Annotated in this window: 58 protein-coding genes, 1 tRNA gene and 1 pseudogene (2 of these 60 running past the window's edge); 30 read left to right on the top strand and 30 right to left on the bottom strand. The window is 67.2% G+C overall.

The genetic code is table 11. The annotated features are described in order from the left end of the window. From PARJ55_RS0103670 to rph, 13 genes are all read right to left on the bottom strand, one after another. Positions 1 to 258 carry the beginning of a substrate-binding domain-containing protein gene (locus PARJ55_RS0103670; RefSeq protein ID WP_028711777.1) on the bottom strand. Its footprint begins 555 nt before the window's first position, so the window shows 258 of its 813 coding nt (coding positions 1-258); its start codon is at positions 256 to 258; its stop codon lies off the left edge, out of view. Continuing rightward, complete coding sequence (locus PARJ55_RS23205) at positions 255 to 674, bottom strand: c-type cytochrome, methanol metabolism-related (protein WP_084637774.1); 420 nt, start codon at positions 672 to 674, stop codon at positions 255 to 257. The genes PARJ55_RS0103670 and PARJ55_RS23205 overlap by 4 nt, the downstream gene beginning before the upstream one ends. 381 nt (positions 675 to 1,055) lie before the next feature. Then, positions 1,056 to 2,858, bottom strand: coding sequence for a methanol/ethanol family PQQ-dependent dehydrogenase (locus PARJ55_RS0103660; protein WP_028711775.1), 1,803 nt, complete (start codon positions 2,856 to 2,858; stop codon positions 1,056 to 1,058). Between the two features lie 174 nt (positions 2,859 to 3,032). Continuing rightward, positions 3,033 to 3,872 (bottom strand): S-formylglutathione hydrolase, encoded by an 840-nt coding sequence (fghA, locus tag PARJ55_RS0103655; protein WP_028711774.1) that lies wholly within the window; start codon positions 3,870 to 3,872, stop codon positions 3,033 to 3,035. After that, positions 3,856 to 4,386: a GNAT family N-acetyltransferase gene (locus PARJ55_RS0103650; RefSeq protein WP_036697302.1), complete on the bottom strand. Its 531-nt coding sequence runs from the start codon at positions 4,384 to 4,386 to the stop codon at positions 3,856 to 3,858. Before PARJ55_RS0103650 ends, fghA begins: the two co-directional genes overlap by 17 nt. A 13-nt stretch (positions 4,387 to 4,399) precedes the next feature. Then, the gene (locus tag PARJ55_RS0103645) at positions 4,400 to 5,032 is read right to left on the bottom strand and encodes an ATP-dependent Clp protease proteolytic subunit (protein WP_028711772.1); all 633 of its coding nucleotides are present in this window, start codon (positions 5,030 to 5,032) and stop codon (positions 4,400 to 4,402) included. A gap of 75 nt (positions 5,033 to 5,107) precedes the next feature. Next, positions 5,108 to 6,235 carry an S-(hydroxymethyl)glutathione dehydrogenase/class III alcohol dehydrogenase gene (locus tag PARJ55_RS0103640; RefSeq protein ID WP_028711771.1) on the bottom strand — a complete coding sequence of 376 codons (1,128 nt, stop codon included), beginning with the start codon at positions 6,233 to 6,235 and terminating at the stop codon, positions 5,108 to 5,110. A gap of 119 nt (positions 6,236 to 6,354) precedes the next feature. Next, positions 6,355 to 6,939 carry an S-(hydroxymethyl)glutathione synthase gene (gene gfa / locus PARJ55_RS0103635; RefSeq protein ID WP_028711770.1) on the bottom strand — a complete coding sequence of 195 codons (585 nt, stop codon included), beginning with the start codon at positions 6,937 to 6,939 and terminating at the stop codon, positions 6,355 to 6,357. Between the two features lie 90 nt (positions 6,940 to 7,029). Continuing rightward, a complete protein-coding gene (locus tag PARJ55_RS0103630) occupies positions 7,030 to 7,383 on the bottom strand; it encodes a YbaN family protein (RefSeq protein WP_028711769.1) in 354 nt (117 codons plus the stop codon). Between the two features lies 1 nt (position 7,384). Then, positions 7,385 to 8,593 carry a radical SAM family heme chaperone HemW gene (gene hemW / locus PARJ55_RS0103625; RefSeq protein ID WP_051416140.1) on the bottom strand — a complete coding sequence of 403 codons (1,209 nt, stop codon included), beginning with the start codon at positions 8,591 to 8,593 and terminating at the stop codon, positions 7,385 to 7,387. Beyond that, positions 8,590 to 8,964: a RidA family protein gene (locus PARJ55_RS0103620; RefSeq protein ID WP_028711767.1), complete on the bottom strand. Its 375-nt coding sequence runs from the start codon at positions 8,962 to 8,964 to the stop codon at positions 8,590 to 8,592. Before PARJ55_RS0103620 ends, hemW begins: the two co-directional genes overlap by 4 nt. Next, positions 8,957 to 9,562 carry an RdgB/HAM1 family non-canonical purine NTP pyrophosphatase gene (gene rdgB / locus PARJ55_RS0103615; protein ID WP_028711766.1) on the bottom strand — a complete coding sequence of 202 codons (606 nt, stop codon included), beginning with the start codon at positions 9,560 to 9,562 and terminating at the stop codon, positions 8,957 to 8,959. The genes PARJ55_RS0103620 and rdgB overlap by 8 nt, the downstream gene beginning before the upstream one ends. Further along, positions 9,550 to 10,272: a ribonuclease PH gene (rph, locus tag PARJ55_RS0103610; RefSeq protein ID WP_028711765.1), complete on the bottom strand. Its 723-nt coding sequence runs from the start codon at positions 10,270 to 10,272 to the stop codon at positions 9,550 to 9,552. The genes rdgB and rph overlap by 13 nt, the downstream gene beginning before the upstream one ends. 85 nt (positions 10,273 to 10,357) lie before the next feature. On the opposite strand from rph, the gene hrcA reads away from it, so the two are divergent. Together hrcA and PARJ55_RS0103600 are read left to right on the top strand one after the other, a co-directional pair. Beyond that, entirely contained in the window at positions 10,358 to 11,413 is a 1,056-nt protein-coding gene (gene hrcA, locus PARJ55_RS0103605; RefSeq protein WP_028711764.1) for a heat-inducible transcriptional repressor HrcA, read from the top strand. A gap of 7 nt (positions 11,414 to 11,420) precedes the next feature. Continuing rightward, a complete protein-coding gene (locus PARJ55_RS0103600; protein ID WP_028711763.1) occupies positions 11,421 to 11,966 on the top strand; it encodes a nucleotide exchange factor GrpE in 546 nt (181 codons plus the stop codon). A gap of 120 nt (positions 11,967 to 12,086) precedes the next feature. Here the strand turns inward: PARJ55_RS0103600 and PARJ55_RS0103595 are convergent, their stop codons facing one another. From PARJ55_RS0103595 to PARJ55_RS0103565, 7 genes are all read right to left on the bottom strand, one after another. Then, entirely contained in the window at positions 12,087 to 12,965 is an 879-nt protein-coding gene (locus PARJ55_RS0103595; protein WP_028711762.1) for a ParB/RepB/Spo0J family partition protein, read from the bottom strand. A gap of 9 nt (positions 12,966 to 12,974) precedes the next feature. After that, the gene (locus tag PARJ55_RS0103590; protein ID WP_028711761.1) at positions 12,975 to 13,751 is read right to left on the bottom strand and encodes a ParA family protein; all 777 of its coding nucleotides are present in this window, start codon (positions 13,749 to 13,751) and stop codon (positions 12,975 to 12,977) included. Beyond that, positions 13,744 to 14,328, bottom strand: a complete 585-nt coding sequence (gene rsmG / locus PARJ55_RS0103585) for a 16S rRNA (guanine(527)-N(7))-methyltransferase RsmG (protein WP_028711760.1) — start codon at positions 14,326 to 14,328, stop codon at positions 13,744 to 13,746. Before rsmG ends, PARJ55_RS0103590 begins: the two co-directional genes overlap by 8 nt. Further along, on the bottom strand, positions 14,325 to 16,184 hold the full coding sequence (mnmG, locus tag PARJ55_RS0103580; RefSeq protein WP_028711759.1) for a tRNA uridine-5-carboxymethylaminomethyl(34) synthesis enzyme MnmG: 1,860 nt from the start codon (positions 16,182 to 16,184) through the stop codon (positions 14,325 to 14,327). The genes rsmG and mnmG overlap by 4 nt, the downstream gene beginning before the upstream one ends. Positions 16,185 to 16,192: 8 nt before the next feature. Then, the gene (gene mnmE, locus PARJ55_RS0103575; RefSeq protein ID WP_028711758.1) at positions 16,193 to 17,452 is read right to left on the bottom strand and encodes a tRNA uridine-5-carboxymethylaminomethyl(34) synthesis GTPase MnmE; all 1,260 of its coding nucleotides are present in this window, start codon (positions 17,450 to 17,452) and stop codon (positions 16,193 to 16,195) included. A gap of 16 nt (positions 17,453 to 17,468) precedes the next feature. Then, positions 17,469 to 18,740: a transcription termination factor Rho gene (gene rho / locus PARJ55_RS0103570; RefSeq protein WP_028711757.1), complete on the bottom strand. Its 1,272-nt coding sequence runs from the start codon at positions 18,738 to 18,740 to the stop codon at positions 17,469 to 17,471. Positions 18,741 to 18,866: 126 nt separating this feature from the next. Beyond that, a complete protein-coding gene (locus PARJ55_RS0103565; protein WP_028711756.1) occupies positions 18,867 to 19,313 on the bottom strand; it encodes a CopD family protein in 447 nt (148 codons plus the stop codon). Positions 19,314 to 19,907: 594 nt separating this feature from the next. On the opposite strand from PARJ55_RS0103565, the gene PARJ55_RS0103555 reads away from it, so the two are divergent. The 10 genes from PARJ55_RS0103555 (at position 19,908) to PARJ55_RS0103510 (ending at position 32,249) form a co-directional block, all read left to right on the top strand. Then, positions 19,908 to 21,146 (top strand): aromatic ring-hydroxylating dioxygenase subunit alpha, encoded by a 1,239-nt coding sequence (locus tag PARJ55_RS0103555; protein ID WP_028711755.1) that lies wholly within the window; start codon positions 19,908 to 19,910, stop codon positions 21,144 to 21,146. Beyond that, entirely contained in the window at positions 21,146 to 22,222 is a 1,077-nt protein-coding gene (locus PARJ55_RS0103550; protein ID WP_051416139.1) for a hybrid-cluster NAD(P)-dependent oxidoreductase, read from the top strand. Before PARJ55_RS0103555 ends, PARJ55_RS0103550 begins: the two co-directional genes overlap by 1 nt. A 157-nt stretch (positions 22,223 to 22,379) precedes the next feature. Beyond that, entirely contained in the window at positions 22,380 to 25,463 is a 3,084-nt protein-coding gene (gene fdnG / locus PARJ55_RS0103540) for a formate dehydrogenase-N subunit alpha (protein WP_084637766.1), read from the top strand. Further along, positions 25,460 to 26,458, top strand: coding sequence for a formate dehydrogenase subunit beta (gene fdxH / locus PARJ55_RS0103535; RefSeq protein ID WP_028711751.1), 999 nt, complete (start codon positions 25,460 to 25,462; stop codon positions 26,456 to 26,458). The genes fdnG and fdxH overlap by 4 nt, the downstream gene beginning before the upstream one ends. Continuing rightward, complete coding sequence (locus PARJ55_RS0103530) at positions 26,458 to 27,144, top strand: formate dehydrogenase subunit gamma (RefSeq protein ID WP_028711750.1); 687 nt, start codon at positions 26,458 to 26,460, stop codon at positions 27,142 to 27,144. The genes fdxH and PARJ55_RS0103530 overlap by 1 nt, the downstream gene beginning before the upstream one ends. Positions 27,145 to 27,168: 24 nt before the next feature. Continuing rightward, positions 27,169 to 28,077, top strand: a complete 909-nt coding sequence (fdhE, locus tag PARJ55_RS0103525; RefSeq protein WP_028711749.1) for a formate dehydrogenase accessory protein FdhE — start codon at positions 27,169 to 27,171, stop codon at positions 28,075 to 28,077. Positions 28,078 to 28,096: 19 nt separating this feature from the next. Next, complete coding sequence (selB, locus tag PARJ55_RS0103520; RefSeq protein WP_028711748.1) at positions 28,097 to 30,028, top strand: selenocysteine-specific translation elongation factor; 1,932 nt, start codon at positions 28,097 to 28,099, stop codon at positions 30,026 to 30,028. Continuing rightward, positions 30,029 to 30,121, top strand: a tRNA-Sec gene (locus PARJ55_RS23835). Between the two features lie 23 nt (positions 30,122 to 30,144). After that, positions 30,145 to 31,200, top strand: a complete 1,056-nt coding sequence (locus tag PARJ55_RS0103515; protein WP_028711747.1) for an aldo/keto reductase — start codon at positions 30,145 to 30,147, stop codon at positions 31,198 to 31,200. Positions 31,201 to 31,274: 74 nt separating this feature from the next. Then, entirely contained in the window at positions 31,275 to 32,249 is a 975-nt protein-coding gene (locus PARJ55_RS0103510; RefSeq protein ID WP_028711746.1) for a nitronate monooxygenase family protein, read from the top strand. A gap of 105 nt (positions 32,250 to 32,354) precedes the next feature. Here PARJ55_RS0103510 and PARJ55_RS0103505 read toward each other — a convergent pair whose 3' ends face one another. Then, positions 32,355 to 33,158, bottom strand: coding sequence for a response regulator (locus tag PARJ55_RS0103505; protein ID WP_028711745.1), 804 nt, complete (start codon positions 33,156 to 33,158; stop codon positions 32,355 to 32,357). Positions 33,159 to 33,251: 93 nt separating this feature from the next. Between PARJ55_RS0103505 and PARJ55_RS0103500 the strand changes: the two genes are divergently transcribed. The 4 genes and pseudogenes from PARJ55_RS0103500 to PARJ55_RS24475 all read left to right on the top strand — a co-directional run bounded on the left by PARJ55_RS0103500 (position 33,252) and on the right by PARJ55_RS24475 (position 36,661). Continuing rightward, positions 33,252 to 33,398 (top strand): NepR family anti-sigma factor, encoded by a 147-nt coding sequence (locus tag PARJ55_RS0103500; RefSeq protein ID WP_019352327.1) that lies wholly within the window; start codon positions 33,252 to 33,254, stop codon positions 33,396 to 33,398. Between the two features lie 5 nt (positions 33,399 to 33,403). Continuing rightward, complete coding sequence (locus PARJ55_RS0103495) at positions 33,404 to 33,997, top strand: RNA polymerase sigma factor (protein ID WP_028711744.1); 594 nt, start codon at positions 33,404 to 33,406, stop codon at positions 33,995 to 33,997. A 9-nt stretch (positions 33,998 to 34,006) separates the two neighbouring features. Next, entirely contained in the window at positions 34,007 to 35,788 is a 1,782-nt protein-coding gene (locus PARJ55_RS0103490; protein ID WP_028711743.1) for a histidine kinase dimerization/phosphoacceptor domain -containing protein, read from the top strand. Positions 35,789 to 36,028: 240 nt separating this feature from the next. Then, positions 36,029 to 36,661 (top strand): annotated as a pseudogene (locus tag PARJ55_RS24475) (LysE family translocator). A 29-nt stretch (positions 36,662 to 36,690) separates the two neighbouring features. On the opposite strand, the gene PARJ55_RS0103480 reads toward PARJ55_RS24475, so the two are convergent. From PARJ55_RS0103480 to PARJ55_RS0103455, 6 genes are all read right to left on the bottom strand, one after another. Next, entirely contained in the window at positions 36,691 to 37,083 is a 393-nt protein-coding gene (locus tag PARJ55_RS0103480) for a GFA family protein (protein WP_028711742.1), read from the bottom strand. A gap of 56 nt (positions 37,084 to 37,139) precedes the next feature. After that, complete coding sequence (locus PARJ55_RS0103475; protein WP_028711741.1) at positions 37,140 to 38,018, bottom strand: YihY/virulence factor BrkB family protein; 879 nt, start codon at positions 38,016 to 38,018, stop codon at positions 37,140 to 37,142. A 71-nt stretch (positions 38,019 to 38,089) separates the two neighbouring features. Beyond that, a complete protein-coding gene (dnaQ, locus tag PARJ55_RS0103470; RefSeq protein ID WP_028711740.1) occupies positions 38,090 to 38,809 on the bottom strand; it encodes a DNA polymerase III subunit epsilon in 720 nt (239 codons plus the stop codon). Continuing rightward, positions 38,802 to 39,398 carry a dephospho-CoA kinase gene (gene coaE / locus PARJ55_RS0103465; RefSeq protein ID WP_028711739.1) on the bottom strand — a complete coding sequence of 199 codons (597 nt, stop codon included), beginning with the start codon at positions 39,396 to 39,398 and terminating at the stop codon, positions 38,802 to 38,804. Before coaE ends, dnaQ begins: the two co-directional genes overlap by 8 nt. Further along, a complete protein-coding gene (locus tag PARJ55_RS0103460; protein ID WP_028711738.1) occupies positions 39,395 to 40,243 on the bottom strand; it encodes a shikimate dehydrogenase in 849 nt (282 codons plus the stop codon). The genes coaE and PARJ55_RS0103460 overlap by 4 nt, the downstream gene beginning before the upstream one ends. Positions 40,244 to 40,395: 152 nt before the next feature. Then, the gene (locus PARJ55_RS0103455; protein WP_028711737.1) at positions 40,396 to 40,842 is read right to left on the bottom strand and encodes an Rrf2 family transcriptional regulator; all 447 of its coding nucleotides are present in this window, start codon (positions 40,840 to 40,842) and stop codon (positions 40,396 to 40,398) included. Between the two features lie 155 nt (positions 40,843 to 40,997). Between PARJ55_RS0103455 and PARJ55_RS0103450 the strand changes: the two genes are divergently transcribed. From PARJ55_RS0103450 to PARJ55_RS0103405, 10 genes are all read left to right on the top strand, one after another. Next, on the top strand, positions 40,998 to 42,215 hold the full coding sequence (locus PARJ55_RS0103450) for an NAD-dependent epimerase/dehydratase family protein (RefSeq protein ID WP_028711736.1): 1,218 nt from the start codon (positions 40,998 to 41,000) through the stop codon (positions 42,213 to 42,215). Then, the gene (locus tag PARJ55_RS0103445; protein WP_028711735.1) at positions 42,212 to 43,066 is read left to right on the top strand and encodes a glycosyltransferase; all 855 of its coding nucleotides are present in this window, start codon (positions 42,212 to 42,214) and stop codon (positions 43,064 to 43,066) included. The genes PARJ55_RS0103450 and PARJ55_RS0103445 overlap by 4 nt, the downstream gene beginning before the upstream one ends. Next, the gene (locus PARJ55_RS0103440) at positions 43,063 to 43,884 is read left to right on the top strand and encodes an NAD(P)-dependent oxidoreductase (protein WP_028711734.1); all 822 of its coding nucleotides are present in this window, start codon (positions 43,063 to 43,065) and stop codon (positions 43,882 to 43,884) included. The genes PARJ55_RS0103445 and PARJ55_RS0103440 overlap by 4 nt, the downstream gene beginning before the upstream one ends. A gap of 105 nt (positions 43,885 to 43,989) precedes the next feature. Then, complete coding sequence (locus PARJ55_RS0103435) at positions 43,990 to 44,367, top strand: hypothetical protein (RefSeq protein WP_028711733.1); 378 nt, start codon at positions 43,990 to 43,992, stop codon at positions 44,365 to 44,367. A gap of 31 nt (positions 44,368 to 44,398) precedes the next feature. Next, positions 44,399 to 44,851: a GAF domain-containing protein gene (locus PARJ55_RS0103430; protein ID WP_028711732.1), complete on the top strand. Its 453-nt coding sequence runs from the start codon at positions 44,399 to 44,401 to the stop codon at positions 44,849 to 44,851. Further along, the gene (locus PARJ55_RS0103425; RefSeq protein ID WP_028711731.1) at positions 44,829 to 45,224 is read left to right on the top strand and encodes a GFA family protein; all 396 of its coding nucleotides are present in this window, start codon (positions 44,829 to 44,831) and stop codon (positions 45,222 to 45,224) included. The genes PARJ55_RS0103430 and PARJ55_RS0103425 overlap by 23 nt, the downstream gene beginning before the upstream one ends. A 49-nt stretch (positions 45,225 to 45,273) precedes the next feature. Next, positions 45,274 to 45,900, top strand: a complete 627-nt coding sequence (locus PARJ55_RS0103420) for a LysE family translocator (protein WP_028711730.1) — start codon at positions 45,274 to 45,276, stop codon at positions 45,898 to 45,900. Continuing rightward, on the top strand, positions 45,897 to 46,544 hold the full coding sequence (locus PARJ55_RS0103415) for a pseudouridine synthase (protein WP_028711729.1): 648 nt from the start codon (positions 45,897 to 45,899) through the stop codon (positions 46,542 to 46,544). The genes PARJ55_RS0103420 and PARJ55_RS0103415 overlap by 4 nt, the downstream gene beginning before the upstream one ends. 74 nt (positions 46,545 to 46,618) lie before the next feature. Continuing rightward, on the top strand, positions 46,619 to 47,572 hold the full coding sequence (locus PARJ55_RS0103410) for an MBL fold metallo-hydrolase (protein ID WP_028711728.1): 954 nt from the start codon (positions 46,619 to 46,621) through the stop codon (positions 47,570 to 47,572). A gap of 86 nt (positions 47,573 to 47,658) precedes the next feature. After that, the gene (locus tag PARJ55_RS0103405) at positions 47,659 to 48,495 is read left to right on the top strand and encodes an oxaloacetate decarboxylase (protein WP_028711727.1); all 837 of its coding nucleotides are present in this window, start codon (positions 47,659 to 47,661) and stop codon (positions 48,493 to 48,495) included. Here the strand turns inward: PARJ55_RS0103405 and truB are convergent. From truB to rbfA, 3 genes are read right to left on the bottom strand one after another with little or no spacing between them, the layout of a single operon-like run. After that, complete coding sequence (gene truB, locus PARJ55_RS0103400; protein WP_028711726.1) at positions 48,492 to 49,388, bottom strand: tRNA pseudouridine(55) synthase TruB; 897 nt, start codon at positions 49,386 to 49,388, stop codon at positions 48,492 to 48,494. The genes PARJ55_RS0103405 and truB overlap by 4 nt on opposite strands. A gap of 1 nt (position 49,389) precedes the next feature. Further along, a complete protein-coding gene (locus PARJ55_RS0103395; RefSeq protein ID WP_028711725.1) occupies positions 49,390 to 50,145 on the bottom strand; it encodes a phosphodiester glycosidase family protein in 756 nt (251 codons plus the stop codon). After that, the gene (gene rbfA, locus PARJ55_RS0103390; RefSeq protein ID WP_028711724.1) at positions 50,135 to 50,551 is read right to left on the bottom strand and encodes a 30S ribosome-binding factor RbfA; all 417 of its coding nucleotides are present in this window, start codon (positions 50,549 to 50,551) and stop codon (positions 50,135 to 50,137) included. The genes PARJ55_RS0103395 and rbfA overlap by 11 nt, the downstream gene beginning before the upstream one ends. Before the next feature lie 69 nt (positions 50,552 to 50,620). On the opposite strand from rbfA, the gene dapB reads away from it, so the two are divergent. The 4 genes in view from dapB to addB are tightly spaced (at most 31 nt apart) and all read left to right on the top strand, a layout consistent with a single transcriptional unit that may run on beyond the window. Beyond that, on the top strand, positions 50,621 to 51,427 hold the full coding sequence (dapB, locus tag PARJ55_RS0103385; protein WP_028711723.1) for a 4-hydroxy-tetrahydrodipicolinate reductase: 807 nt from the start codon (positions 50,621 to 50,623) through the stop codon (positions 51,425 to 51,427). A 31-nt stretch (positions 51,428 to 51,458) separates the two neighbouring features. After that, a complete protein-coding gene (gene tsaE / locus PARJ55_RS0103380; RefSeq protein WP_028711722.1) occupies positions 51,459 to 52,877 on the top strand; it encodes a tRNA (adenosine(37)-N6)-threonylcarbamoyltransferase complex ATPase subunit type 1 TsaE in 1,419 nt (472 codons plus the stop codon). Further along, positions 52,874 to 53,545, top strand: a complete 672-nt coding sequence (locus tag PARJ55_RS0103375; RefSeq protein ID WP_028711721.1) for a nucleotidyltransferase family protein — start codon at positions 52,874 to 52,876, stop codon at positions 53,543 to 53,545. The genes tsaE and PARJ55_RS0103375 overlap by 4 nt, the downstream gene beginning before the upstream one ends. Next, positions 53,538 to 54,597, top strand: partial view of a double-strand break repair protein AddB gene (addB, locus tag PARJ55_RS0103370; protein WP_028711720.1) — the beginning only. The gene runs 1,883 nt beyond the window's last position; only the first 1,060 of its 2,943 coding nucleotides appear in the window; the start codon lies at positions 53,538 to 53,540; its stop codon lies off the right edge, out of view. Before PARJ55_RS0103375 ends, addB begins: the two co-directional genes overlap by 8 nt.

Below are 54,597 nucleotides of genomic sequence, written 5' to 3'. Positions count from 1 at the left end.
CAGCCCGGCCCGCAGGGTCTTGCGGATGAAGCCCGAGCCCTGCGGGAACCAGGTATAGACCACCGGCAGGCCCAGCTTTTCCCCGAAAAGCCCGGCGATGCGGTTCTCGAAGCCCGAGCCGTCCTCGGAGGACATCGGGACGGCGGCGGGATCGGCGCAGACCCGGAACTCGGTCTTGGAGCGCAGGTCGGCGACCTGCGCCGACGCGGGCAGCGCGGCGCAGATCAGCAGGACGACAAGGGCGGATGCGCGTCTCATCCGTTCATGCAGGAATCTTCCTGCGCGGTGAAGTCATCGGACTTGTCCTCTCTCTTGCCCGGGCGGCCGCGCGGCAGGTCGCCCGCGCCCCGCGCCAGCAGATAGACATAGATGTCGTCGATATAGCACCAGACGTTCTTGTTGGTGCCGAATGCCGGCATGACCAGATTGGCGGCCGTGTTCACGTCCTGCTTGCCCGAGGCGACGATCTCCTGGAACTCGTAATAGTCGAGCTTGAGCACCGAGTTCTTCAGCGCCGGCGCATAGGTGGAGCCCTCGCCGTCCGGGCCGTGGCAGACATGGCATTCCGCCGAATAGCGGCGATAGCCCGAGAAGGTCGAGTAATCGACCGTCCCGTCCTCGGCGATCTTGAAGGTCGGTATGTCCTCGGCCGTATACCAGCGGCCGTTCTCCATATGGTCGGGGGTGATGTCCTGGCCGTTCGGCAGCACGAGCTTGCCGCCCTGTTCCTGGACCTCCAGGTCCTCCTCCTCCTCGCCGGCCGGGGCCGCCTCGGCGGGCGCATCGGCGGCTTGCTGCTGCTGCTGCGCGTCGCCCGAGACGGCGGCGGCGGCGCCCGCTCCGGCCTGGGCCGGCGGCGGCGGGTCGGTGGTCTGCGCAAGGGCCGTTCCGGCGATGGCGCCGGCCGCGCATGCGACACAGATCGCCATCAGGCTGGCGGTCGTCTTGCTGGTCATGAATTTCCTCCCTGGCTGTCACCCGAAGATGATGGCGCCCCAAGGTTACCCTTGGGGCGGCAGGTTTCGAGTCACAGTTTGCTTTTCGGCACCAAAGTATTAGCCCGGCAGCTCGAACACGGTCAGCTGGCCGCCCAGCTCGGTGTATTGCGACAGCGAGGCATAGCCGCCCACCGCGCCAAGCCCGTCATTGGGATTGGTCAGGCCTGCCGCCAGACCGATCCCGGCCCAGCCGCCGACACCGGACAGGATGCCGATATACTGCTTGCCGCCGTGCTCATAGGTCATGACGTTGCCGATGATGCCCGAAGGGGTCTTGAACTTGTAGAGCTCGTCGCCGGTCTCGGCGTCCACGGCCTTCAGATAGCCTTCCAGCGTGCCGTAGAAGACCACGTCGCCCGCCGTCGCCAGCGCGCCCGACCAGACCGAGAACTGTTCGGGAATGGACCACTTGATCTGGCCCGTGGTGTTGTCCCAGGCGATGAAGTTGCCCATGCCGCCATGGCTGTCCGGCGCGGGATACATGGACAGCGTCGCGCCGACATAGGGCTGGCCGGCGGTATAGGCCACCCGGAAGGGCTCGTAATCCATGCAGACATGGTTGGTCGGCACGTAGAACAGGTTGGTCTTGGGCGAGAAGGCCGCCGGCTGCTGGTCCTTGGTGCCCAGCGCGGCCGGGCAGACGCCGGTGGTGTTCTCGTCCTCGCCGTTCTGGGCGGTCGAGTATTCGGCGACCACGGCCGGGCGGCCATAGGTTTCCGAATTCGGGTCCATGTCGACTCCAGTGGTCCAGTTCACCACCGGATCGTATTTCTCGGCCACCAGCAGCTCGCCGGTCTCGCGGTCCATGGTATAGGCCAGGCCGTTGCGGTCGAAATGGGTCAGCAGCTTGCGTTCCTGGCCGTCGATGGTCTGGTTGGTCAGGATCATCTCGTTGACGCCGTCATAGTCCCATTCGTCATGGGGCGTCATCTGGTAGAACCATTTCGCCATGCCGGTATCGGCATCCCGCGCCATGATCGTCATCGACCACTTGTTGTCCCCGGGCCGCTGCGAGGGGTTCCAGGTCGAGGGGTTGCCGGTGCCGTAATAGATCAGGTTCAGCTCGGGGTCATAGCTGTACCAGCCCCAGGTGGTGCCGCCGCCGATCTTCCACTGGTCGCCTTCCCAGCTGTTCAGCGAGCTGTCGGCGCCGATGGGCTTGCCCAGATGCGTGGTGTTTTCGGGATCGACCAGCATCTCCTCGTCCGGGCCGGTGGACCAGGCCTTCCAGACCTCGGAGCCGTCGGCGAGGCTGTAGGCCGTCACCCGGCCGCGCACGCCGTATTCGCCGCCCGAGACGCCGACGATCACCTTGTCCTTGACCGGCAGCACGGTCGCGGTGTTGGTCTCGCCGATGGCGGGATCGCCGGTGACGACCTTCCACTTCTCTTCCCCGGTCTTGGCGTCCAGCGCCACCAGGGTGGTATCGGCCTGGTGCAGCAGGATCAGGCCGTCCGCATAGGCCACGCCGCGGCTGACGGTATCGCAGCACATCACCGCGATGACGTTCGGGTCCTGCTGCGGCTGGTAGCGCCACAGGATCTTGCCGTTGTCGTTCAGGTCCAGCGCGAAGACGTTGTTCGGGAAGGGCGTGTGGACATACATGATGTCGCCGATCACCAGCGGCGAGCCTTCATGCCCGCGCAGCACCCCGGTCGAGAAGGTCCAGGCGACGCGCAGGTCCTTGACGTTGTCCTTGTTGATCTGGTCCAGCGTCGAGTAGCGGGTATTCGCGTAATCGCCGGTCTGGATCGCCCATTGCTGGGGTTTGGCGATCTCGGCCATCACGCTGTCATTGGCCAGCGCAGCCGTGCCGGACATGAGCAGCGCGAGGCAGGCGCCATTCATCAGGTTTTTCATGAATTTTCCTCCGCATGACGGAGCTTGCGCCTCTCCTCTTGCGCAAGCACCTTCTGCGGAGAGGTTCGGACCCGGCCGCATTCACGTCAACGCGAGGGGCCGGGTCCTTGGACCAAAGTATTAGGGAAATTCGGCAATTGGTATGGGATCAATCGCCCGGTCCGGCCGCGCGGCCTAGGCCAGCCGTTCGGCGTGCCAGCGGATGTGGTCGGCCATGAAGCTCTGCACGAAGAAATAGCTGTGGTCGTAACCCTGCTGCATGCGGAAGGCGCCGGGCTGGCGGCGCTCGGCCATGGCATGGACCAGCGCCTCGGGCTTGAGCAGGTCGAGGAACTGGTCGCTGGCGCCCTGGTCGATCAGCACCTCGCCGGGATAGCCCTTTTCCCGCATCAGGATGGTCGAATCGTGCTTCTTCCACGCCGCCCTGTCCTCGCCCAGATAGGCGGCGAACTGCTTGCGGCCCCAATCGGATTCGCTGGGGTTGGCGATCGGAGAGAAGGCCGAGACCGAGCGGTAGCGTTCCGGGAAGGTCATGGCGATGGTCAGCGCGCCGTGCCCGCCCATGGAATGGCCGGTGATGCCCTGCGCCTCGCGGTCCAGCGGGAAGGCGTTGAAGACCAGCTCGGGCAGCTCGTGGGTGATGTAATGCCACATGCGGAAATGCGGCGCCCAGGGTTCCCGGGTCGCATCGACATAGAAGCCGGCGCCCTGGCCCAGGTCATAGGCCTCGTCATTGGCCACGCCCTCGCCGCGCGGCGAGGTGTCGGGAAAGATCAGCGCGATGCCGTATTCCGCCGCCCATTCCTGCGCCCCGGCCTTGGTCATGGCGTTCTCATGCGTGCAGGTCAGGCCCGACAGATACCACAGCACCGGCACCTTGCCGTGCCGGGCGTCGGGCGGCAGGTAGACGGCAAAGGTCATCGGCGTGCCGGTCGCCTGCGACTGGTGGCGATAGACGCCCTGAATGCCGCCGAAGCTGCGGTTTTCCGATACGGTCTCATAGGCCAGCGTCATGGGGATTCCCTTCTGTCAGGTCGTGAAACATGACCAGCGCGTCCACATAGCCATGCCTGGGGTGAAGAAACGCGCCGGGCAGGCGGCCGACAATATCGAAACCGGCTTTCTGCCACGAATGAACGGCATCGGCATTGGTCGAGACGACGAAGTTGAACTGCATCGCCCGAAAGCCCTGCGCCCGCGCCCAGTCCTTGGCATGGGCGACCAGCCGCCCGGCGATGCCGCGGCCCCGCGCATCCGGATGGGTGGCGAAGCTGGCATTGGCGACATGGGCCGCCGGGCCCGGGCGGTTGCGGCCGACATGGCTGGTGCCCAGCACCCGGCCGTCCACCTCGGCCACGAAGGCGGTGAAGGGCGCGGCGAACCAGTCGGCCAGCGCCTCCTCGCGCGAGATGTCGGGCGGGATGCAATAGGTCTCGCCCGCGCGATAGACCGGCCCGAGGATGGTCCAGATCGCCTCGTGGTCGGAAGGCGTGGCGGGACGGATCAGGATCTCAGCCCCGCCCGCCATCAGAACAGGCCCGTCATTTCAGCTCGTCCACCGAGCGGATGACCTTGCCCAGAAGGCCGTAATCCAGCGCCTCCTGCGTGTTCAGCCAGAAATCGCGCTGGGTGTCCTTCTCGATCCGCTCGACCGTCTGTCCGGTCGCCTCGGCAAAGATCTGATTCAGCCGGTCGCGCATCAGCCGCACCTGTTCGGCCTGGATCATCATGTCCGAGGAAGTGCCGCCGATCCCGCCGGAAGGCTGGTGGATCAGGAAGCGGGTATTGGGCAGGCAGTAGCGGTTTTCCTTGTCCGCGCCGACGAAGATCAGCGCCCCGGCCGAGGCCACCCAGCCCGAGCCGATGGTGCGCACGGTCGGACGGATGAACTTGATCACGTCATGGATCATGTCGCCGGATTCGACATGGCCGCCGGGCGAGGAGATCAGCATGTTGATCGGTTCCTCGCTGTCCTCGGCCAGGGCCAGCAGATGCGCCACGGTGCGCTGCGCCAGCTTGTCGGTGATCGGCCCGGCGACGATCACCGTGCGCGACTTGAAATAGAGCTTGCCGATCTTGTCACCCTCGGGCAGGCCGAGCCCTTCGTCCTTCTGGCCCTCCTGGCGGCGCTCGTCCTCGTCGTCATCGTCGTCCAGGTGGAAATGCTTTGCCATGATCGGTCCTTTCATGTTGACGGCGGGACCGGTCGCCCGTCCCCGCCGTCCTTTTAACTAAGCAGCCCTTGAGGATCAGTAAAGAACGACCGAGCGGATCGATTCGCCCGCATGCATCAGGTCGAAGCCCTTGTTGATCTCGTCCAGCGTCAGGGTATGGGTGATCATCGGGTCGATCTCGATCTTGCCGTTCATGTACCAGTCGACGATCTGCGGCACGTCGGTGCGGCCGCGGGCGCCGCCGAAGGCCGTGCCTTTCCAGACCCGGCCGGTGACCAGCTGGAACGGGCGGGTGCTGATTTCCGCCCCCGCGGGCGCCACGCCGATGATGATGGACTGGCCCCAGCCGCGATGCGTGCATTCCAGCGCGTCGCGCATCACCTTGACGTTGCCGGTGCAGTCGAAGCTGTAATCCGCGCCGCCGATCTGGTCGAAGGGCGTCTTGGTCAGGTTCACGATCTCCTGGACCACGTTCTCGCAATTCTTCGGGTTGATGAAATGCGTCATGCCGAAATGCTCGGCCATCGGCTTCTTGTCGTCGTTCAGATCGACGCCGATGATCATGTCCGCGCCGGCCAGGCGCAGGCCCTGAAGCACATTGAGCCCGATGCCGCCCAGGCCGAAGACCACCGCCTTGGCGCCGATCTCGACCTTGGCGGTGTTGATCACCGCGCCGATGCCGGTGGTGACGCCGCAGCCGATATAGCAGATCTTATCGAAGGGCGCGTCCTCGCGCACCTTGGCCACCGCGATTTCCGGCAGCACGGTGTAGTTCGAAAAGGTCGAGCAGCCCATGTAGTGATGGATCGGCGTGCCGTCGAGCATGCTGAACCGGCTGGTGCCGTCCGGCATCAGGCCCTGGCCCTGGGTGGCGCGGATCGCGGTGCAGAGATTGGTCTTGCCCGACAGGCAAGAGGCGCATTGCCGGCATTCCGGGGTGTAAAGCGGGATGACATGGTCGCCCGGCTTGACCGAGGTGACGCCCGGGCCGACCTCGACCACCACGCCCGCGCCCTCATGGCCCAGGATCGAGGGGAAGAGGCCCTCGGGGTCGGCGCCCGAGAGGGTGAATTCGTCGGTGTGGCAGATGCCGGTGGCCTTGATCTCGACCATGACCTCGCCGGCCTTCGGGCCTTCGAGGTTGACCTCCATGACCTCGAGCGGCTTCCCGGCCTCCAGGGCGACGGCGGCGCGTGTTCTCATGACTTGCTCTCCTTGCGTATCGGCCGGGATGGCCTTGGTCTTCTCATGTCACAGTCTTCTCATGGCACAGGGGCCGGTAAACCGGCCCCCGAAGTTGATCCCCGCCGAGGCGTTCCCGGTCAAGCCGGCAATGCGCCCGATCGCTTGGCGATATGCGTCGCGATGGCATCCATCAGCAGCGGCGACAGCGCGTCATAGGGCTCCAGCCCCAGGTCGCGCAGCCGGGCGCGGATGCCGTCCATACGGCTGGGATCCACGCCCGATTCGATCACCGAACTGACGAAGGCGGCGAATTCCGGCGCCGCCCAGCCGTCCTCGTCCGACAGTTCGGTATGGACGAAATCCAGCCCGTAGAAGGGATGGTCCTTGTTCTCGATCCGCCCATACATGTGCACGCCGCAATCCCGGCAGCGATGGCGCTGGATCGGCGCCTCGGCATTGACGATTTCCAGCTTGTCGGCGCCTTCCAGCACCTCGATCGCGTCGCGGCCGACCACCGCCACCTGCGAAAAGATCGCGCCGTCCGGCTTCCAGCACTTGGTGCAGCCGCAGACATGGTTATGCGCGGTCTGCGCCCGCACCGCGACCCTGACCGGGTTCGAGGCGCATTTGCATTGCAGCGTGCCGCCGGAAAATCCGGGCTGGGCCGGCTTGATGCCGTTGTCGACTGCGGGGTGGATCTTCACCCCCGATGTGTCCGCCATGGTCCTGTCCTCCGCTCAGACCCGATGCGCCGAGGTTCGCGCCGCAGCGGGCCGGGGACAAGTGGGCAAAAGGTTGTATTCGCTGGCGGCTCAGGCCTCGGGGCGGCTGACCAGCCAGGCGCCGATGGCCAGGCAGGCCAGCACCTGCACGGCGATGAAGCGCGGGTCGAGGCCCAGCAGCAACGCCCAGGCCACCCCCATCGCCATGCCGGTGACGGCCCAGACCTTGGCCGTGCGGCCGACAACGCCGCGCTTGCGCCAGGCGCGGATCGGCGGGCCGAAGCGCGGATGGCGCATGATGCGCGCCCCAAGCCGCGGCGACGAGCGGGCAAAGGCCCAGACCGCCACCAGCAGGAAGGGCACGGTGGGCATGACCGGCAGGAAAATCCCGATCACCCCCAGCGCAAGGGTCAGCCAGCCGGTGACGAGCCAGAGAATCCGCATCTTACTCCGCCAGTTCGCGCAGGATCGCATTGAGCACCGGACGGCCGGCCGGAGTCGCGGCCAGCCGGTCCTTTCCGAGGGAGATAAGCCCCAGTTCGGCCAGATTCATCAGCCGGTCCCGCGGCAATTCGGCGCCATGGGCGCGGTAGCGCGGAATATCCAGCCCCTCGGCCAGCCGCATCGCCATCAGCAGATATTCCAGCGCCCGGTCGGACAGGCTCAGCAGCTCGCGATGGCTGTCGCCACGGCCCTGCGCCTCGACGGCCTCCAGCCAGGCGCCGGGCGCCGGATGCGCCTCGGTCGCCCAGCGGCCCGAGGCCAGCGTCAGCCGGCCATGCGCCCCCGGCCCCACCGCCGCCCAGTCGCCCTGCCGCCAATAGACCAGGTTATGCCGGTTTTCCGCCCCCGGCCGGGCATGATTCGAGACCTCATAGGCGGGCATCCCGGCCGCCGCGCAGATCTCTTGCGTGTCCAGATACAGGTCGGCGGACAGATCGTCGTCGGGCAGGCCCTTCAGCCCGCCCCTGGCGTGGCGGGCGCCGAAGGCGGTGCCGGGCTCGATGGTCAGCTGATAGGCCGAAAGGTGGTCCACCGCCATGCCGAGCGCCTGGGTCAGCTCGCGCCGCCAATGGGCGCGGTCCTGGTCCTGCCGGGCATAGATCAGGTCGAAGCTGACCCGCGCGAAACAGTCGCGGGCTATGTCGAAGGCGGCGCGGGCCTCGGCCGCCGAATGCATGCGGCCCAGCCGGCGCAGATCCTCGTCGTTCAGCGCCTGCACCCCCATCGAGACCCGGTTGACGCCGGCATCCGCATAGGCGCGGAAGCGGCCTGTCTCGACGCTGGTCGGGTTGGCTTCCAGCGTGATCTCGATGTCATTGGCGAAGGGCCAGGCGGCTCGGGCGGCCTCGATCACCCCCGCCACGGTTTCCGGCGCCATCAGGCTGGGGGTGCCGCCGCCGAAGAAGATGCTGTTCAGCACCCGGCCGGGCAAATCGCGGCCCAGCCGGGCAATCTCGGCGCGATAGGCGGCCAGCCAGCGCGGCTGTTCGATCACCGCCGCGACATGGCTGTTGAAATCGCAATAGGGGCATTTCGCGGCGCAAAAGGGCCAGTGGACGTAAAGCGCGAAGCCCCCTGCCCGCCAGTCGTCGGTCAGGGGGGCGCTGGCGGCCGGGTCCGGCAGGGGGGCGGCTGGCAGGTCCAGGGTCATTCCCTCAAGGCGGTGACTTCGATTTCGATCTTCATCTCGGGTCTGATAAGCCCCGCCACAACCATGGTCGCCGCCGGTAACGCATCTTTCATCGCCTCGCCCAGAACCGGCGCGATCTCGTCGAGGATCGCCGGGTCGGTGACGGTGTATTGCACCCGAACGATGTCGGCGGGCGCGAAGCCCGCCTCGGCCAGGGTGGCGAAGATGGTGGCGAAGGCGTTGCGCGCCTGCTCGGCGGCGCTGTCGGGCATGGCCATGGCCGCGTAATCGTAGCCGGTGGTGCCCGAGACGAAGCACCACGGCCCCTTCACCACCGCGCGGCTGTAGCCGAGCGCGGCTTCGAAGGGCGAGCCGGTCGAGATCCTACGCAAAGAGCGCCTCCAGCTTGCGGAAGGCGCGGGCGCGGTGGCTGATGGCGTTCTTCTGCGCGGGGGCCATCTCGGCATAGGTCACGTCATGGCCGTCGGGCACGAAGATCGGGTCGTAGCCGTGGCCCTGCTGGCCGCGCGGCGGCCAGACCAGCCGCCCGGGCGCGACGCCCTCGAAAATCTCCTCGTGCCCGTCGGGCCAGAGCAGGATCAGCGTGGCACGGAACTGGGCGGTGCGCGGCTCGGGCACGCCGCGCTCGTCCAGCTCGCGCCAGGTGCGGGTCATGGCCTGCATGAAGTCGCGGCCCTGCGGGGTCTCGGCCCAGTCGGCGGTATAGACACCGGGCGCGCCGTCCAGCCCGTCCACGGTGATGCCGCTGTCATCGGCCAGCACCGGCAGGCCGGTCGCCTGCATGGCGGCGCGGGCCTTGATGCGGGCATTGCCGATGAAGCTCGACTCGGTCTCGGCCGGTTCGGGCAGGCCCATCTCTCCGGCCGAGGTCACCTCGATGCCGTGCGGGGCCATCATGGCGCGGATCTCGTCCAGCTTCCCTTTGTTGTGGGTCGCGACCAGCAGCTTCTTCTCGGTCAGCTTGCGCATGCGACAGCCTCGTTCTGAGCGCGGACCAGCTCGGCGATGCCGGATTCGGCCAGGTCGAGCAGCTGGTTCATCTCGGGGCGCGAGAAGGTGGCGCCCTCGGCCGACATCTGCACCTCGATCAGCCGCCCTGCCCCTGTCATGATGAAATTGCCGTCGGTGCCGGCCTCGCTGTCCTCGGCATAGTCCAGGTCCAGGATCGCCTGCCCGGCATAGATGCCGCAGGACACCGCGGCGACATGGTCCATGATCGGGTCGGCGGTGACGATGCCGGCCTTCAGGAGCTTGTTGACCGCCATCCGCAGCGCCACCCAGCCGCCGGTGATCGCGGCGCAGCGGGTGCCGCCATCGGCCTGGATCACGTCGCAATCGATGACGATCTGCCGCTCGCCCAGGGCGCGGCGGTCCACCCCGGCGCGCAGGGCGCGGCCGATCAGGCGCTGGATCTCCTGCGTGCGGCCGGATTGCTTGCCAGCCGCCGCCTCGCGCCGGTTGCGGCTGTTGGTGGCGCGCGGCAGCATGCCGTATTCCGCCGTCACCCAGCCCTGCCCCGAACCCTTGAGGAAGGGCGGCGCCTTCTCCTCGATGGTGGCCGAGCAGAGCACGCGGGTGTCGCCGCAGGAGATCAGGCAGGAACCCTCGGCATGGCGCATGATGCCCGTTTCGATTGAAATCGGGCGCATATCACTTAAATTCCGGCCAGAGGGGCGCATCTTTCATTCCTTTCGGGGGTTTTGCCGTTCAGATACAGGTCCGACACCCATGACCGCAACCCGTGAACGCCCTCAACAGATCGCCATGCCTGAAACTCCGCTGCTTTCCGACCTGAACGACCGCTCGCGCGAGGTGTTTCGCCGCGTGGTCGAAGCCTATCTCGCCACCGGCGAGCCCGTCGGCTCGCGCACCCTGACCCGCGACATGAGCGAAAAGGTCAGCGCCGCCACGATCCGCAACGTCATGCAGGACCTGGAATATCTGGGCCTGCTGGATCATCCGCATGTCTCGGCCGGACGGCTGCCGACGCAGCTGGGGCTGCGGCTGTTCGTGGACGGGCTGATGGAGGCCGGGCCCGTCTCGGCCAGCGACCGCGAGATGATCGACGAGACGCTGGGCCAGGACAGCGGCGATACCGGCGCCATGCTGGACCGGGTCAGCACGGCGCTGTCGGCGCTGACCCATGGCGCCTCTCTGGTGCTGATGCCCAAGCAAGAGGCACCGGTCCGGCATATCGAATTCGTGAGCCTCGCGCCCGACCGGGCGCTGGTGGTGCTGGTCTTCGCCGATGGCCGGGTCGAGAACCGGGTCTTTGCCCCGCCGCCCGGCCATACCGCCAGCTCGATGCGCGAGGCGGCGAATTTCCTGAACGCGGTGGCCGAAGGCCGCACCCTGGCCGAGCTGCGACGCAGTGTCGCGCAGGAGGTCGAGGCCAGCCGGCGAAAGCTGGACAGCATGGCCGCGGAACTGGTGGCCTCGGGCCTGGCGCTGTGGGACGGCGAAAGCAGCGATCCGCGGCTGATCGTGCGCGGCCGGGCCAATCTGCTGGCGGATGAGCTGGCCGATCTGGACCGCATCCGCACGCTGTTCGACGACCTGGAGCGCAAGCGCGACATCGCCGAATTCCTGGAACTGGCCGAGCAGGGCGAGGGCGTGCGCATTTTCATCGGTTCCGAGAACAAGCTTTTTTCACTTTCCGGTTCCTCTCTCGTCGTTTCGCCCTATATGAATGCCGACCGAAAGATTGTTGGCGCGGTCGGCGTCATCGGTCCGACGCGGCTGAACTACGGCCGCATCGTGCCGATCGTGGACTATACTGCGCAGCTTGTCGGCCGGATGATCTCTGGCCGGAAAGGATGATGAGGACATGAAGAACGAAAACCCGAACGGCAGCCCGCTGGACGAGGAGATCATTGACCCGCTGGCCGATGATGAGGCGCCCTCGCCCGATGTCGAGGCGCTGATCGCCGAGCGGGACGATTACCGCGACCGCTTCATGCGCGCGCTGGCCGATGCCGAGAATGCCCGCAAGCGCGCCGACAAGGAGCGCCGCGATGCCGAGCAATATGGCGGCTCGCGGCTGGCCCGCGACCTTCTGCCGGTGCACGATGCGCTGAGCCGTGCGCTGGAGGCTGCCGGCGAAGAGCAGCGCGCCGCCGCCGCCGCGCTGATCGAAGGCGTCGAACTGACGCTGCGAGAGTTGAACAACGTCTTTGCCAAGCACGGCATCAGCGTCATTACCCCCGCCGTGGGCGAGAAATTCGACCCCCAGAAGCATGAGGCGATGTTCGAGGCCCCGGTTCCCGGGACCGTTGCCGGCAATATCATCCAGGTCATGGACAATGGCTTCATGCTGCACGACCGGCTGCTGCGTCCGGCGAAGGTCGGAGTAAGTTCGACCCCGGCCAGCTGACTTCCCTTGCCGACGGCATGCGAAACCCCGGAGCGTTGCTTCCGGGGTTTTTTCTTGGCCTGCAGGCCGCTATCGGCTGATTTGGTATTCTCTGCTTGGCAATAACACCATATATGGTGTTCAGTTGCCCGCGAGGAGCTGACAGAGCCGGTCCAGCTGATCCAGATCGCGATAGGTGATCACCATCTGGCCGCCATCGACGCCGGCATGGTTGATAACCACCTTCATCTTGAGATGCGCGCTCAGATCACCTTCCAGGGCGCGGGTATCGGCGTCCTTCTCGTGTTTCTGGCTTCTAGGCTTGGACGGCTTCGGTCCCTCGGCCTGACGCCGGGCCAGTTCCTCGGTCTCGCGCACCGAAAGGCTTTTTTCGATTACCTTCCGCGCCAGCTCCACCGCATTCGGCGTGGTGATCAGGGCACGGGCGTGACCGGCGGTCAGCTTGCCCTCCTTGAGCCAGGCCTGGACCTGGTCGGGCAGGTTCAGCAGGCGAAGCAGGTTGGCAATGTGGCTGCGGCTCTTGTTCAGCGCCTCTGCCAGCCTCTCCTGCGTATGGCCGAAACGGTCCATGAGCTGACGGTAAGAGGCTGCCTCTTCGATCGCGTTCAGATCGGCGCGCTGGATGTTTTCGACAATGGCGACTTCCAGCACTTCGGTATCGTCCAGATCGCGGACGATGACCGGGACTTCGTGCAGCTGAGCGATCTGCGCCGCGCGCCAGCGGCGTTCGCCCGCCACAATCTGATAGAGGCCGCGATCCGTCGGATGCGGCCGCACGATCAGCGGCTGCAGCATGCCGCGGTTCTTCAGAGAATCGGCCAGTTCCTGCAGGGCCTCCGGGGCGAAACTGCGGCGCGGCTGATCCGGATTGGGCGTCAGCTGTTCGACCGGAAGGATCTGCCGCGGGGCGGGCCGTTCGGAGGGGATCAGGTCCACATCCGCCATCAGCGCCGAGAGACCGCGGCCAAGACCCCGCTTTTCCAGCTTGTTTTCTACCATGGTTCCTCCTCAGGCGGTGGCGAGTTGACGGGACAGGAACTCCCTGGCGAGCTCGCGATAGGCGGTGCTGCCCTTGGAATTCGGATCATATTGCAGAACCGGCATGGCATGGGAGGGCGCCTCGGACAACCGGACATTGCGCGGAATCACCGTCCGATAGACCAGACCGGAGAGCGTGCTGCGCGCATCGGCCTCGACCTGCTGCGACAGGTTGTTGCGATTGTCCGACATGGTCAGAAGCACGCCTTCGATACGCAGGTCGGGATTGGCGGTCTGGCGCACCTCGCGCACGGTCATGAGAAGCTGCGACAGGCCTTCGAGGGCGTAGAATTCGGCCTGCAGCGGCACCAGCACGCTGTTCGCCGCCACCATGGCATTGACCGTAAGCAGGCCAAGCGCCGGGGGGCAGTCGATCAGGATATAGTCGAACTCGGAGGTCACCGAGAGCTTGCGGCGCAGCAGCTGCGTCCGGCCGGCACGGTTGGAGAGTTCCAGATCCGCCGAGGCGAGGTCCCGATTCGAGGGCACGATGCGGAGATTGGCGATCGTGGTATCGCGCAGGGTCTCGGACAGCGCCTGCTCTCCGGTCAGCAGATCGTAGGAGGTCAGATCGCGATCCTCCAGCGGCACGCCCAGACCGGTGGAGGCATTTCCCTGCGGATCCAGATCGATAATGGCGACCTGCTGACCCTGTTCGGCCAAGGCGGCGCCGAGATTGATGGCCGTGGTGGTCTTTCCGACCCCGCCCTTCTGGTTGGCGACAGCAATGATTCGTGTCTCATGCATGGCGGATTCCCGTGATTTCCAGAATGGCGGCGTCAGGATCTGTCGCGCTCGGGTGGGTTGTCAGGTCAAATTTCCAGTCACGTCGGGCCTCGGAAACCTCGGACTGCCAGTTGCGGCCTTTCATCAGCCAAGCCGTGCCGGAGGGTGCCAGGTGCCGATCCACATATGCCATGAGCCGCGGAAGCGGGGCAAGCGCCCGCGCGCTGATATTGGCAGCATCAAGCCGATCCAGCTCTTCTATTCGCCCCGTCAGCACATTGGCGCCAGTCAAGGACAGTTCGCGTATGGCATTGCGTAAGAAAGCAGCCTTGCGCTGATCGCTTTCGACCAGCGTCAAGGGTCTGTCCGGCCGCATGATCGCCAGAACGATGCCCGGCAGACCGCCGCCACTGCCCAGATCGACCCAGTCCCCCGGCGATTTACGGGCGATTTCGGCCAACTGCAGGCAATCCGCGATATGGCGCGATTCAATCTGCTCAAGCGTGGAAGGCGCGATCAAATTGATCGCCGGATTCCACTTGCGTAGCAAGGCGGCATAGGCGGCGAGCCGCTCTGTTTCACATGAAACATTGCTCATGCGCTGCGACGGCTTCCGGCTCGAACCACCGCCAGAATCAACGTGAGCGCGGCAGGGGTCATGCCTTCGATATGCGCAGCCGCGGCGAGGGTTGCGGGCTGCTGCTGTTTCAGCTTGGATTTCAGCTCGTTCGACAGGCCGGAAAGGGCATCATAATCGAACTCCGCGGGAATTGCGATCGCCTCCTCCTTGCGCAAAAGCTCGGCGTCCTTGCTCTGCCGGTCGGTATATTGGTGATAGAGCGCGTCGATCGCCAGCTGCCGAATCGTCGAGGTATCTTGCGCGGCAAGTTCGACGTCCAATGCAAGAACTTGATCCTGTGGTATTTCCTGTTGCGCCAACAGGGCAAACAGGCTGCGCCGGACGCCGTCCTGGCGCACCTCGATCCCCGCGCGGACCAGTTCGGAAGGCGTGAAAGACACCAATTCCGCCCGCTGCCGGGCCGCCGAATAACGCCGCATCTTCTCACGAAACTGCACCGCGCGTTCCTGGCCAACACAACCGAGATCGATTCCAAGGGCCGTCAGGCGCTGATCGGCATTGTCGGCACGGAGCGAAAGCCGGAATTCGGCGCGCGAGGTGAACATGCGGTACGGTTCGCTGACGCCGCGCGTGACGAGATCGTCTATCATCACCCCGATATAGCTTTGCGCACGGCTGAAATGCAGCGGCGGCCGGCCTTGTGCTTTCAGAGCAGCATTCAGTCCCGCCACCAACCCTTGCGCCGCAGCTTCCTCATAGCCGGTGGTGCCATTGATCTGACCAGCCAGGAACAGCCCGGCCAGGGTCTTCACCTCCAAAGACGGGGTCAGCGCGCGTGGGTCGACGTAATCATATTCCACCGCATAGCCCGGTTGCATGATCTGCGCCTGCTCCAGACCCCGAATCGAGCGGACATAATCCAGCTGCACATCTTCCGGCAGAGAGGTTGAAATTCCGTTCGGATAGACCAGATCGCTGTCCAGCCCTTCCGGCTCCAGGAAGATCTGATGCGAATCCTTGTCGGCGAATCGGACGATCTTGTCCTCGATCGAGGGGCAGTAACGCGGCCCCACCCCGTCGATCCGACCTCCATACATGGCAGATCGGCCGATATTCTCGCGGATCACCCGATGCGTTTCCGCATTGGTATGAGTGATCGCGCAGCTGATCTGGGGCACCTGCGGCACGTCGTTCAGGTAAGAGAACATGACCGGTTCTTCGTCGCCCGGCTGTTGGTCCAGACTGTCCCAGTCAATGCTTGCGCGCAGGATCCGCGGCGGCGTGCCGGTCTTCAACCGGCCCAAGGGCAGGTTCAGTGGACGAAGCGAAGCAGCCAGTCCGACCGAAGCCCGATCGCCCCAGCGTCCGGCTGGCCGTGAGACTTCACCAATATGGATCAGGCCGTTCAGAAAGGTGCCGGTGGTCAGGATCACCTGCCGCGATTCCAGTTCACTCCCATCCGCCAGCCGTAGTCCGATGACCCGGCCCCGCTGATGCATCAGTTCCGTGACCTCGCCCAGGATCTGCGTCAGACCAGGCTGGCTTGTCACCACTGCTGCCGCGGCCTTGCGATAAAGCCGGCGATCGGCCTGCGCGCGCGGACCCTGCACCGCCGGGCCCTTGCGACGATTCAACAACCGGAACTGGATCCCTGCAGCATCGGCGATTCGGCCCATGACCCCGTCCATCGCATCAATTTCGCGCACCAGATGGCCTTTGCCCAGCCCTCCGATTGCCGGGTTGCAAGACATCGTACCGATATCATCCCGATGCATCGTCACCAGCGCCGTTTCCGCGCCCATGCGGGCTGCGGCCATAGCGGCCTCGACGCCGGCATGCCCCCCGCCAATCACGATGACGTCGAAATGTTTCACGTGAAACCCTACTTTCCAATACAGAACGAGCTGAAGATCTCGTCCAGATAATCCTCGGCCCCGACCCGGCCCACCATCATGGCCAATCCTTGAATCGCCTGGCGCAGTGCTTCCGCAAGGAATTCCGGTGCGTCATTCCTGTCGACATCCAGCGCCAGCCATGCTCTTTGCAAGGCTTCGGCCTGCCGCTTATGGCTCACAAGGCCGGAATCGGCAGCCCTGATCCGCAGGCGATCATAGACCATATCCAGAAGCTCTGCGACCCCCTCTCCGGTCCGAGCCGAGATCGCCAGACCCTGACCCTGCCCGAGATCCGCCTTGGAGCGGAGCACGATATCGTCTTCCTTCACCGCGTCGGTTGCAATGCCATCGACAGAAAGATGGATCCGCATATCCGCTTCGGCGGCCCGCTTCAACGCCCGCGCCACCCCCATCGCCTCCACCGGATCGTCGCTTTCACGCAGACCTGCGGTATCCAGGAAAGTGACCGGCAGACCGCGAAGATCGGCACGGAGTTCGAGGATGTCCCGGGTCGTCCCGGCAATCTCGGAGACCAAAGCGATGTCGCGCTGCCCGATCCGGTTCAGCAGAGTGGATTTTCCGGCGTTCGGCGGACCGATGATCGCCACCTCGTAACCCTGCCGCAACCGCTCGGTGGCTGGATAGCTGGCCAGCATCTGCCGGATATCGTCCCGGATCGCCCCGATCAGCGCAAAGGCCTCGGCGGGGACTTCCTCGGGAACCTCCTCATCGGCGAAATCGATGCTGGCTTCGATCAGTGCACCGGCGCGGATCAGACCCGCCCGCAACGCCTCGGCCTTTCGGGCCAGTTCGCCTTCCGTCCCGCGCATGGCCAGCTTGCGCTGCGCCTCCGTCTCGGCGGAAAGCAGATCGGCCAGTCCCTCGGCCTCGGCCAGGTCGATGCGCCCATTCAGAAAGGCCCGCCGGGTGAATTCGCCCGCTTCCGCCCGCCGCAATCCCTGGTTCAGAAGCGCCTGCGCCAGCCGGTTGGCAATGACCGGCGCACCATGCAGATGCAGTTCGGCCACTTCCTCCCCGGTAAAGCTGCGACCCTCCTCGAACCACAGGACCAGGGCGCGGTCGATCAGATCCTCGCCCTCCCGCAGCGCCCGCAAGGCGGCAACCCTGGGCGCCGGAACCGGCCCGGCCAGCGATTCCAGCGCGGCACGCGCCTTCGGTCCGCTCAGGCGGACAACGGTAACGCCCCCTCGCCCGGGCGGCGTCGCCTCGGCAAAGATCGTATCCACCGCATCCTCCGCGCCGTCAAGCGTTCATCGAGTCGAAGAATTCGCTGTTGGTCTTGGTCTGCTTCAGCTTCGAGATCAGGAACTCGATCGCATCCGTGGTGCCCATCGGGTTCAGGATGCGCCGCAGCAGATAGGTCTTCTGCAGGTCCTTGGCATCGACCAGCAACTCTTCCTTGCGGGTGCCGGACTTCAGGATGTCCATCGCCGGGAAGACGCGCTTGTCCGCAACTTTGCGGTCCAGCACGATCTCGCTGTTGCCGGTGCCCTTGAACTCCTCGAAAATCACCTCGTCCATGCGCGAGCCGGTGTCGATCAGCGCCGTGGCGATGATGGTCAGCGAGCCGCCCTCCTCGATGTTCCGCGCCGCGCCGAAGAACCGCTTCGGCCGCTGCAGCGCATTCGCATCGACGCCGCCGGTCAGGACCTTGCCCGAGCTCGGCACCACGGTGTTGAAGGCTCTACCAAGTCTTGTGATGGAATCCAGAAGGATCACAACATCTCGCTTATGCTCGACCAGACGCTTGGCCTTTTCGATGACCATTTCCGAAACCGCGACGTGCCGGCTCGCCGGCTCGTCGAAGGTCGAGGAGATCACCTCACCCTTGACCGAGCGCTGCATGTCGGTGACCTCTTCCGGCCGCTCGTCGATCAGCAGCACGATCAGGTAGCATTCCGGATGATTCTTCTCGATCGAATGGGCAATGTTCTGCAGCAGCACGGTCTTGCCGGTGCGCGGCGGCGCCACGATCAGCGAACGCTGGCCTTTGCCGATCGGCGCAACCAAGTCGATGATCCGGGCCGAACGGTCCTTGATGGTCGGGTCCTCGATCTCCATCTTCAGCCGCTCGTTCGGATAAAGCGGCGTCAGGTTGTCGAAGGCGACCTTGTGGCGGGCCTTTTCCGGATGCTCGAAATTGATCCGCTCGACCTTGGTCAGGGCAAAATAGCGCTCGTTCTCACCCGGGGCGCGGATCACCCCCTCGACCGTGTCGCCGGTGCGCAGCGAATGCTGGCGGATCATGTCGGGGCTGACATAGATGTCGTCGGGGCCGGGCAGATAGTTCGCCTCGGTCGAGCGCAGGAAGCCGAAACCGTCCTGCACCACCTCAAGGACGCCGTCGCCGCCAATCTCGAAGCCTTCCTCGGCATGCTCTTTCAGGATCGAGAACATCATCTCGCCCTTGCGCATGGTCGAGGCGTTCTCGATCTCCCATTCCTCGGCCATGGACAGCAGGTCGGCCGGGCTCTTGGCCTTGAGATCGGACAGGTTGAGGCGTTCTTCGGTCATGTCTAGCCTATGGGCGCGCGCTGCCCGACGCAGGATCGGCGCGCATTGGAAACTGTGTCTGGAAAATTCCCGCCGGACGGCGGATGCGCGTCACATAGGCAGAATCCGGGCGAGAGTCAATTCTTCCTAGAATTTCACGATCACCGAAAGCACGATCACCACCATGGACAGCGTCGGCAATTCGTTCATCATCCGATAGCGCCGCCCGCTCAGCCCCTGCCCGCGCAGCAGCGCCTTGCGCTGGCCGGCCAGCCAGAGGTGGAACCAGGTCATCGCCAGGACGCCCGCCGCCTTGCTCCACGGCCAGATCATCGTCCAGTCCACGATGCCCGGCGTCAGCACCAGCGCCAGCCCGGCGATCCAGGTGACGATCATCGCCGGCCGCATGATCATGCGCAGCAGCTTGTCCTCCATGATCCGGAAGGATTGCGCCGGTTCCTGGCCCGTATGCCCGCGCTCGGCATGATAGACGAAAAGCCGCGGCAGATAGAACAGCCCGGCCATCCACGAGATCACCGCCATCACATGCAGGGCTTTGATCCACGGGTAAGCAAGAGCCAGGAAATCGGTCATGAGGCACCTCCAGCGACCTCTCCTCTATCAAAAAAGAATGAAAAGAAAGAAAGGATGATGTTGTGGTTGGGCCTGTGGATGACGGGAAATCCCTGTTCCACGCCGGATTTCCCCACCTTCGGCTTGCTGGGGAAAAAAACCGCGTTAACCATCCGTTAACGAAAAACAGGCGTTAAAACAGCACAGTAACCGGATGCACCCTGTGGATAAGTTTGTGAAAATTTTTCTTTTCCACAGCTTGGGGGCAATTCCTGACAGATTTTGAACATGTGGAGAAACCGGCTTTGTTCGCATCCCGTCCGACAGGGTGATCCACGGCGATGAGAAAGGGGCCCTGCTCTCCACAGCCCATGCCCCCCGAGTCGCCCGCGCTTATCCACAAGGTTATGCCCGCCCTGTCCGGTCGGCGCCGGCCGGGCCGGCCCCGTAGCCGTCCAGAAGGCCCCTACGCGACGGAGCCGCTTCGTCCCGGAGGGGCTGCGAAACCGGCCGATGTCCGTTTCCGTCATCCGAGCGTCGCATTTGAAGAATTGCGAGTCGGAAAACGGGTGCATTCCTGGGGACAGCACGTCCCTTAGCCAGCGGAATCCAGCCATGCTGAACACAGTCGAAATCCTGAACCAGTTCGCCGACCGGCGGAAGAACTTCTCGCTCAGCCGCGACCTCTACTGCGACGAGGGCGTCTTTCACGCCGATCTGGAGAATCTCTGGTATCGCGAATGGCTGTTTGCCATTCCCTCCTGCGACATCCCCAAGACCGGCAACCACGCCACGCTGCAGATCGGCGAATATCCGGTGGTGATCGTGCGCGGCGCCGACGGCCAGATCCGCGCCTTCCACAACGTCTGCCGCCATCGCGGCCAGCGGCTCTGCCCCAAGCAGAACGGCTCCTCGCCCAAGCTGGTCTGCCCCTATCACCAGTGGACCTACGACCTGGATGGCAAGCTGCTGTTCGCCCGCGACATGGGGCCGGATTTCGATGCCTCGAAATACAGCCTGAAGCCGGTGCATTGCCGGACCGAGGGCGGCATGGTCTTCATCTGCCTGGCCGACAACCCGCCGGATTTCGAACGCCTCGGCAGCTATCTGCGCGATTACGTCGGCGCCAGCGACCTGTCGAACGCCAAGGTCGCCTTCACCTCGACCATCGTCGAGAAGGGCAACTGGAAGCTGGTGATCGAAAACAACCGCGAATGCTACCATTGCGGCGGCAGCCATCCCTCGCTCTGCCGGACCTATTCCGACAACCCGCTGATGACGGTGATGGAGGGGCCCAACGCCGCCTCGCCCGAGATCCTGTCGCATTGGGACCGCTGCGACAAGGCCGGCCTGCCGGCGCGTTTCGTGAACGAGCCGGGGATGCAATGGCGCTTCGCCCGGGTGCCGCTGCTGAACAATGCCGAAAGCTTCACCATGTCCACCAAGGCGGCGGTGAACCGGCGCATGGGCACGATCCCGTGGAACGATGCCGGCAGCCTGATGTTCTATCACTTCCCGTCCAGCTGGAACCACTTCCTGCCCGACCACGCCATCGTCTTCCGCCTGCTGCCGATCTCGCCCACCGAGACCGAGGTGACGTCGAAATGGCTGGTCCACAAGGATGCGGTCGAGGGCGTGGACTACGACCTGCAGAAGCTGACCGAGGTCTGGCTGGCCACCAATGACGAGGACCGCCGCGTGGTCGAGGAGAACCAGAAGGGCATCCTGTCCCCCGCCTATGAGCCCGGCCCCTATTCGCCCAACCAGGAAGAGGGCGTGATCCATTTCGTCGACTGGTATGTGCGCCAGATGCTGGATCGCCTGTCCCCGACCCCGGCGATGGCTGCGGAATAATGGCGGTCCTGGTCAAGGCATTCGGCGACAAGCCGTGGAAGGACGACGAGCCGCTGGAATGCGTGATGGTGGTGCCCGAGACCTCGGACACCGCCACCTTCACCTTCCGCGCCCCCTCTGGCGCCTGGTTCGACTATCAGCCCGGCCAGTTCGTCACCCTGGACCTGCCGGTGCCGGGCGGCAACGTGCAGCGCACCTATACGATCAGCTCCAGCCCGTCGCGGCCGCTGTCCATCTCGGTCACGGTCAAGGCGCAGCCGGGCAGCGTCGGCGGGCGCTGGATGATCGACCACCTGCGGCCGGGGATGCGGCTCAAGGCTTTCGGGCCGGCGGGCATCTTCTCCTTCGTGCGGCACGAGGCGGCGAAATACCTGTTCATCTCGGCCGGTTCGGGCATCACCCCCGTGATGTCCATGACCACCTGGGCCTGGGATTCGGGCGAGATGCCGGACATCGTCTTCGTCCATGCCGCCCGCAGCCCCAGCGAGATCATCTTCCGCCAGCGGCTGGAGGGCATGGCCGACCGGGTGCCGGGCCTGCAGCTGCGCTTCACGGTCGAGGATTCCGACCCGTTCCGCACCTGGCACGGCTATCGCGGCCGGCTGAACCAGATCATGCTGGGCCTGATGGCCCCGGACTACCTGGAGCGCGAGGTGTTCTGCTGCGGGCCCGAGCCCTTCATGCAGGCGGTGCGCGACATGCTGATCGCGCTCGGCTTCGACATGGACCATTACCACCAGGAAAGCTTCGGCGCCCCGATCCGCAACGAATCCGAGGCCCCGGTGCTGGACGACGTCGTCCCGGACGAGGACAGCGCCGCCCAGATCACCTTCGAAAGCTCGGGCGTGGTGGCGAAATGCAACGAGACCGACACGGTGCTGGTGGTGGCCAAGGCCAACGGGCTGAACATCCCCTCGGGCTGCACCTTCGGCCTGTGCGGCACCTGCAAGGTCAGGAAGACCGCCGGCGAGGTGCATATGGTCCATAACGGCGGCATCACCGACGAGGATATCGAGGAAGGCTATATCCTGGCCTGCTGCTCGCATCCCATCGGCGCCGTCTCGGTCGAGGTCTGACGGGCCAGGGGCGCAGCTTGGCAAAGACCCTGGGTTTTTCTGGGAAAAGGGGCGGGCCGGAAGGGTCCGCCCCTTTTTCGTGCCAAGCTTGACAGAGCTACCATACCGCGCAATCCTGACCGCGTACCTATCGATATGACAGGCAAAGGAGGGCACGATGAACATCGACCTCTCGCGGCGCGGTTTCCTGAAACTGGCGGGCGCGGGTGTCGCGGCGACATCGCTCGGGGCCATGGGCTTCGGCGGGGCGGAGGCGGCGGAACAGGCGCATGTGCGTGCCTTCAAGCTGGCCTCGACGACCGAGACGCGCAACACCTGTCCCTATTGCTCGGTGGCCTGCGGCATCATCATCTATTCGAACGGCGACCTGAAGGCCGGCGAAGAGGCCAAGGTGATGCATATCGAAGGCGATGCCGACCATCCGACGAACCGCGGCACGCTTTGCCCGAAAGGCGCGGCGCTCAAGGATTTCGTCAATGCCGAGACGCGCCTGACCACGCCGCGCATCCGCCGGCCCGGTGCGGCCAGCTTCGAGGAGATCTCCTGGGAAGAGGCGCTGGACAAGATCGCCCGCGCGCTCAAGGACGACCGCGACGCCAACATGGTGCTGACCAACGACGACGGCGTGCCGGTCAACCGCTGGACCACCACCGGTTTCCTGGCTGCCTCGGCCACCACCAATGAAACCGCATGGCTGACCTACAAGGTGGTCAGGTCCATGGGGATCGTCGGATTCGACAACCAGGCGCGCGTCTGACACGGCCCCACGGTGTCCAGTTTGGGCCCGACATTTGGCCGTGGAGCGATGACCAACTCCTGGACCGACATCAAGAATACCGACCTCGTGGTCGTCATGGGCGGCAATGCCGCCGAAGCCCATCCCTGCGGCTTCAAATGGGTGACCGAGGCCAAGGCCGCCCGCGGCGCCAAGCTGATCGTGGTGGACCCGCGCTTCACCCGCACGGCTTCGGTGGCCGACTATTATGCGCCGATCCGGCCCGGCTCGGACATTGCCTTCCTGATGGGCCTGATCAACTGGATGATCCAGAATGACAAGGTGCAATGGGACTATGTCCGCCACTTCACCAACGCCCCCCTGATCGTGAAGGACGAATACGGCTGGAGCGACGGGCTGTTCACCGGCTACGACCCCGAAAAGCGCGATTATGACAAGTCGAGCTGGGACTATGTGATCGGCGAGGACGGCTTTGCCGCCGTGGACATGACGCTGGAGCATCCGCGCTGCGTCTGGAACCTGCTCAGGGAACATGTCTCGCGCTATACGCCCGAGCTGGTCGAGGAGGTCTGCGGCACGCCCCGGGACCGCTTCCTGAAGATCGCCGAGATGATCGGCGAATGTTCGGCGCCCGACAAGACCATGACCTCGATGTATGCGCTTGGCTGGACCCAGCACGCCAAGGGTGCGCAGAACATCCGCGGCATGGCCATGCTGCAGCTGATCCTGGGCAATATCGGCGTCCGGGGCGGCGGGATGAACGCGCTGCGCGGCCATTCGAACATCCAGGGGCTGACCGATATCGGGCTGATGTCGAACCTGATCCCCGGCTATCTGAACATCCCGACCGAGAAGGAGCCGGACTGGCAGACCTACATGTCCAGCCGCAGCTTCAAGCCGCTGCGGCCGGGCCAGACCAGCTATTGGCAGAACTATCCCAAGTTCATGGTCAGCTTCATGAAGGCGATGTGGGGCGACACCGCCACGGCCGAGAACGACTGGGCCTATCACTACCTGCCCAAGCTGGACGTGCCGACCTATGACATCCTGCGCATGTTCGAGCTGATGGATGTCGGCCAGGTGAACCTGTATTTCTGCCAGGGCTTCAACCCGCTGCTGGCCTTCCCCAACCGCGCCAAGGTGACCTCGGCCCTGTCCAGGCTGAAGCTTCTGGTTGTGATGGACCCGCTGGAGACCGAGACGGCGCATTTCTGGGAAAACCACGGCGAACATAACGACGTGGATACCGCCTCGATCCAGACCGAGGTGCTGGAGCTGCCCTCGTCCTGCTTTGCCGAGGATGACGGCGCGCTGGTCAATTCCGGGCGCTGGCTGCAATGGCACTGGTCTGCGGCGACGCCGCCCGGCCAGGCCAGGCATGACACCTGGATCATGGCGCAGATCTTCCTGCGGGTGAAGAAGCTCTATCAGGAAGAGGGCGGCGTCTTCCCCGACCCGATCCTGAACCTGACCTGGGACTATGCCGACCCCGACGAGCCCTCGCCCGAGGAACTGGCCAAGGAAATGAACGGCCGGGCGCTGGAGGATGTCTACGACCCCGCCGACCCGACGAAACTGCTGACCGCCAAGGGCAAGCAGTTGCTGAACTTCAGCCAGTATCGCGACGACGGCTCGACCATGGGCGCCTGCTGGATCTATTCCGGCTGCTGGAACGAGGACGGCAACAACATGGCCCGGCGGGACAATGCCGACCCGGACGAGACCGGTGCCTATCCGAACTGGACCTTCTCCTGGCCGCTGAACCGGCGGATCCTTTACAACCGCGCCTCTGCCGATCTGCAGGGCCGGCCCTGGGACCCCTCGCGCAAGCTTCTGGAATGGGACGGCGAGAAATGGACCGGCTATGACGTGCCCGACATCGCGCCGACCGCCAGGCCGGAAGAGGTCGGCCCCTTCATCATGAACCAGGAAGGCGTCTCGCGTCTGTTCAGCCGCGGCATGATGCGCGACGGCCCCTTCCCGACGCATATGGAGCCGTTCGAGTCGCCCCTGGCCAACGTGTTCAACCCGCAGATGCGCGGCAATCCGGTGGCGCGGGTCTTTGCCAGCGATGCCGAGCAGTTCGCCACCAGCGAGGAATTCCCGATCGCGGCGACCTCCTATCGCCTGACCGAGCATTTCCACTACTGGACCAAGCACAACCGCATCAACGCGGCCCTGCAGCCGGAATTCTTCGTCGAGATCAGCCGCGAGCTGGCCGCCGAAAAGGGCATCCGGCAGGGCGGCTGGGTGCGGGTCTGGTCCAAGCGGGGCGAGGTCAAGGCCAAGGCTCTGGTAACGGGGCGGCTGAAGCCGATGCAATGCGGCGACAGGCTGGTCCATGTCATCGGCATCCCGCTGCACTGGGGCTTCATGGGCGCGGCGCGCAAGGGGTTCGGGCCGAACAGCCTGACGCCTTTTGTCGGCGACGCCAATGTGGAAACGCCTGAATTCAAGGCGTTCCTGGTCAATATCGAACCCGCGACAGGGGAGGCCGTGTCATGACGACGGACCCGAACCTCGACAGCCCGCGCACGGCGGTCTCGAATCCGCCGGTGCAGCCGATGCAGGCCAATCTGGGGCCGGGCGACGTCGTCCGCGCCTCGGCCATGCCCGACCTGCCGCCGCCGACGCGCGAATTGACGCCGGTGGCCAAGCTGATCGACGTGTCGAAATGCATCGGCTGCAAGGCCTGCCAATCGGCCTGCGCCGAATGGAACGACACCTATCCCGAGATCGAGGAAAACGTCGGCCTTTACGAAAATCCGCACGACCTGACGCCCGACATGTTCACCCTGATGCGGTTCTCGGAATACGAGAATCCGCAGACCGGGGATTTCGAATGGCTGATCCGCAAGGACGGCTGCATGCATTGCGCCGATCCGGGCTGCCTCAAGGCCTGCCCGGCCCCCGGCGCCATCGTGCAATATTCGAACGGCATCGTGGATTTCATCCACGAGAACTGCATCGGTTGCGGCTATTGCGTGACCGGCTGTCCCTTCGACATCCCGCGCATCAGCCAGAAAACCCATGTCAGCTACAAATGCACGCTGTGCTCGGACCGCGTGGCGGTGGGCCAGGGCCCGGCCTGCGCCAAGGCCTGCCCCACCCAGGCCATCGTCTTCGGCACCAAGGAGGACATGCTGGCCCATGCCGAGGCGCGGGTCGAGGATCTGAAGTCGCGCGGCTACGACAATGCCGGCATCTACGATCCGCAGGGCGTGGGCGGCACGCATGTCTTCTATGTGCTGCATCATGCCGACCAGCCCTCGCTTTATTCCGACCTGCCGGAACAGCCGCGCATCTCGCCGGTGGTCGAGGGCTGGAAGGGCGTGACCAAGACGCTGGGCCTGGCCGCCATCGGCGCCGCGGCCATCGGTTCGGTCCTGCACGGGCTGATGACGCGCGCTAACAAGGTCTCGGCCGAGGATGAGAGCCATGCCGAGGAACTGGTCGAGGGCCGCGAGCCCCCGGTCCCGCCGGGAAGGGAGGTGCTGTGATGCCGAAACGCATGTTCTCGGCCCCGGGCGACCATATCGAAAGCCGCCATCCGGTCACGGTCAGCCGCTATCGCGGCATCACGCGGTTGAACCATTGGGTGACGGCGGCCAGCCTGATCGTGCTGCTGCTTTCGGGGCTGGCGCTGTTTCACCCGGCGCTCTACTTCCTGACCGGGCTGTTCGGCGGCGGGCAGATGACGCGCTGGCTGCATCCCTTCGTGGGCGTGCTGCTGTTCTTCAGCTTCCTGCTGCTGTTCCTGCAGATGTGGCGGCTGAACCTGCCCCGCCCCGAGGACCGCACCTGGGTCAGCCATATCGGCGAGGTCGTCCGCGGCGAAGAGGAAAAGCTGCCCGAGCTGGGCAAATACAATGCCGGGCAGAAATTCGTCTTCTGGGCCATGTCGGTGCTGATCGTGGTGCTGATCGTCTCGGGCGTGATGATCTGGCAGCAATATTTCCCCGATCTGGTCTCGATCGCGGTGCGGCGCTGGGCGGTGCTGATCCATGCGCTGGCGGCGGTGGCGATCATCCTGACCTTCATCCTGCATGTCTATGCGGCGATCTGGACCCGCGGCACCATCCGCGCCATGACGCGCGGCACGGTGACCGGCGGCTGGGCCTGGCGGCACCATCGCAAATGGCTGCGCGAACTGGCTGGACGCGAGGGAGGCGGCCCGGCAGAGTAGGCCAAAGCGACCCGAAAGGAAGCCATGTCCACCGCCCTGAATCCCGATCCCGCGATGATCGGCGGCGTCGCCAAGGTCCCCCTGGCGCGCCTGCCCGAGCCCGCGGCGCTGTTCTCGACCCGCGCCGAGCGGTTCGATTTCCTGGCCGGGCACAGCCCGAACCTTGCCCCCTACCTGCGGTTTCTGGCCGGGATCTGCCGGGCGCAGGCCGGTCTGGTCGGCGACCTGCCCCGCCCCGAGGCGCAGCCGCCCGAGCGGATCGAACTGGCTCGCGCCAGCCGCATGTCGCCCTTGGACCGCAACGTCATGCGCGACGGGCTGGCGCAGGCGCTGCCGCTGCTGCTGGAGCGGCTCGCCTCGCTTGAGATGCCCGAGCCGGCGCGGCTGGCGCTGGGGGCCCTGCAGGCGGCCGAGCCCGCGGATCTGGACTGGGTGATGGGCAATGTGCTGACCGACATCATCCCCGAGGACAGCGTCGCCCCGCATCTGTTCGCCGCCGCCGCCCTGCAGGTCCATGCCGCGATGCAGGCGGCTGCGCTGGACGCCGAAAAACTGGTGCCGATCCGCACCGGCACCTGCCCGGCCTGCGGCGGCCGCCCGGCCACCAGCCTCGTCACCGAAAGCCTTGGAGCCGAAGGGGCGCGCTATTGCGCCTGCGCCACCTGCCAGACGCTGTGGAACGAGGTGCGGGTGAAATGCCTCTGCTGCGGCTCGACCAAGGGCATCTCCTATCGCTCGGTCGAGACCGGCGAGGCCACGGTCAAGGCCGAGGTCTGCCGCGAATGCGGCAGCTGGGTCAAGATCCTGTATCAGAATCGCAATCCCTCGCTGGAACCCATCGCCGACGACGTCGCCAGCCTGGGCCTCGACCTGATGATGCGGGACACCGAATGGAAGCGGGGCGGCTTCGACCCCTTCCTGACCGGCTATTGACGGCGGCGCGGCGCGGGCGATGATCGTCGGCACGGCGGGGCATATCGACCATGGCAAGACGGCGCTGGTCCGGGCCCTGACCGGGATCGAGACCGACCGGCTGGCCGAGGAAAAGGCCCGCGGCATCACCATCGAACTGGGCTTCGCCTATGCCGATCTGGGCGGCGGCGCCGTGACCGGTTTCGTCGATGTGCCGGGGCACGAGAAATTCGTCCATACCATGCTGGCCGGGGCCGGCGGCATCGACCTGGCGCTGCTGGTCGTCGCCGCCGATGACGGCATCATGCCGCAGACGCGCGAGCATCTGGCGATCCTCGACCTTCTGGGCATCAACCGCGGCATGGTCGCGCTGACCAAATCCGACCTGGCCCCGCCCGAACGCATCGCCCGGCTTTCCGCCCGGATCGCGGAGCTGCTGGCCCCGACCGGCCTTGCCGGCGCGCCGGTCTTTCCGGTCTCGTCCCTGACCGGCGCGGGCATCGACGCCCTGCGCGCCGCGCTGGTGCAGGCCGAGGCGCAGACCGCCGCCCGCGCCACCGAGGCGCGGTTCCGCCTGGCCATCGACCGCAGCTTCACCCTGGCCGGGACGGGCACCGTGGTCACCGGCACCGTGCTGTCGGGCCGGGTCGCGGCGGGCGACCAGATCGTCCTCAGCCCCTCCGGCCTGCCGGCCCGCGTGCGGGGCATCCACGCCCAGAACCGCAAGGCCGAAACCGGCCTTGCCGGCCAGCGTTGCGCGCTGAACCTCGCCGGCGAAGGGGTGACGCGCGAGGCGATCCATCGCGGCGACGTGGCGCTGGACCCGGCGCTGCACGCGCCCACCCAGCGCATCGACGTGATCCTGCGCGTGCTGGACGGCGAGCCCAGGCCGCTGGCGACATGGTTCCCCGCCCGCCTGCATCTGGGCGCGGCCGAGACCGGCGCCCGCATCGTGCCGCTGGAGGGGCCGCTGGCGCCGGGCGGCGAAGGGCTGGCGCAGCTCGTCCTCGACCGCCCGTTGGCCGCGACGCTGGGCGAACGCTTCATCCTGCGCGACGTCTCGGCCCGGCGCACCATCGGCGGCGGGCGGCTGATCGACCTGCGCGCCCCCGCCCGCCACCGCGCCCGGCCCGAGCGGCTGGCCGCGCTGCGCGCCATGGCCCTGCCCGACCCGGCCGAGGCGCTGTCGGCGCTGGCCGGGCTGGCGCTGATCGACCTCGACGCCTTCGCCCGCGACCGCGCCCTGTCGCCCGCCGGGCTGGAGCGCGCCGCCGCCGCCTCTGGCATCGCCATCGTTCCCGGCACGCGGCAGGCGCTCGCCCCCGCCCGGCTCAAGGCGCTGCGCGAACGGATGCAGGGGGAACTGGCGGCTTTCCATGCCGAGAACGCCGATCTTCAGGGGCTGGGCCGGGAAAAGCTGCGGCTCGCGCTCGTCCCGCGCCTGTCCAAGCCGGATTTCGCCGCCTTCATCCGCGCCGAGGCGGCGGCGGGCCGCATCGCGCTGGACGGCGCCTTCATCCGCTTGCCCGGCCACCTGCCGCGCCTCTCGCCCGAGGACGAGGCGCTGCTGGACCGCATCCTGCCGCGGCTTTCGGGCGAGGAACGCTTCCGCCCGCCGCGCGTGCGCGACTTTGCCCACGAACTCGGTGCGGACGAGGCCGAACTGCGCCGCATGATGCGCATGGCCGCCCGGCAGGGCCGCATCGACCAGATCGCGCATGACCATTTCTTCGCCCGCGCCACCACCATCGAGATGGTCGGCATCATCCGCGAGCTGTCCGCGCAGGCGCCGGACGGCTGGTTCACCGCCCCGGCCTTTCGCGACCGGGTGCAGAACGGCCGCAAGGTGGCGATCCAGATCCTTGACTTCTTCGACCGGCTCGGTCTGACCTTGCGTCGCGGCGATCTTCGTCGCATCAACCCGCATCGGATCGACCTGTTCACCCCGGACAGGCCGGACGGTCAGGACTAGGGAAGAGAAGCGTCCCCGGTGGGGCGGCCGGACTTCAAATCCGGTTGGGGCAGTGAGCCTGTCCCGGGTGGGTTCGACTCCCACTCTCTTCCGCCGGATGCGACGAAAGGACGGCAATGAACAGCATGACGCTCGGCAACGGCGAGGTTCGGGTCAGCGGGGTCTGCCTGGGCACGATGACCTTCGGCAACCAGACCCCGGCGGCCGAGGCCCATGCCCAGATGGACCGGGCGCTGGCCGCCGGGATCGGCTTCTTCGACACGGCCGAGATGTATCCGGTGAACCCGGTCCGGCGCGAGACCGTCGGCCGAAGCGAGGAGATCATCGGCGATTGGCTGGCCGCGCGCGGTGGCCGCGACCGCGTGCAGATCGCCACCAAGGTGACCGGCCCCAGCGGCACCGTCCGGGCCGAGGGCTATGACGGCGCCATCCTGCGCCGGACCGTCGACGCCTCGCTGAAGCGGCTCAGGACCGATCATATCGACCTCTATCAGCTGCACTGGCCGCTGCGCGGCAGCTACGCCTTTCGCCAGAACTGGCGTTACGACCCCTCGCAGCAGGACCGTGCCGCGACGCTGGCGCATATGGCGGATGTGCTGGAAGCGGCGGCCGATCTGCACCGGGCCGGCAAGATCCGCGCCTTCGGCCTGTCGAACGAATCCGCCTGGGGCACGGCGCGCTGGATCGACACGGCCGAGCGGCTGGGCGCGCCCCGCGTCGCGGCGATCCAGAATGAATATTCCCTGCTCTACCGCGCCTACGACACCGACCTGGCCGAGCTTGCGGTGAATGAGGGGGTGACGCTGCTTGCCTATTCGCCGCTGGCGGCGGGGCTCCTGACCGGCAAATACCAGGACGGCGGCAACCCGCCGGGCAGCCGGGCGGCGGTCGATGTCGAAACCGGCGGCCTGGGCAACCTGGGCGGCCGCCGCACCGACCGCGCGATCGAGGCCGTCGCGGCCTGGCTGAAGCTGGCGGCCGAGCTGGGGCTGGACCCGGTCCACATGGCCATCGCCTTCACCCGGCAGCGGCCGTTCCCGTCGATCCCGATCATCGGCGCCACCGATGCGGCGCAGCTCGACCACCTGCTTGCCGGCCTGGACCTGGTGCTGTCCGACGAGGCGCTGCGGCGCATCGACCAGCTGCACCGCGTCCATCCCATGCCCTATTGAGCCGACGCGACGGAACCGTTGGCAGCGCCGCCGGGGGCGGGCAATCTGCCCGCGACCCGACCGGAGGAGAAACCATGCTGCCGCCCATCCTTGCCCACCTGCGCATTCCCGTCGTCGCCTCGCCGATGTTCATCGTCTCGGGGCCCGATCTGGTGATCGCGCAATGCAAGGCCGGCATCGTCGGCAGCTTCCCGGCGCTGAACGCCCGTGAAAAGGATGGCGAGCCGCCGCTGCTCGACGCCTGGCTGACCCGCATCGCCGAGGAACTCGACCGCCACAACCAGGCCAATCCCGACCATCCCGCGGCGCCCTTCGCGGTGAACCAGATCGTGCACCGCTCGAACGCCCGGCTGCAGCGCGATATCGAGATCTGCCACAGGCACAGGGTGCCGATCTGGATCACCAGCCTGGGCGCCCGGCCCGAGGTGAACGCGGCGGCGCATGACTGCGGCGGCATCGCCCTGCATGACGTGATCAACAACAGCTTCGCCCGCAAGGCGATCGAAAAGGGCGCCGACGGGCTGATCGCGGTCGCGGCGGGGGCCGGCGGTCATGCCGGCCCGCAATCGCCCTTTGCCCTGGTCCAGGAAATCCGCGCCTGGTTCGACGGCCCGCTGCTGCTCTCCGGCGCCATCGCCACCGGTCGGGCGGTGCTGGCGGCGCAGGCCATGGGCGCCGATCTGGCCTATGTCGGCAGCCCCTTCATCGCCACCGAGGAAGCCAACGCTCCCGCCGACTACAAGCGCATGATCGTGGATTCCGGTGCCGAGGACGTGGTCACCTCCTCGCTCTTCACCGGCGTCTCGGGCAATTACCTCGCGCCCTCGATCCGCGCCGCCGGGCTCGACCCGGAAAACCTCGCGACGGCCGATGCCACGGCGATGGATTTCGACAAGGCCACCTCGGGCGGCAAACCCAAGGCCTGGAGCCAGATCTGGGGCTCGGGCCAGGGCATCGGCGTGGTCAAATCCGTGACCCCGGCCGCCGAACTGATCGACCGCCTGGCCACGGAATATGCCGCCGCCCGCCGCCGCCTCTGCGCCGACTGAGCGCGCTTCACCGTTTCCCAAATACTCAAGAAGCCGCGCGCCTAGGGCCCGCGGCTTCTTTGCTCTGCAAATACCCCCGGCGACGCCGCAACCGGCGCCCAGGACTCAGCTGACCGCCAGCCCCTCGGTGGTGGCGAAGAACATCGCCTGGCTGACCGCCGAGCGCACCTGCTCCTCGGAATAGGGTTTCGAGATCAGGAAGGCCGGCTCGGGCCGGTCCCCGGTCAAGAGCCGCTCGGGGAAGGCGGTGATGAAGATCACCGGAATGTCGCCCATGTCGCGCAAGAGCTCGTTCACCGCATCGATGCCCGAGGAGCCGTCGGCCAGCTGGATATCGGCCAGGATCAGGTCGGGGCGCTTCTGATGCGCCAGATCGACGGCGGCGGCATGGGTGCGGGCGATGCCGGTGACATCGTGGCCCATGGCCTGCACGATGCCCTTCAGGTCCATGGCGATGATGGTCTCGTCCTCGATCACCATGACCTTGCCGGTCAGCGACTGCCCCATCTCGTTCAGCGCGATCTGCACCAGCTCCTCGGCCTCGTCCTGCGGACATTGCATGATCTGCGCGATCTGGTCGTAGCGCAGTTCCTCGATGGTGCGCAGCAGCAGCGCCTCGCGGGAATTCGGGGTCAGCCCGCGCAGATGCGCCTGGGCGCGGGCCTCGCGCGGGGTCTGGGTTTCCAGCTCGACCGGCTGGCCCGAGCTTTGCCAGATCGCATGGAAGGTGCGGAACAGCCCGATTCGGGTGTCCTCGCCGTCCATCAGGCTGCGGTCGGTCAGGATCGCCTCCAGCGTGGCGGCGGCGTAATTGTCGCCGGCGGTCTGGCTGCCGGTCAGCGCACGCGCGTAGCGCCGCAGATAGGGCAATTCCCGGCTGATGGACTGGGCAAGATCCGCTGCGGTCATGGCTACCTCGAAAAAAGCGTCGTGTGTCGGAACCTGATCGGATAGGTAACGGTTAGGCAAGGTGCGCACAAGATTACCGGGAATAACTAAAAAATGAATACCAGGCGTGAGGAACGCAGGCGAGCAGCCATAGAAAAGCAGATCGACGAGAATCTGCGCCGGGTCTATGAACAGGACGCGACGCAGCAGATTCCAGACAGGTTCTTGCAATTGCTCGACAAATTGCGCGAGCAGGAGTGAGCTGAATGACCGATCGCAAAGCGGCGCAAACCGCCCGCCCCGAGGCCCATGGCGATCCTCGGGACGAGCTGGTCGAGCACCTGCCGGCGCTGCGCGCCTTCGCGCTGTCGCTCACGCGCGAGGGGGCCTCGGCCGACGACCTCGTGCAGGACACCATCGTCAAGGCCTGGACGCATATCGACAAGTTCCAGCCCGGCACCAACCTGCGGGCCTGGCTGTTCACCATCCTGCGCAACACCTTCTATTCCGCGCGCCGAAAGACCCGGCGCGAGGTCAGCGATACCGATGGCGTCCATGCCGCCCGGCAGGCCACCCGCCCCGAGCATGACGGCCGTCTGGCGCTGAACGACTTCCGCGCCGCCTTCGAGCAGCTGCCCGACGAGCAGCGCGAGGCGCTGATCCTGGTCGGGGCCTCGGGCTTTTCCTACGAGGAGGCGGCGGCGATGACCGGCGTGGCCGTGGGCACCGTCAAGTCGCGCGCCAATCGCGGCCGCCGCCGGCTGGCCGAACTGCTGCAGCTTGAGGAGGGCGAGGAGCTGGAGATGACCGACCGTGCCACTCTGGCGGTGATGGCGCAGAACACCCCGATCCTGCGCTGAGATGCCGTCGTGCTGCGGCGCCTGCTGGACAAGCTGGAATTCACCAAGGGCCTCGGCTTTCGGCTGGGCGGCCTGCTGTCGGTGGCGATCCTGCCCATCGGGCTGATCTCGGTCATTCAGACCCTGCACCTGTCGCGCGAATACGAACGCTCCTCGGAAATCGCGCTGCTGGGCCGCACCGCCACCGCCGCCGCCGGGGAGCGCGCGCTCTTGCAAAGCGCGCTCGGCACTGCCGACGCGCTGGGTCCGGCGGTGCTGGAAACCATGGACCGGCCGCAGGCCTGTTCCGACATCATGCGCGGCCTGGTGCAGCGCACGGTGAATTTCGTCTATGCCGGCTTCACCCGGCTGGACGGGATGACGGAATGTTCCTCGGTGCGCGGGGTCCATGACCTGACCGGCGAATCCGCCTTTCAGCAGTTCATCGACAGTCCCGGCACATTGGTCACCACCAGCGAGGACGGGCCGGTCACCGGCAAGTCGGTGGTGGTGGTCATCCAGCCGCTTTATCGCGGGGTCGAGCTTCTGGGCTTCATCGCCGTCTCGATGTCGCATGACCTGCTGCGCTCGACCCATGTCTCGGGGCTGGGGACCGAGGGCGCGCGCATCCTGACCTTCAACAACCAGGGCGAGGTGATCTCCTCGGACCGCGAGGGGGCGGGCGACATCGCCGAGGTGCTGCCGCGCGGCAAGTCCCTGCCCTCGCTCTTGTCGCGCAGCGAGACCACTTTCCGCGATCTCTCGAACTCGGGCGAGCGGCGGGTGTTCAGCGTCGTGCCGGTGGTGCCGGGGCTGGTCTATGCGCTTGGGTCGTGGAACCGCGCCGAATCCGGCATCACCGGCATCGACATCACCCGGCGCACGGCGTTGATCCTGCCGCTGATCCTCTGGGCCGCCTCGCTGGCGGTCGCCTATTTCGCGGTCTACCGGCTGGTGCTGCGCCATATCCGCGAGTTGCGCGGCCAGATGCGCCGCTTCGCCATCGGCGACCGCTCGGCCCCGCCGCCGGTGCTGGCCGACGCGCCCGCCGAGATCGAGGACATGAGCCAGACCTTCCACAACATGGCCCGCATCCTGATCCGCGACGAAGAGGCGATGGAGGCCGCCGTCAACGAAAAGACCGTGCTGCTGAAAGAGGTGCATCACCGGGTCAAGAACAACCTGCAGCTGATCGCCTCGATCATCAACATGCAGATCCGGGTGATCGACCACGACGATGCCCGGCGGGTGCTGCGTTCGGTGCAGGACCGGGTGGCCTCGCTGGCGACGATCTATCGCAACCTCTACCAGGCCGAGCATCTGGATTCTGTCGAGGCCGACCGGCTGATCCGCGACATCATCAACCAGATGACCAACGCCTCGGTCGGGCCCGGCGCCGGGCTGCGCATCGACACCCGCCTGGAACCGCTGGTGCTGATGCCCGATCAGGCGGTTCCGCTGACGCTGCTGGCCACCGAGGCCTTTACCAATGCGCTGAAATATTCCGGCGCTTCCGGCCCGGATGCGGAACCCTGGGTGCGGGTGTCGCTGCGCGCGGACGGGCCGGGCCATGCCGTGCTGGAGGTCGAGAACTCCATCGGCGCCAGCACGCTGGCCGAGGGCACGGGCCTCGGCAGCCAGCTGATCGAGGCCTTCGCCACCCAGCTGGAAGGCGAGGCCGAGCAGGAGACCGGCGACGGCCGCTTCCTCTTGCGGCTGCGGTTCCGGGTCGAACACCTGCCCAAGCGCGACCATGCCGAGATGCCGCGGGTGGTGCTGACCTCGGCCGCGCGGCCGGGCGCGCGCCACTAGCGGCGGCGATCGCGCAAGGATCGCGGAGGGATCGGCGGCCCGATCCGCCCGCGACAAGGCCCGCGACAAGGCTCGGGGCGCGGTTTCCGCATGGAATCGTCCCCTGCGGCCGCCTGCCCGCTCTGGCGGCCGGATGCGGCGCGCGGCACCGGCCGTTGCCACCCGCCTTGCCGCCTGCTAGCGTCGCGGTGACGCGCCGCGGTTCCCGTCCGCCGGCTGGGCGCCCGGAAAGGAAACCGCATGCCCGATCCCGTGAATCTGCTGGCCTTTGCGCTCCTGTCGCTGGGCATGGTGCTGACGCCCGGTCCCAACATGGTCTATCTTGTCTCGCGCTCGATCTGCCAGGGGCCGCTGGCGGGGCTGATCTCGTTGGGCGGGGTGGCGCTGGGATTCGTGTTCTACATGCTCTGCGCGGCTTTCGGGATCACCGCCTTCGTCATGGCGGTGCCCTATGCCTATGACGCATTGCGGCTTGCCGGCGCGGCCTATCTGCTCTGGCTGGCCTGACAGGCGGTGCGGCCGGGCGGCCGCTCGCCCTTTCAGGTCCAGGACCTGCCCCGGGACAGCGCGCGCAGGCTTTTCGCCATGGGCTTCCTGACCAACCTGCTCAATCCCAAGATCGCGGTGATGTATCTGTCCCTGCTGCCCCAGTTCGTGACCCCCGACCAGGGCAGCGTGCTGGCGCAGTCGCTGGCCCTTGGCAGCACGCAGATCGCGATCAGCGTCAGCGTGAACGCGGCCATCGCGCTGGCGGCGGGCGGCATCACGGGTTTTCTGGCCGGGCGTCCGCTGTGGCTGGTCGTCCAGCGCTGGCTGATGGGCACGGTCCTGGCGGGGCTTGCCCTGCGGATGATGGCCGAAAGCCGCCGCTGACCTTCCGGTAGAGGGGGCCCGCGCGCAGGCTAGGGTTCGAAGCGGCTGGCGGCGTCGCGGTCGCGCGCGTATCGCCGGGCAAGCGGAAAGGGCGGCAGCCAGGCTTCGCGGCGGATGGTCCAGAGCTCATAGCTGGGCTTCAGCTGGTCGGGCGCATCCAGCGCCCCCAGATGCAGCTCGACCTCGTCGCCGCTGCGCGAAAACACGGAGGAGCCGCAGCGAGGGCAGAAAAACCGCCCGGCATAGTCGCGGGTCTCGCCCTCGACGGTCACCGCCTGCCGGGGGAACACCGCCGAGGCATGGAAAAGCGCGCCGTGATGCTTGCGGCAATCAAGGCAATGGCACAGGCCGACCCGCCAGGGCCGGCCCGATGCCACGATCCGCACCCTGCCGCACAGGCAGCCGCCGGTGAATCGTTCCATGCTGCGCCCTCCCTCAGGATCGGGCCTGGCGGAATCCGGGCTGCGCACCGGCGTTCTCACTTTCCCGATGTCCGGTTCTTCCGCGTTGCCTGGCGCAGCTTCTTCGCGGCGACGAAGCGGCGGCGGCGGGACAGCTCCACGTTGATCAGCGCCCCCAGCATCACGGTGAAGCCGCCCAGATAGAACCACATCAGCAGCGCGATCACCGCGCCGATCGAGCCATAGATGCGGTTGTAGCTGTTGAAACTGGTCAGATAGGCGGAAAAGCCGTAGGAGACAGCCGCCCAGGCCAGCGCCGCGAACAGCGAGCCCCAGGTGAAGATCGGCGTGCGCGGCGTCTTCACGTTCGGCCCGAAGCGATAGAGGATGCCGATCACCACCAGCACGATGAAAAAGATCGCCATCCAGGGCAGCGCGCCGATCAGCCAGTTGCGCAGCGGCACGTCGGGCAGGAAGTTGAAGGCGATGGGCACCACGATGATCGTGGCCAGCCCCAGGGCGATCACCAGCACGATGACCAGCGTCAGCACATAGGCCAGCAGGAACCCCATGACCGTGGAATGCGAGCGCACGCCATAGGCTGCGTTCAGCCCGCGGATCAGCCCGTCCACCCCGGCCCGGGCCGAGACGGTGGCGATGATGAAGGAAATCGCCGTGGTCCAGCCCAGCTGCGTGCGCCCCGCCGCCACCAGCGCGCTGATCTGGCCATAGATGATGTCGGCGGCGCTGGGGGGGATGAAGCCGTCCGTGGTATGGACATATTGCTCGATCACCTGCGGGTCGTTCCACAGCCCCCACAGCGCGAACAGCGCCGCCAGTCCGGGAAACACCGCGAACATGGCGTAGAACGCCACCCCGGCGGCGATCAGGCTCATGTGGATCTTGTCCATCCGCTCGAAGACCGCCAGGATGAACTGCCACCAATCCCTGATCAAGGTTCCGTCCTCATCGGTTGCGTTCCGTGGCTCTGCAGGAAAACGGCTCGTCCCGCCCGAATGTTCCGTCCCTAGGGCCCTTCCGTCGGGGCGTAGCGCAGCCAGACCGCCTTTTCGCCCAGCTTCGCGACGAAGGCGGCATGGGCCTCGGCCTCGGCCTCGGTGATGCGGGGGGGCAGCGGGCGCGGCCTTTGCCCCCGCGGCGCAGCGCCGCCGCGCGCCTGCGGTCCCGATCCCGCGCCGCGCAGCGGCCCGCTGTCCAGCACCAGCCCCGGCTGGCGGCCGCCGCGCAGCGCCAGATAGACCTCGGCCAGAAGCTCGCTGTCCAGAAGCGCGCCGTGCAGCGTGCGGTTCGAGTTGTCGATGCGGAAGCGCCGGCACAGCGCGTCGAGCGAGTTCTGCGCGCCGGGAAACTGGCTGCGCGCCAGTTCCAGCGTGTCCACGGCCCGGCTGTAGGGCATCACCGGATAGCCGCAAAGCCGCAGCTCGGCGTTCAGGAATTTCATGTCGAAGCCGGCATTGTGGATCACCAGCCGGGCCTCCTCGCCGATGAAGGCGATGAAGTCGGCGGCCACCTCGGCGAATTTCGGCTTGTCGCGCAGGAAGTCGTCGCCGAGGCCATGCACCTCGAAGGCTTCCTGCGGCATCGGGCGCTCGGGGTTGATATAGACGTGGAAGGTCCGGCCGGTGGGCAGGTGGTTCATCAGTTCGACCGCGCCGATCTCGACGATGCGGTCGCCGCTGTCGGGGTCGAAGCCGGTGGTTTCGGTATCCAGGACGATCTCACGCATGGTCGCGTTTTGCCATGATCCGGGCGCAGATGTCCACGATGGCGGCGCGCGCGCCCTCCAGCGTGTCCGAGGGGATCACCCAGTCGGCCCGCGCCCGCTTTTCCGCATCCGGCATCTGCCGCGACAGGATCAGGCGGAAGCTCTCCTCGGTCATGCCGGGGCGGGCCAGTACCCGCGCCCGCTGCACCTCGGCCGGGGCCGAGACCACGGCGACCCCGTCCATCGCCGCCTGCGACCCGCCCTCGAACAGCAGGGGAATGTCCAGCACCACGATGGGCGCATCCTCATGCGCGGCGATGAAGGCGGCGCGATCCTCGGCCACCAGCGGGTGCACGATGGATTCGAGCCGGGCAAATCCGCCGGGATCGGCCGCCAGCACCTCGCGCAGCGCGGCGCGGTCGATGCCGCCGTCCTTCAGGGCAGCGGGAAAGGCCGCCGCGACCGGGACCACCGCCGCCCCGCCCGGGGCGTAAAGCCGATGCACCGCGGCATCCGCGTCCCAGACCGGATGGCCCAGTTCGCGGAACATCCGCGCGGCGGTGGATTTCCCCATGCCTATCCCGCCGGTCAGACCCAGCAGGAAGCTCATGCCAGCACGGCCCGGCGCAGGTCGTCGTCGACCTCGGGGCGCTGGCCGAACCAGCGTTCGAATCCCGGCGCGGCCTGGTGCAAGAGCATGCCCAGCCCGTCGACGATCTCGCAGCCGCGCGCCTGCGCCTCCTCCAGAAAGGGCGTCATCAGCGGCGTATAGACCAGATCGGTGACCAGCGTGCCCGGTGCCAGCGCCTCCAGCGGCAGGCGCAGCGACGGCTTGCCCTCCATCCCCATCGAGGTGGCGTTCACCACGGTCACCGCGCCCTCCAGCATGTTGCCGGCCTGCGCCCAGTCATAGACCACCACCTTGGCGCCGAACTCGGCCCGGATCTGCTCGGCCCGGATGCGGGTGCGGTTGGCGATGCGCAGCTCGGGCACCCCGCTTTCCAGAAGCGAGGCGACGACGGCCCGCGCCGCGCCACCTGCGCCGATCACCGCGGCGGGGCCCAGATCGGGGATCCAGTCGGGCGCATGCTGCCGGATATTGGCGATGAAGCCGTAGCCGTCGGTATTGTCGGCATGGATCTTGCCGTCGGCGCGAAAGATCAGCGTGTTCGCCGCCCCGATCAGCGCCGCGCGGTCGGTCACCACGTCGGCCAGGGCCAGCACGCTTTCCTTGTGCGGGATGGTGACATTGGCGCCGGCGAAACCCATGCGCGGCATGGCGCGCAGCACCTCGGCCAGATGCTCGGGCATCACCGGCAGCGGCACGTAATGCCCGGCGATGCCATAGCGCGCCAGCCAGTGCCCGTGCAGCCGGGGCGAGCGCGAATGCGCCACCGGCCAGCCGATGACCCCGGCAAGGGGCGCGTGTTTCGGGGCGGGCGAACTGTCGGCCATGCTGGTCCTGCGATGCTTGCCATGCGGGGCCGGCGGCCCCGCGGCGGCATAGGTTGAACGTTGCGACACAAGTGCAATCCGGCCGGGCCGGGGTCAAGCCGTATCGCCTGCCGCAGGCCGGGGCCATGGCAGGAATGCAACCCCGGGATGCGTCAGACCACGCTCATCTCGGGCAGGCCGCCTTCGGCCACCAGGTCCTCCAGCGTCAGCGATTCGATCAGCAGCAGATAGGACCAGAACACCTGGCCGAACATGCGGCGCAGCCGGCAGGTCGCCTCGTCCTCGCAATCCTCGCAGCGCTGATAGGACCGGCGCGACAGGCAGGGCAAGGGCGCGATGGGTCCGTCGACCTGGCGCAGAAGCTCGCCGATCGAGATTTCCTTGGGCCGCTTGATCAGCACATAGCCGCCCGCCCGCCCCCGGCGCGAGCCGACATAGCCGGCATTGCGCAGCTCCAGCATGATGTGCTCCAGAAAACGCTTGGGCGCGCCGGACCGCTGCGCGATCTCCTCGATCGTCAGGGCATTGCCGCCGGCGGCCACCTCATCTGCCAGGGCCATCAGCGCCTTGATGGCATATTTCGTCTTCTGCGAGATCATAAGGGGAATCCTTAGTGTTCGCCGGTCGATCATGCAACGATTTCGGCAAGATTTCGCGGGTCGGTCGCGATTTCATCCAGGAACCATCGCCAGAGCGTTATCGTTTTGACACATTGTCCGCGCATTTCTGCCGGGCAATAACCAAGGAGTAGATCATGCGCATCGCAGTCCTCGGCGGCGACGGATTTGTCGGCTGGCCGACCGCCCTGCACCTGTCCGAGCTGGGGCACGATATCCATATCGTGGACAACCTGTCGCGGCGCTGGATAGATACCGAGCTGGGCGTGCAGTCGCTGACGCCGATGGATTCGATCCAGGAACGCTGCCGGATCTGGCACCAGGAAACCGGGCGCAGGATCCATTTCCACCTGCTGAACCTGGCCACCGAATACGAGCGTCTCAAGTCCTGGCTGGCCGAGCACCGCCCCGACGCGGTGATCCATTTCGCCGAGCAGCGCGCCGCGCCCTATTCGATGAAGACCGACCGCCACAAGGTCTATACCGTGGGCAACAACATCAACGCCACGCATAACCTGCTGGCGGCGCTGGTGGAGACCGGCATCGACGCGCATCTGCTGCATCTGGGCACCATGGGGGTCTATGGCTATTCCACCGTCGGCGCGCCGATCCCCGAGGGCTATCTGGACGTGTCGATCGACACGCCCGCCGGCCCGCGCGCGCAGCAGATCCTGTATCCGACCCGTCCCGGCTCGGTCTATCACATGACCAAGAGCCTCGATCAGATCCTGTTCCAGTTCTACGCCCAGAACGACGGGCTGCGCATCACCGACCTGCATCAGGGCATCGTCTGGGGCACCCATACCGACCAGACCCGCCGGCACGAGCAGTTGATCAACCGCTTCGACTATGACGGCGATTACGGCACGGTGCTGAACCGCTTCCTGATCCAGGCGGCTATCGGCTATCCGCTGACCGTGCACGGCACCGGCGGCCAGACCCGCGCCTTCATCCATATCCAGGATTCGGTGCGCTGCATCGAGCTGGCGCTGAAGGACGCGCCGGCCTCGGGCGAGCGGGTGCGGATCTTCAACCAGATGACCGAGACGCATCGCGTCCGCGACCTGGCGGAAATGGTCGCCCGCATGACCGGGGCCGAGGTGGCCTATCTGCCCAACCCGCGCAAGGAGGCCGACGAGAACGAGCTGGTGGTCAGCAACGACCAGTTCCTGGCGCTGGGGCTGCAGCCGATCACCCTGGCCGAGGGGCTGCTTTCCGAGGTGGTCGAGGTGGCGCGGAAATACGCCCATCGCATCGACCGCTCGCGCGTGCCGGCGGTCTCGGCCTGGACGCGCGACATTGCCCGCCGCGTCGAGCACGATCCCGAGGGCAAGAGGCTGCGTTCGGTATCGTGACCCCCGAAGGCATCCACCCGCAAGGCAGGGCGCGGTCGGACCGCGCCTTCGTCACGCTGGCGACCAATCCCGATTACGCGACCGGGGCGGCGGCGCTGTTCCGGTCCCTGCGCCGGACCGGGACGCGCGCCGATCTGGTCCTGCTTTATACCGACCTGCCCGAGGCGGCGGTGGAGGGGCTGCGGTCGCTGGATGTGCGGCCGGTGCGGGTCGAGCTGCTGCCGACCTCGGCGGAATTCAACGCCTTGCATGCCCGCGACCGGCTGCATGGCGCCGCGCCCTTCACCAAGGGCGAAAAGCCGCCCTTCCACACGCCCTTGGACAATTTCGCCAAGCTGCGGCTCTGGCAGCTCGACTATGACCGGGTGGTGTTCATCGATGCCGACGCGCTGGTCTTGCAGAACATCGACCGGCTGTTCGACTATCCGGAATTTTCCGCCGCGCCGAATGTCTATGAATCGCTGGCCGATTTCCACCGGCTGAATTCCGGGGTGTTCACCGCCCGGCCCGCGCCGGCGACGTTCGAGGCGATGCTGGCCCGCCTCGACCAGCCGGGCCGGTTCTGGCGCCGCACCGACCAGACCTTTCTCGAGACCTTTTTCCCGGGCTGGCATGGCCTGCCGGTCTTTGACAATATGCTGCAATATGTCTGGATCAACCTGCCGCAGCTCTGGCGCTGGCAGGATATCCGCGTGCTGCATTACCAGTATGAAAAGCCCTGGCAGGATCATGCAAAGGCCGAGCAATTGCGGGTGCTGATCGAGCTCTGGCGGGCCCATGCCGGGGACGGCCCGGTGCCCGATCCGCGCGACCTGCCGCCCCCGCCCGACCCGGCATCCGGTGCGGCATGAGGATCGCGCTGACCGGCGCCTCGGGCCTCGTCGGGCGCTGGATCCATCGTGCCGCGGTGCGGGCGGGCCATCAGGTCACCACCCTGCCCGGCTGGCGCCTTGGCGACGTGCCCGACCTGACGGGATGCGAGGCGCTGGTCCATGCCGCCTTCCAGCATGCCGCTGGCCGATATCGCGGCGGCGAGGGCGAGGATCCGCAGGGATTCATCCGCGCCAATCTCGACGGCTCGGTCATGCTGTTCCGCGCGGCGCGGGACCAGGGGCTCGGCCGGGTGATCTTCCTCTCTTCGCGCGCCGTGCATGACGGCCATCCCGCGGGCATGGCGCTGCCCGATACGCTTTCCCCAGCCCCGACAAACCTTTACGGCAAGGTCAAGGCCGAGGCCGAGGCGGCGCTGGCAGCCATGGCCGCGCCGGGTTTCCTGACCGCCAGCCTGCGCCCGACCGGCGTCTATGGCCCGGGCCTGCCGCAGAAATGGGCCGGGCTGATCGGGGATTTCCTGCGCGGCACCACCCCCCCGCCGCGTGTCGCGACCGAGCTGCATGGCGCCGACCTTGCCCGCGCCACGCTGCTGGTGTTGGCCGATCCGCAGATGGGGGGCAGCTACAATGCCAGCGATCTGGTGCTGGACCGGCAGGACCTGCTGGCCGAGGTCGCCCGGCTGACCGGTTGCCCCACCCCCTTGCCGGTCCGCGCCGATGCCGGGGCGCTGCGCCGGCCGCTCTGCGACCGGCTGCGGGCCTTGGGCTGGCGGCCGGGCGGCATGGCGCTCCTGCGCCGGGAAATGCCTAAAATCCTGGACAATATACAACCATAAGCAGAATTCCGCCGACAGGAATCCGACCGCTTGCGGAAAATCGGCCTCATGCGCAAAGGTCGCAGGGAATTTGTGCATTTTGTCGTATCCCTGGGTTTGTTTGTCATGCGCCTCCTTTCCATCCTCTGCGGCCTGTCCTTTGCGGTGATGGCCGGCTTTTTCCTGGCCTGCTCGACCGTCGCCATGTCCGCCGATTCGCCGTTGCGGGCGATCGACCTCGTGTCGCTGGTCCGGGTCTTTGCGCCGATCTCCTGGGCGGCGCTGGCGCTGGCCTTGCTGGGCGGCGGGCTGGCCTGGCTGTCGCGCTGCGAGGGCTGGCCGGCTCTGGTCACCGGCTGCGGCGTCTTCCTGTTCTGCCATCTTGCCGTCCTGGCCGGGCTGAACGGGACCGCGGCGCCGACGCTGCTGTGCCTGGTCGCGGCAGGCTTCGCGATCTCGCCGCTGATCCACATGCCGAACAGCTACTGGCGCGTGGCGGGGTGACAGCCTGCGGCAGGGCGGCTAGTGTCGCGCCATGCCCGATTACGACGACCTCGCCGCCCGCATCCGCGCCCTGACCCATGGCGAGACCGACGAGGTCGCGCTGATGGCGACGCTCGCCTGCGAAATCCACCACTCGGACGAGCGTTTCGATTGGACCGGCTTCTATCGCGTCACCGCGCCCGAGACGCTGAAGATCGGTCCCTATCAGGGCGGCCATGGCTGCCTGGTGATCCCCTTCTCGCGCGGGGTCTGCGGGGCGGCGGCGCGGACGCGGCAGACCCAGCGGGTGCCGGATGTGGACGCCTTTCCCGGCCATATCGCCTGCGCCAGCTCCACCCGCTCGGAACTGGTGATCCCGGTGATCGGCCCGGGCGGGCGGCTGATCGGCGTGCTCGACATCGACAGCGATCGGCCCGACGCCTTCACGCCGGAGGATGCCCGCCGCCTGCAGGAGATTCTGGATGCCACCTTCGGACGCGACTGAATTCACCGGCCATTGCCTGTGCGGCGCCATCCGCTTCCGCGGCACTTATGACGCCGGCAACGATCTGAAGGCCTGCCATTGCAGCCAGTGCCGGCGCTGGTCGGGGCATTACTGGGCCGCGATCCTGCCGCAATCGCTGCAGATCGAGGGCGAGCCGAAATGGTATCGCGCCTCGGACATCGCCCGGCGCGGCTTCTGCCCGGATTGCGGCAGCTCGCTGTTCTGGCAGCGCGACGGGTCCGAGATCATCGACGTGGCGGCGGGCGCCATCGACAGCCCGACCGGGCTGCGCCTGCTGGGCCATATCTTCGTCGCCGACAAGGGCGACTATTACGATATCGCCGACGGGCTGCCGCAGGACCCGCGCGAATAGTTGACGCCGCGCGCCGTCCAGCCTAGGCGGCAGGAAAAGGGGGCGCGCGATGATCTGGGACACGCTGGCGAATTTTCCGTTGCAACAACTCCTGGCCTTCATGGCCGGGGCCCTGGTGCTGAACCTTGCACCGGGACAGGACGTGTTCTTCGCCAGCGCCTGCGGCATCCAGAACGGCCCGCGCGCCGGCGCGCTGGCCGGCTTCGGCGTCGGGCTGGGCGTGGTCTGCCATGTGGTGATGGCGACCGTGGGCCTGGGCGCACTGGTCGCCGCCCATCCCGGCGCGCTGGTGGCGATCAAATATGCCGGCGCCGCCTATCTGCTGTTCCTGGCCTGGAAAAGCTGGAACGCCGGCGCGGTCGACCCGCGCGCCCGCGCCGCCAGCCGGACCTGGAACATCATCCGCCGCGGCGCGCTGTCGAACCTGCTGAACCCCAAGCCGGTGCTTTTCCTGCTGGCCTTCCTGCCGCAATTCACCCGGCCGGAATACGGCCCTGTCTGGCAGCAGATCCTGGGGCTGGGGCTGATGTTCACCCTGTCGGGCATGCTGGTCACCATGGGTTACGGCCTGGTCGGCGGCTTTGCCGGGCAGGTGATCGGCAAGCGGCTGGGCATCGTGAACCGCATCGCGGCGGTGATGTTCGCGGGCCTGGCGCTGCGGCTGGTCTGGAAATGAGCTTTCTCTACCAGCCCACGGCCGAACAGCCGCGCGTGATCCATGCCGATCACGAGATCCTGGTGGTCGAGAAGCCGGCCGGGCTGCTCTCGGTCCCCGGACGGGGCGAGGATCGCGTGGATTGCCTGATCGAGCGGCTGCGCGCCGCCTTTCCGACCGTGCTGCTGGTGCATCGGCTGGACATGGACACGTCGGGGATCATGGTCTTTGCCCTGACCCCGCATGCGCAGCGCCACCTGTCCTGGCAGTTCGAGGACCGGCGCACGAAAAAGACCTATGTCGCGCGGCTCTGGGGCCGGTTGGAGCCGAGAAGCGGCATGGTGGACCTGCCGCTGATCGTCGACTGGCCGAACCGCCCGCGCCAGAAGGTCGATCATGCCGAGGGCCGCCCGGCGCAGACCGAATGGCGGGTGGTCAAGGCCACGGATGCCGAGACGCGGGTGCGGCTGATGCCGATCACCGGCCGCAGCCATCAGTTGCGCGTGCACATGGCCGAGCTGGGCCACCCGATCCTGGGCGATCCGCTTTACGCGACCGGCGCGGCGGCGGATTTCCCCCGCCTGATGCTGCATGCCGAAAGCCTGCGCTTCAAGCACCCGGAAACCGGGGTGATGCAAGGCTTTTCCGCCCCGGCGCCCTTCTGACGGTCACGCAGGTTTCATGCCGGAACCCGTTGCCCTCGCGTAAGGTTGCAGAAAGGACCAAGCAGGAGGGAAAGATGTTCAGGACCGATATCAGCCGCCGTCATGCCATGCTTATCGGCGGCGCGCTGCCCATGGCGCTGGTGCTGCCGGCGCATGCCCAGACCGCCGCCCCCGCCCAGACCGCGCCCGCCGAGCCGGCAGGCGAGGCGCCGGTCTTTCGGGGCCGCGCCCATACGATCCAGCTGGGCGGTTTCGAAGTGACGACGCTGCTGGGCGGTGCCAGCATGAGCGACAATCCGATCGAGACCTTCGGGCTTAACGCCGACCCGGCCGAGTTCGAAAGCCTCAGCGCCGAGAATTTCATTCCCGCCGACCGCAGCGGCGGCTCGTTCACCCTGACCTTGGTGCGCACGCCCGATGCGCTGGTGCTGTTCGACACCGGCATGGTCCCGGCCAACAACGCCGCCTCGATGGCGCAGGCCGGGCTGACGCCCGAGGACGTGACCCATGTCGTGCTGACCCACATGCATCCCGACCATATCAGCGGCCTGATGGATGGCGAGGCCCCGGCCTTTCCCAATGCCCAGCTGATCCTGTCCCGGCCCGAGAACGATTACTGGGCCGCCAATCCCAGCGAGGCCTATACCGCCAAGGTGGTGCCGCTGCTCGATCAGGCGCAGCAGATCGAGGGGACCGAGGAGATCCTGCCCGGCATCAGGGCCGAACAGGCGCATGGCCACACGCCCGGCCACACCACCTATCTGCTGGAAAGCGAGGGGCAGCGGCTGCTGATCTCGGGCGACAGCTTCAACCACTATGTCTATTCGGTGCAGCGCCCGGCCTGGCATGTGCGCTTCGACGTGGACAAGGAGCAGGGCGCGGCGACCCGCCAGGCGGTGCTGGCCCGGCTGGCCGAAGAGAAGATCCCCTTCATCGGCTATCACATGCCCTTCCCGGCGCTCGGCTTCATCGCCCCGAACGGCGAAGGGTCGTTCCGCTTCGTGCCCGCGACCTATCAGTTCGGCTGAGGGCCGAAGCCCGGGGCCGAGAAAGTCGTTCACAATTTGTTCCGGCCTGCTAGAGTCGCGCGGGAGTTCCTTGCAGGAGAGGCGCGATGCCGGACCAACAGGCGAAGTTCGAGGCGCTGAAGGCGCTGCACGAGGCGGAGGGCGCCTTCGTCATGCCCAATCCCTGGGATGCGGGCTCGGCCCGGCTGCTGGCCAGCCTGGGGTTTCAGGCGCTGGCGACCACCAGCGCCGGCTATGCCTTTTCCAAGGGCAAGCCGGATTCCATCGCCGGGCTCGGACGCGAGGAGATCGTGGACAATGCCGCCGAGATCGTCGGCGCGACCGAGCTGCCGGTCTCGGCTGATCTGCAGGATGGTTTCGGCGCCGCACCGGAGACCTGCGCCGAAACCATCCGGCTGGCCTGTCGGGTGGGGCTGGTCGGCGGCTCGATCGAGGATGCGACGGGGGATGCCGCCGATCCGATCCACGACCTGTCCCTGGCGGTCGAGCGCATCCGGGCCGCGGCAGAGGCGGCGCGGGGCCTGCCCTTCCTGCTGACCGCGCGGGCCGAGAACTTCCTTTGGGGCCGGCCGGATCTGGATGACACGATCCGGCGGCTGCAAGCCTTTTCCGAAGCCGGGGCGGATGTGCTTTATGCGCCGGGCCTGCCGGACCTGCAGGCGATCCGCACGGTCTGCGCCGCGCTGGACAAGCCCGTCAACGTGGTCATGGGGCTGTCGGGTCCGACCTGGTCGGTGGCCGAGCTGGCGCAGGCCGGGGTGCGGCGGATCAGCGTCGGCGGCTCTTTCGCGCGGGCGGCGCTCGGCGCGCTGATGCGCGCCGCCGAGGAGGTCCGATCCGCCGGCACCTTCACCTATGCCGCCGAGGCCCTGCCCGGCGCAACCGTCGCGCGGATCATGGCGCCGGGCGGCGAGGAGGTCTAGCCCAGGTTGAACACGCGCGAGGGCTGCACCTCTCCGCCCATGTAGCGGCCGATGCACAGCGCCCGGCCGTTGCGGCTGACCCAGACCTCCTCTCCGAACTCGGCATGGCCCAGCACCTGGCCGGGATTGCCGTTCAGGATGCGGGTGGCGCCCATCTCGGTCGCCTGCATCTCGGGCAGGTCGGCCAGCGCGGCTTGCAGGGGCAGCAGCGCCGCCTCGATCTCGGCCTGGTTGGCGCGGTCGATGCGGTCGAAGGCGAAGCCGTCTGCGACGTCGAAGGGTCCCGACCAGATGCGGCGCAGCTGCGCGACATGGCCAAGGCAGCCCAGCTTGCGGCCGAGGTCGCGGGCGATGGCGCGGACATAGCCGCCCTTGCCGCAGACCATGCGCAGCTCGGCGCTGTCCTGTGCCGCGCCCAGAAGCTCCAGCGAGTCCACCCAGAGCGGCCGGGCGGCAAGCTCGACCACCTCGCCCTCGCGCGCGAGGTCATAGGCCCGCGCGCCATCGACGCGCACGGCCGAGACGGCGGGCGGAACCTGCATGATCTCGCCGGTGAATGCGGGCAGCGCGGCGCGGATCGCCGCCTCGTCCGGGCGCGCATCGCTGGTCTTCACCACCGCGCCCGAGGCGTCGTCGGTCGTGGTCTCGGCGCCCCAATTCACCGTGAAGTCATAGGCTTTCAGCGCCTCGGCCAGGATCGGCACGGTCTTGGTCGCCTCTCCCAGCGCCACGGCCAGCACGCCGGTCGCGTCCGGGTCCAGCGTCCCGGCATGGCCGGCCTTCTTCGCGTCCAGCGCCCAGCGGACCTTGCCGACCACGTCGGTCGAGCCGATGCCCGCCGGCTTGTCCACGATCAGCCAACCGTGGATCTCGCGTCCCTTTTTTCGCGCCATTCTAGTTCTGTCCTACATATCCGATGATCGGCCCCAGCCGCCGCCCGAAATCGGCGCGGCCAAGGCTGGGGGCGTATAGCCGCGAAATCGAGCCGTCGAAATACAGCGCATCCCGCGCCCCCAGCCCGTCGCGGAACAGCCGGCCGAATTCGTGGAACGTCACCGCCCGGTCCGAGATGGCGAACCATGCCGTCTGCCCGTCCGGAGAGACGCCGACGCCGTTCCTGATATAGCGGCTGTCGCTGTCCACCAGGAAACGCGGATGCAGCGCGCCGTCGATCACCAGCATCGGCCCCGATTGCGTGGCGATCCGGCATTCCGGCGCGGCCCTGGCAAAGGCCCGGCTTTCGATCACCTGATAGGGCCGCGCGCCGCCGGTGCAGAACACGCCGTTCGGCAGCATGCCGAAATTGCCGCCGCCGCCGGCCGTCACCAGATCGTGCTGGCTGACGCCGTTGCTGACGTAAAGCCCGACCGGGGTGAAATCCGGGTGATACATGCCGGCATTCATGGCGAAACCCAGCACCTCGCCCCCGGCCAGCATGCGGCGCACGGCGGTGAAATCGCCCAAGACCCGGCCGTCCGGGCCGTTCAGCCACAGCCGCAGCCCCGGCTCCTGCCCGGCATCCAGCGTGCAGACCACATAGCCATGCCCGTCGAAGTCGCGCTTTTCGCAGATCCCGGCCATGGCGGGCAGGGTCATGGCGACCAATGCGCCGATGGCCAGCCCCAGCCGGCGCTTGAGGTCAATCTTCATCGTCTTCCGGATGCGATTCGACGTCGCGGCGCACCCGGTCCTCGGACAAGAGGCGGCGCGTGTCGTCCATGCGGTCGAAGGTTTCGTCCAGCACGAAGCGCAGCTGCGGCGCATATTTCAGCGTCATCGCCTTGGCGACCAGATGGCGCAGCTCGCCCGAATTGCGGCGCAGCGCGGCCAGCGCCTCTTCGGCATCGTGCCCGCCCAACGGCAGCACGAAGGCCGTCGCGACCTTGAGGTCGGGCGAGGTCCGCACCTCTCCGACCGTGATCGAATGCCGGTTCAGCTCGGGATCGTGGACATCCCCGCGCAGGAGGACGTCGGAAAGCGTGCGGCGGATCAGCTCGCCCACGCGAAGCTGGCGCTGCGAGGGGCCTGTGCCGGAATGAAAGCGGTTCTGTGCCATGCGCGCAGATGTAGGGGGTCGCGGCCCGCGCCGCAACGGGATAGACATGCCGGAAACGGGGGATCGAGCATGGAAAAACCGGGAATCGTCATCACGGGCGCGTCGGGCCGCATGGGGCAGATGCTGGTGCGCACCGTTCTGGCGTCGGATCAGGCCCGCCTTGTCGGCGCCATCGAGCGCGAGGGCAATCCCTGGGTCGGCCGCGACCTGGGCGAGGCGATGGGGGGGCCGACGCTGGGAATCACCGTCACCGACGATCCGGTCGAGGCCATCGCCAAGGCGCAGGCGGTGATCGACTTCACCGCCCCGGCGGCGACGGTGGCCTTTGCCGAACTGTCCGCGCAGGCCCGCGCCGTGCATGTGATCGGCACCACCGGTTTCGAGCCCGCCCATCTGGACAAGCTGAAGGCCGCCGCCCGCCACGCGCCGATCATCCGCGCCGGCAACATGAGCCTGGGCGTCAACCTGCTGGTCGGGCTGACCCGCAAGGTCGCTGCCGCGCTGGGCGAGGACTGGGATATCGAGGTGGTCGAGGCGCATCACAACCGCAAGGTCGATGCGCCCTCGGGCACCGCGCTGATGCTGGGCGAGGCCGCCGCCACCGGGCGCGGCCACAGCCTGGACGAGTTGCGCACGCCTGCGCGCGAGGGCATCACCGGCGCCCGCGCGCCCGGCTCGATCGGATTCAGCGCCATCCGCGGCGGCGATATCGTCGGCGAGCATGACGTGATCTTCGCCACCGCGGGCGAGCGGGTGGTGCTGCGCCATGTCGCCACCGACCGCGCCATCTTTGCCCGCGGCGCGCTGCGGGCGGCGCTGTGGGGCCAGGACAAGGGGCCGGGCGAATACGACATGGCCGACGTTCTGGGGCTTTGACAGGGCTGCGTCCCGCATTAGGTTTCCTGTGATGACCCTGCTTGCGACGCTTGACGATGCCGATGCCGACCTGACCGCCTGCCTGGCGCGGGTGATGGCGGCTGTCCTGAAGCCCGGCCACGTGGTGGCGTTGCAGGGGCCGGTCGGCGCCGGCAAGACGCATTTCGCCCGCGCCTTCATCCGCGCCCGCCAGGGCGAGGCGGCCGAGGAGGTGCCCAGCCCCACCTTCACCCTGGTCCAGACCTATGCCGACCCGCTGGGGACCGAGATCTGGCATGCCGACCTTTACCGCCTGACCCATCCCGAGGAACTGGCCGAGCTTGGCCTTGACGAGGCCATGCGCGAGGCCATCGTGCTGGTCGAATGGCCCGAACATGGCAGCCCGCTGCCCGATCCGCTGACCATCGGGCTGGAGCCGCTGCCCGATGCCCCCGACCTGCGCCGCATCACCCTGGCGGGGTCTGAGCCGCATTGGGGCGCCATGACCCGCCTGCCCGCCATCGCCCGGCTGATCCACCGCGCCGGCTGGGCCGGGGCGCGCTTGCTGCCGCTGGCGGGCGACGCCTCGTCGCGGCGCTATTTCCGGCTGGTCGAGCAGGACGGGCGCAGCGCGGTGCTGATGGATGCCTCGCCCGGCGTGACCGCGCCCTATGTCGCCATGACGCAATGGCTGCGGGCGCTGGACCTGCACGCGCCCGAGATCCTGGCCGCCGATCAGGCGCAGGGCCTGCTGCTGATCGAGGATCTGGGCGACGATCTGGTGGCCCGGGTCCTGGAATCGCGCCCCGAGCTGGCGCCGCGCATCTATGACCGCATGACCGACCTCTTGGTGCAGCTGCACGGCCACGAGCCGCCGGATTTTGTCTTGCGCCTAGACGGGCCGGAACTGGCTTATCAGGTCGGGCTGTTCGCCGAATACTACCCCCCCGCCGCCGGCGCGCCCGGCAAGGGCGCCGAGGTCGCCGCGGTGATCGAGCGGCTGCATGCCGAACTGGCTGCCGACATGCCGCCGGTGCTGGGCCTGCGCGATTTCCATGCCGAGAACGTCGTGTGGCGGGACGATGCGCCGCTGGGCCTTCTGGATTTCCAGGACGCGGTGGCGGTGCATCCGGCCTATGACCTGGTCTCGGCCCTGCAGGACGCCCGCCGCGACGTCGCGCCCGAGATCGAAGAGGCGCAGATCGCCCGTTATGTCGCCGCGACCGGCGTGGACGAGGCGCGGTTTCGTGCCGCCTATGCGCTACTGGGCGCGCAGCGCAACCTGCGCATCATGGGCATCTTCACCCGGCTGGCGCAGCGCGAGGGCAAGCGGCGCTACCTGGCGATGATGCCGCGCGTCTGGGCGGCGATCCGGCGCGACCTGGCGCATCCGGCGCTGGCCCCGCTGGCCAAGGCGCTGGAAGGCGTCCCCGCCCCCACGCCCGAGGTGATCGAGGGCATCGCCGGATGAGCCTGCCGCTGATGATCTTCGCGGCGGGCAAGGGCACCCGCATGGCGCCGCTGACCGATACGCTGCCGAAACCGCTGATCCCGGTCGGCGGCCGGACCCTTCTGGACCGCGCGCTGGCCTTGGGGCGGCAGGCGGGCGCCGGGCGGGTTGCGGTGAACATCCATCATCTGGGCCCGCAGATCCGTGATCACATCGCCGGGCAGGACATCGCCGTCTCGGACGAATCCGACCTGCTGCTGGAGACCGGCGGCGGCCTGCGCAAGGCGCTGCCGCTGCTTGGCCCCGGCCCTGTGATCACAATGAACCCGGATGTGGTCTGGACCGGCCCGAACCCGATCCGCGCCCTGCTGGACGGCTGGCGCGAGGAGATGGACGCGCTGCTGATGCTGGTGCCGCTGGACCGGACCCATGGCCGGCAGGGCGGCGGCGATTTCAGCCTTGGCCCGGCGGGCCGGCTGATCCGCAGGGGCGATCTGGTCTATGGCGGCGTGCAGATCATCCGCCCCGACCGGCTGGCCGAGATCCCCGAACAGGTGTTTTCGCTCAACCGCCTTTGGGACCTGATGATCGCCGGGGGCCGTGCTTACGGGCTGGTCCATCCCGGTGAATGGTGCGATGTCGGCCGCCCCGACTGCATCCCGCTGGCCGAGAGCCTGCTCGATGCCTGACTGGCAGAACGGGATCTTTGCCCTGCCCTGCGGCGCGGATTTCCCCGGCGCCTTCGCCGACGGGCTGATCCGGCGCATGGCCCACCGTCCGCCGCAGGACATGGCGCGGGTCACGGTCTATGCCAATTCCGGCCAGTCGCTGATGGCGCTGCGTCAGGCCTTCATTCGGCGCGGGCCGCTGCTTTTGCCGCAATTGCGGCTGATCGCCGACCTGGGCGGCGGCGCGGCCACGGCGCCGCTGGCGCGCCGGCTGGAGCTGGGCCGGCTGATCGACGCCGCGCTGCGCGCCGATCCCGATCTGGCGCAGGGGCAATCGGTGCCGGAACTCGCTGCCTCGCTGGCGGCGCTGATGGCCGAGATGCAGCTGGAAGGGCTGGACGCCCAGGCGCTGGACCGCATCGACGCCAGCGAACACGCCCAGCATTGGGGCCGGGCGCTGGCCTTCCTGAAGATCGCCGCCGGCTATTACCTGTCCGACCCGCCGCAGGACCGCGAGGCCCGGCAGCGCGCCGCCGCCGGGGCGCTGGCCGCGGCCTGGGCGCGCGGCGCGGACCTGCCGCAGGGCCCGGTCGTCGTCGCCGGCTCGACCGGCTCGCATGGCGCGACGCGGGATTTCATGCGCGCCGTCGCCCGGTTGCCGATGGGCGCGGTGGTGCTGCCGGGCTTCGATGCCGACCTGCCGCAAGCCGTCTGGGACGGGCTCGACGCGCTGTCCGAAGATCACCCGCAGGCGCGCTATGCGCCGCTGTTGGCCGAGTTCGGCGCGCCGGCGGAATGGCTGCCCGGAACGGCGCCCGACCCGGCGCGCAACCGGCTGATCTCGCTGGCGCTGCGCCCGGCGCCGGTCACCGACCAATGGATCGAGGAAGGCCCGCGCCTTGGCCCGCTGGTTCCCGCGACCGAACGCCTGACCCTGATCGAGGCCGAGCAGCCCGGCGAGGAGGCCGAGGCCGTGGCGCTGGTCATCCGCGAGGCGGTGGAAAACCGCCAGCCGGTGACGCTGATCGCCGCCGACCGGATGCTGACCCGCCGCGTGCAATCGGCGCTGGACC

Source organism: Paracoccus sp. J55 (genome assembly GCF_000513975.1).
GTDB lineage: Bacteria > Pseudomonadota > Alphaproteobacteria > Rhodobacterales > Rhodobacteraceae > Paracoccus.
This window is presented reverse-complemented; position numbering and strand designations above follow the sequence as displayed.

Excerpts from the sequence above, each read along its gene's own strand:
- coaE (WP_028711739.1), bottom strand. The coding sequence starts at position 39,398 with ATGAGCTTCCTGCTGGGTCTGACCGGCGGGATAGGCATGGGGAAATCC.
- PARJ55_RS0103405 (WP_028711727.1), top strand. The coding sequence starts at position 47,659 with ATGCCGGACCAACAGGCGAAGTTCGAGGCGCTGAAGGCGCTGCACGAG.
- PARJ55_RS0103650 (WP_036697302.1), bottom strand. The coding sequence starts at position 4,386 with ATGGCGGGCGGGGCTGAGATCCTGATCCGTCCCGCCACGCCTTCCGAC.
- PARJ55_RS0103590 (WP_028711761.1), bottom strand. The coding sequence starts at position 13,751 with ATGCATGAGACACGAATCATTGCTGTCGCCAACCAGAAGGGCGGGGTC.
- PARJ55_RS0103430 (WP_028711732.1), top strand. The coding sequence starts at position 44,399 with ATGCCCGATTACGACGACCTCGCCGCCCGCATCCGCGCCCTGACCCAT.
- PARJ55_RS0103630 (WP_028711769.1), bottom strand. The coding sequence starts at position 7,383 with ATGCGGATTCTCTGGCTCGTCACCGGCTGGCTGACCCTTGCGCTGGGG.
- gfa (WP_028711770.1), bottom strand. The coding sequence starts at position 6,939 with ATGGCGGACACATCGGGGGTGAAGATCCACCCCGCAGTCGACAACGGC.
- fghA (WP_028711774.1), bottom strand. The coding sequence starts at position 3,872 with ATGACGCTGGCCTATGAGACCGTATCGGAAAACCGCAGCTTCGGCGGC.
- rbfA (WP_028711724.1), bottom strand. The coding sequence starts at position 50,551 with ATGGCACAGAACCGCTTTCATTCCGGCACAGGCCCCTCGCAGCGCCAG.
- fdhE (WP_028711749.1), top strand. The coding sequence starts at position 27,169 with ATGTCCACCGCCCTGAATCCCGATCCCGCGATGATCGGCGGCGTCGCC.
- PARJ55_RS0103440 (WP_028711734.1), top strand. The coding sequence starts at position 43,063 with ATGAGGATCGCGCTGACCGGCGCCTCGGGCCTCGTCGGGCGCTGGATC.
- PARJ55_RS0103425 (WP_028711731.1), top strand. The coding sequence starts at position 44,829 with ATGCCACCTTCGGACGCGACTGAATTCACCGGCCATTGCCTGTGCGGC.
- PARJ55_RS0103515 (WP_028711747.1), top strand. The coding sequence starts at position 30,145 with ATGAACAGCATGACGCTCGGCAACGGCGAGGTTCGGGTCAGCGGGGTC.
- hrcA (WP_028711764.1), top strand. The coding sequence starts at position 10,358 with ATGCCTGAAACTCCGCTGCTTTCCGACCTGAACGACCGCTCGCGCGAG.
- PARJ55_RS0103495 (WP_028711744.1), top strand. The coding sequence starts at position 33,404 with ATGACCGATCGCAAAGCGGCGCAAACCGCCCGCCCCGAGGCCCATGGC.
- PARJ55_RS0103460 (WP_028711738.1), bottom strand. The coding sequence starts at position 40,243 with ATGGCCGACAGTTCGCCCGCCCCGAAACACGCGCCCCTTGCCGGGGTC.
- hemW (WP_051416140.1), bottom strand. The coding sequence starts at position 8,593 with ATGACCCTGGACCTGCCAGCCGCCCCCCTGCCGGACCCGGCCGCCAGC.
- PARJ55_RS0103395 (WP_028711725.1), bottom strand. The coding sequence starts at position 50,145 with ATGAAGATTGACCTCAAGCGCCGGCTGGGGCTGGCCATCGGCGCATTG.
- PARJ55_RS0103660 (WP_028711775.1), bottom strand. The coding sequence starts at position 2,858 with ATGAAAAACCTGATGAATGGCGCCTGCCTCGCGCTGCTCATGTCCGGC.
- PARJ55_RS0103435 (WP_028711733.1), top strand. The coding sequence starts at position 43,990 with ATGCGCCTCCTTTCCATCCTCTGCGGCCTGTCCTTTGCGGTGATGGCC.
- PARJ55_RS23205 (WP_084637774.1), bottom strand. The coding sequence starts at position 674 with ATGGAGAACGGCCGCTGGTATACGGCCGAGGACATACCGACCTTCAAG.
- PARJ55_RS0103455 (WP_028711737.1), bottom strand. The coding sequence starts at position 40,842 with ATGATCTCGCAGAAGACGAAATATGCCATCAAGGCGCTGATGGCCCTG.
- PARJ55_RS0103550 (WP_051416139.1), top strand. The coding sequence starts at position 21,146 with ATGGCGGTCCTGGTCAAGGCATTCGGCGACAAGCCGTGGAAGGACGAC.
- PARJ55_RS0103410 (WP_028711728.1), top strand. The coding sequence starts at position 46,619 with ATGTTCAGGACCGATATCAGCCGCCGTCATGCCATGCTTATCGGCGGC.
- fdxH (WP_028711751.1), top strand. The coding sequence starts at position 25,460 with ATGACGACGGACCCGAACCTCGACAGCCCGCGCACGGCGGTCTCGAAT.
- dapB (WP_028711723.1), top strand. The coding sequence starts at position 50,621 with ATGGAAAAACCGGGAATCGTCATCACGGGCGCGTCGGGCCGCATGGGG.
- PARJ55_RS0103415 (WP_028711729.1), top strand. The coding sequence starts at position 45,897 with ATGAGCTTTCTCTACCAGCCCACGGCCGAACAGCCGCGCGTGATCCAT.
- PARJ55_RS0103500 (WP_019352327.1), top strand. The coding sequence starts at position 33,252 with ATGAATACCAGGCGTGAGGAACGCAGGCGAGCAGCCATAGAAAAGCAG.
- PARJ55_RS0103450 (WP_028711736.1), top strand. The coding sequence starts at position 40,998 with ATGCGCATCGCAGTCCTCGGCGGCGACGGATTTGTCGGCTGGCCGACC.
- PARJ55_RS0103565 (WP_028711756.1), bottom strand. The coding sequence starts at position 19,313 with ATGACCGATTTCCTGGCTCTTGCTTACCCGTGGATCAAAGCCCTGCAT.
- PARJ55_RS0103600 (WP_028711763.1), top strand. The coding sequence starts at position 11,421 with ATGAAGAACGAAAACCCGAACGGCAGCCCGCTGGACGAGGAGATCATT.
- PARJ55_RS0103555 (WP_028711755.1), top strand. The coding sequence starts at position 19,908 with ATGCTGAACACAGTCGAAATCCTGAACCAGTTCGCCGACCGGCGGAAG.
- rdgB (WP_028711766.1), bottom strand. The coding sequence starts at position 9,562 with ATGCGCAAGCTGACCGAGAAGAAGCTGCTGGTCGCGACCCACAACAAA.
- rho (WP_028711757.1), bottom strand. The coding sequence starts at position 18,740 with ATGACCGAAGAACGCCTCAACCTGTCCGATCTCAAGGCCAAGAGCCCG.
- rph (WP_028711765.1), bottom strand. The coding sequence starts at position 10,272 with ATGCGCCCCTCTGGCCGGAATTTAAGTGATATGCGCCCGATTTCAATC.
- PARJ55_RS0103480 (WP_028711742.1), bottom strand. The coding sequence starts at position 37,083 with ATGGAACGATTCACCGGCGGCTGCCTGTGCGGCAGGGTGCGGATCGTG.
- PARJ55_RS0103595 (WP_028711762.1), bottom strand. The coding sequence starts at position 12,965 with ATGGTAGAAAACAAGCTGGAAAAGCGGGGTCTTGGCCGCGGTCTCTCG.
- PARJ55_RS0103375 (WP_028711721.1), top strand. The coding sequence starts at position 52,874 with ATGAGCCTGCCGCTGATGATCTTCGCGGCGGGCAAGGGCACCCGCATG.
- PARJ55_RS0103645 (WP_028711772.1), bottom strand. The coding sequence starts at position 5,032 with ATGGCAAAGCATTTCCACCTGGACGACGATGACGACGAGGACGAGCGC.
- PARJ55_RS0103420 (WP_028711730.1), top strand. The coding sequence starts at position 45,274 with ATGATCTGGGACACGCTGGCGAATTTTCCGTTGCAACAACTCCTGGCC.
- selB (WP_028711748.1), top strand. The coding sequence starts at position 28,097 with ATGATCGTCGGCACGGCGGGGCATATCGACCATGGCAAGACGGCGCTG.
- PARJ55_RS0103530 (WP_028711750.1), top strand. The coding sequence starts at position 26,458 with ATGCCGAAACGCATGTTCTCGGCCCCGGGCGACCATATCGAAAGCCGC.
- PARJ55_RS0103505 (WP_028711745.1), bottom strand. The coding sequence starts at position 33,158 with ATGACCGCAGCGGATCTTGCCCAGTCCATCAGCCGGGAATTGCCCTAT.
- dnaQ (WP_028711740.1), bottom strand. The coding sequence starts at position 38,809 with ATGCGTGAGATCGTCCTGGATACCGAAACCACCGGCTTCGACCCCGAC.
- rsmG (WP_028711760.1), bottom strand. The coding sequence starts at position 14,328 with ATGAGCAATGTTTCATGTGAAACAGAGCGGCTCGCCGCCTATGCCGCC.
- tsaE (WP_028711722.1), top strand. The coding sequence starts at position 51,459 with ATGACCCTGCTTGCGACGCTTGACGATGCCGATGCCGACCTGACCGCC.
- PARJ55_RS0103640 (WP_028711771.1), bottom strand. The coding sequence starts at position 6,235 with ATGAGAACACGCGCCGCCGTCGCCCTGGAGGCCGGGAAGCCGCTCGAG.
- truB (WP_028711726.1), bottom strand. The coding sequence starts at position 49,388 with ATGGCGCGAAAAAAGGGACGCGAGATCCACGGTTGGCTGATCGTGGAC.
- PARJ55_RS0103510 (WP_028711746.1), top strand. The coding sequence starts at position 31,275 with ATGCTGCCGCCCATCCTTGCCCACCTGCGCATTCCCGTCGTCGCCTCG.